The sequence below is a fragment of the Prevotella rectalis genome (assembly GCF_900607215.1).
Lineage (GTDB): Bacteria > Bacteroidota > Bacteroidia > Bacteroidales > Bacteroidaceae > Prevotella > Prevotella brunnea.
The window spans coordinates 133,635-177,895 of sequence record NZ_LR027820.1; the positions used below are offsets into that span (position 1 = coordinate 133,635).

Below are 44,261 nucleotides of genomic sequence, written 5' to 3' on the forward strand. Positions count from 1 at the left end.
ATAAAAGAAGATGGACAACACCTAAGTTCCGTCATATTTTCGGCAAGGTCTTAGGGGGCTCGATGCCCCCTGGGACCTTTGGTGAAGATGGCATAAGACCGTCGTTCGCCATATTTTCGGCGTTCCAAAGATACTTTATATTTTTCTTTTTTGCAAGCATTTATCTCTTTTTCCAAAGATTTCTCCCGGGCTGTTCGCCTCTATAGACATCCATCGGACATTTCATTCCTATGCTCATATGCGGTCGTCTGTAGTTGTAGAAGGCTATTGCCTTGGAGATTTCCATGTTGGCCTGGTCATAATCTCGGTACATCTCCTGCTGGTAAATCCACTCAACCTTAAAGGTTCCATTCGTCCTTTCCGCCACAGGATTGTCCGTAGGATTGTACCGTTCTGTCATACTAACCCTGATATGGTGGCACATAAGAGTTTCAACATATAGGTGGCAGGCGTATTGCGAACCTCTGTCAGAGTGGTGTATCGTTCCGCAGAGGTTGCCTCCTCCGGCTGCCTTAACTGCCATTAGCAATGCCTCCTTCGTATTTATAGCCTCCATGGTTTCGGATAAGCACCAGCCTATGACAGCATGTGAGTAAACATCTGTAATGAGATGGAGGTACAGGACGTTGCCGTAAATCCAAACGTAGGTTATGTCGGCTGCCCAAATGTGGTTAGCATACATTGCCGTAACACCTTGTACAAGATTAGGATACTTCCTATAAGGATGATTGGAGTCCGTTGTACGTCTTCGCTTGTTCTTGGGAAGCATAAGTCCTTCTGAAGCAAGTAGTTTTAAGAAGGAGTCGCGACCATGAGTAACATCTTCACCTAGCTCCGACTTGAGGAGGACGTGCAGTTTCACACCGCCTATCCCGGGACAGCAGGCACGATAGTAGAGTACATTGTCAACTATCAGTTTACGCCTTTGCCGCTCAGAAATCACAAGCTTGCTGCTTGCGTAATACCACTGGCGTTTCTTGCCAAACAGCCCACAGAGGAATTCCACGGATACACCGGGAAACTCCTCACGCAGCGCCGTTACTGTTTGGCACCATCTTTTTTTAAGATGCTGATACCCTCCTCGGATTCGGCTATCTCTATGAGTTTCTCATAGGCACGGCTGCGCATCTTCTCCAAAGACAATGCGTGTTGGAGGTTCACTATCTTCTGGCGCAATATCTCATTGTCTGTCAAATTCGTTTCTTTATGAGCCATACGATACCTCTGGATTACTTCCGAGGGCAAAGATAACGATTTTGAATCAACGGGCCAACGTTTCAGCCATTGGAACATTGAACCACTAGACACATTCCACTTACGCAATATGGACGCTTGAGAAGCACCGCTAGAATAATAATCGATTAACACTTGCAGCTTGAACGAATACGAAAATTCGCGCGGGGTTTTACGTTTTGTCATAATTTCTTACTTTTTTTATAGTCAGAATTGTGACAAGCTAAATCCGTATAAGACACTTTTACAAACTGACAGCTAATGTATGTATAATCATGGTGCATCTTTTGAACGCCACAAAAGGAAAGAAGAAAGCATAATCGCTTGGGTATTTAACAAGAAATGATTACTTTTGCAACGGCTTTCAAACTGAAAGCTAAGGGGGTGCTCGCCTTCTTTGGCGTGGCTGAGAACATACCCATGAACCTGATACGGATAATGCCGTCGTAGGGAAACGCCCCTTTACACATTGATTTATAATATTTTAAAATGAAAAAAGTAGTTTTATTGGCTGTTGCGTGCTTCTGTATGGTAGGGATGAAAGCCCAAACGGAAGATACATTGGCAAGTCAAGAATTGCAAGAAGTGATTGTGGCAGGTGTTCGCGCTCCGAAAAATGCACCCTATGCCGTTGCGAATATCGGGAAATCGGAATTGGAGAGTTTTTCAAAGAGCGGCAGAGAATTGCCCTTCCTTTTTTCAAGAACTCCCGGAGTATTGGCATGGGGCGAAAACGGTTTGGGAACAGGCACTGCAGCCATGCGCATACGAGGAGCGGCAGGTAGCAGAATAAATGTAACGCTCGATGGCGTGGCTCTGAATTCCCCTGAAGACCAAACGGTTTTCTGGGCGAACATGAACTCCTATGCCGCACTGTTGGGAAGCGTACAGATACAGCGCGGTATTGGTACATCGACTAACGGCGATGGGGCTTTCGGTGGTTCCATCTCGCTGGCTACGATTGCGCCAAGCTTAATGCCATCTGCAAAAATCAGTGGGGCGTACGGCTCCTACAATACTTATAATACGGGCGTTAGTTTCTCAACGGGATTGCTCGGAAATCATCTCATCTTTGATGGGGCTTATCATGAAACATCTACAGATGGGTTCATTCACGGAACGAAAGGACGCTCAGGTTCCTACTATGGTGGACTGACCTTTCTTGGGAACGGCTTTCAAATTCGCTACAAAAACATTGGCAACTTCGAGAAGACGGGACAGGCTTGGAACGGTGTAGTCATGGGTAGTGGTGATTTAAGCCTCTTTGATGGGACCTATGGGACTAAGACCGGAATAAGAAATTACAAAAACTTGTATGATAAAGGACTCGGCAAATTCAATTCGCTCTATGAATATATTGTAACCAATGCCGATGGCTCGTTTGCGAAAGATGCCAATGGAAATTATATTACCGAAAGATACAAAATGCGCGATGGCTCTTATTGGAATAAAACCACCGACAACTTCTACCAAAACCACAATATCCTGTCGGCTGTGTGGCAACCTTCTGCGCATTGGAGTCATAATATCGCATTGCATTACACCTATGGCTTCGGATATTACAGTGAGCTGAAACCAAACTCTAAATTCTCTAAGTTTGGTCTTACGTTCTATGATGGGAATGGTAATTTCGTGAAAAAGTCAGATTTCATAAGAAAGAAAGGATTGTCTCAGCATACTTATGGAGCTGTGTATAACGTGAATTATAAGGATGAGAATTGGGATGTCATCGGCGGTCTCAATCTGCAACAATTCCGAGGCGACCATTTCGGATTTGTTACTTACATTAAAAACGAGGAAGCCGATGCAAAGTTCCGTCCTAATGGGAAAGATTATAAATACTATGACTCCGATGCCACGAAGTTCGATTACAGCGGTTTCATGAAGGCAAACTATCATTTCAACAACTATTGGAATGCTTTTGCCGACTTGCAGTACCGTTATGTAGAATACAAAACAAGTGGAATAAACGACAGGTTCTATAGTGATAAAAATGGTTATTACAACCAAAAACTCGCTGTGGTTGAGCGTTATAACTTTGTTAATCCAAAAGCCGGAATCAGTTTCTTCAAGGATGGACACAAAGCCTATGCCTCCATCGCTTATGCCAATCGCGAACCGGAACGCAACAACTTCACCGATAACGGAAAATACGGAGGTCCAAGTCCGGAAAGGCTAACCGATTATGAGCTTGGCTATCAATACATGGGGAGCAATTGGCATGCCGGCGTGAACTTCTATTACATGGATTATACCAATCAGTTTGTCCAAACCGGCGAGCTGAGTGATATCGGTGAGGCATTGACCACGAATATCAAGTCGAGCTACAGGATGGGCGCAGAGTTTGTGGCAGGATGGAGTCCGCTTTCTTGGCTTACTGTCGAAGGGAACGCGGCATTGAGCAAGAATGTAGTCAAGGATTTCGATGAGATGGCAAGCGAAAATTGGGAAGACAGTTTCCGTAAAATCCATTACAGCCATTCAACGCTTGCATTTTCGCCATCAGCCATCCTCAATGGCTTTCTCAACTTGCATTATAAAGGTGCGCAAGTTGTTTGGCATACAAACTTCGTGAGCAGTCAATATTTGGACAACACCGAGAATACAAGTCGGTCGCTCCCCTGCTTCAGTCAAAGTAACATCAACCTAAGCTATAACTTGAACCTGACAGGAAAGCGTTTGGGTGTAAAGGAAATCGTCTTTGGGGTGGACTTATATAACGTCTTCAATCGCCATTATGCCATTAGTGGTTGGGCATACGACACCATTCTCGATGCTGACGGTCATCCAAATGAAAATCGCTATACGCAGTTGGGATTCATTCCTGCCGCCGGTTTCAACATGATGGGTAACATAACATTGAGATTCTAACATGATGATATCCCCTTTCTTGGCGGAAAGGGGATATATTCTATTGTAGTAAACAAAGGAAATTACGAATGTTCGACGCTATTTTCGCTTTTTTTCAGAACACAGATACGTATAGAATACTGGATGTAGTGGGAACCATCATTGGTTTCATTTACATCTATCAGGAATATAAGGCAAGTATATGGCTTTGGCTGACGGGAATCGTAATGCCGATTATTTATACATTCGTCTATTATGAAGCGGGATTGTATGCCGATTTCGGTATGCAGATATATTATACGTTGGCTGCTGTTTACGGATTTCTTTATTGGAAGTTCGGGAAGAAAGCAAATAATGACAGTGAAGAGTTGCCCATAACACATTTCCCCAAAAAGCTAATTTTTCCCACCTGTTTAATATTCCTTTTTGCGTGGGGAACTTTATATTTTATACTGATAAGGTTTACCAACTCAACTGTTCCCATTCTTGATAGCTTTGGCAACTCTCTTAGTTTTATAGGGTTGTGGGCTTTGGCGAAGAAATACTTGGAACAATGGTGGATTTGGATAGTTGTCGATGTGGAATTGGCTGCGTTATATGTATATAAGGATATTCCATTCACTGCCGGACTCTACGCTGCTTATTCCTTAATTGCCATTGCCGGCTACTTAAAATGGAAGCGAATGATGAGCGAGCAAACAACAATAAGCAAATGAATGAATTAAGAACTCGATACGATGTCGTTGTGGTGGCTGCGGGGGAGATGCCGAAATCCTCATTAGCAAACTGTATCTTGAGGAATGCTGCCCATGTCGTGGCCTGTGATGGGGCATTGGAAAGTTTGTTGTTGCAAGGTATAGAACCCGAAGCGGTTATCGGTGATGGCGATTCTATTACCCCACGGTTGAAGGAAAAATATAAATCCATCTATCATCAGGTTGATGAACAAGAATACAACGACCTTACAAAAGCAACCCGATATGCTCTATCTAATTTTGATTTAGGAGAAAAACCGGCTTTTTGCTATCTTGGAGCTATGGGGAAACGGGAAGATCATACTTTAGGAAATTTGTCTCTCCTGCTTCATTACTACACGCATTTACACATTGCCCCCGTGATGGTAAGCGATTATGGGTGGTTCGTTCCGGCAAAGGGTAGTGATAGTTTTGCTTCCTTTCCACACCAGCAAGTAAGTATCTTTCAGGTGGATTGCAAGCAGCTTAGCAGTGTGGGGCTGAAATGGGAAATATATCCTTTTAGGGAATTGTGGCAAGGAACATTGAATGAGGCTGTAGGTGATTGTTTTGCCATCGAAGCCGATGGAACATATCTTGTTTACAGAACCCATCAACCGAAGTAAGTGCATCAGTTGATAGGGTAAGGAAATATCGTTCAACAATGAAAGGGCTTGAGAATGCAATGATTTCAAACCCTTTATTTTTTATCCTTTCAGCTTAAATGAATTTTCTATCGATGACAGCTCGGCGGTAAATCTTTTGTCCACCTGTAATCGTTTCTCGATTCGAGAACAACTGTGTATCACCGTGCTGTGATCACGTCCTCCTACCAATTTACCTATTCGGCTTGCGGGCATCTTTGTAAACTTCTGTGCCAAATACATGCTTACTTGGCGCGCCAAAACAATGTCCTGTTTCCTTGAGCGCGAATTGACAGCGGTGGTCGTTACATTGAAGTGTTCACAAACTTTGTCAAGAATGTCGTCAATGGTGAGTGGCTCATCATCTATTTTCACCGCACGCTTAATTATTCTTTCAGCAAGTCGCATATCCACCTTGCTATTATAAACCACACTATAGGCTAACAGAGAGTTGATAACACCTTGCAAGTCACGCACACTTCCATTTGCCGTTTCAGCAATAAACTTAACGACATCTTCCGGAATTTCCAACCCATCTCGTTTTATCTTGTTGTGCAGGATGTCGATGCAAAGCTGTGTATTGGGCTTTTCCAACTCGGCAATCAGTCCGCAGGCGAAACGTGTGAGCAAACGTTCGTTCATCCCTTTCAATTCTACCGGTGGGCGGTCGGATGCCAAAATTATCCGCTTCCCATTCTTGAATAAATGGTTGAAGATGTGGAAGAAAGTGTCTTGCGTCTTTGTCGCCGTCATCCATTCTTGTATGTCATCTACAATCAAGATATCAATTGTCTGGTAGAAGTTGATGAAATCATTTGTTGTATTGTGCAAAACCGAATTGGTATATTGCACTTGGAACAATCGGGCAGAGATGTACAGTACTCGTTTCTGTGGATAGAGTTGTTTCGTTCGCAATCCAATCGCATTAATAAGATGCGTCTTTCCACATCCGGATGGTCCGTAAATAAACATCGGATTAAACTGTGTGGTGTTAGGATGTTCGGCAATGGATAACCCGATGGAACGCGACAGTCTGTTGCTGTCTCCTTCTATATAGTTGTTGAACGATTTGTGTGGGTCAAGTTGTGGGTCAATGTCCTGTGGAGCAATGTCCAATGCTGTCGGACTTTGGTTGCCGCGTTGAGTAGATTGTTGAGTAGGTATTTTCTCAATGGGGTCGGCCTGTATGTCCTGTGTCAGGTTGTGGGTTTTGTCTGTTACCACACGATAGGTCAGTTTCACCCCCTGACCATATATGCGTGTGAGTATCTTACTCATTAAATCTACGTAGTTCTCTTCGAGATATTCATAAACAAACAAACTGGGAACTTGAACCAATAACGTTTTCGAAGCCGTATCAAACGTCTCGAATACGATTGGTCGAAACCATGTGGCAAATTGCTGCTCGGTTACATTCTCTTTAACAAGCGAGAGACATTTTTCCCAGAGAGCATCGGGGTGAACTTTCATGTTTACTAAATATCTTTATGTCTTTCGACGATGGTTATTTTTATCGACTGCCTTTTCAAAAGGTAGTTGCAAAGTTAGCAAAAAAAATGCAAACCATTAAATAAATCCTATCGCATCTTTTTGTCTTGGTTTCTTCTAATGTGCTATGTACTTGGTTTTTAGATGTGAATATCGCTTTTCTGTCAATTTCTAAAATTGCTAAATTCCAACATTCTATTTTTCAGCCTGTTAAGAGAATTATCAGAGAAATGGTAGAAAGTGGTGAAACATTGTGTTACAAACTTAAAAAGATTGATTTTCAATTGTGTTACAACTTTCTCTTAAAGTGTGGAACTTCAATGGTGGTATTTAGACTCTTTTTAAATAATTCGTGATAATTTGTCTTTTTAGGTATCTATGATAGACAGCTTTGCAGAGATTCATTTGTGTTTTCTTTCCAAATCTTATAGTTTGCAATCCAATAACTTGCCTGCCGCAATGCAAAACCTTAGCTTTTTCGTGTTCAGGCGATGGTAAACAGCCGCTCGGTAGTAAATATTCCACCCGACCATCATTGTGAAATTATATTACAAAAGCCACGCCCGATAAACGCTTTGTAATCTGTTGATAATCAGGATGATATTATTTGCGATTTAAAAGCTTAGCTTTTGCACTCCAATTCATGACCTTTTGCAATGCAAAAGCTTAGCTTTTACGGAGCAAAAGCTTAGCTTTGGATAGATGAATGAAGAATAATTAGGACATTATTGAACTTTTCTCATATCAGGGGTAAGGATTTTCGCATTTTCAATGCCCTTAAAAAATAAAGAATATGCTTGTCTTTTGTCTTTCCCCGACAGGCAGGTGGTGATACGGGTTCATAGCGCATGTTTTTTAGTCAGTAAATTGCTGAATGGCAAACATCTACAATTGAATATTTCCAATGCAGTCATTAGAAAAAAGAACCAAAGAGGTTTCTAATGAAGATTTGGGCTTAGGAGTGAAAGGAAACGCTAACAGCTCATCTCACCCTGATACACACCTCGCCACGGAACGCCTTATTCTCTTCCCGACTTATAAAGCCGTAAACAGGTGTTTTACCTTGTGTCATCAATCTTTCATATAATTTGGGTTGGGCATCCACGTAACCACGAATGGTATGCTCGGAGTCATAAACACAAATTCGTCCATCGTGGGTCTCATCAGTCTTTGCAAAACCAACAAACAAGCCCACTTGTTCTTCTTCCACCGGTAGTGCAGTGCTCAGGTCGTAATGCAGAAAGCCCAACCGAGTAATGAGTTCGTTTTCAATGAAGGCATCCTCCACGTCTTTTAAGGATAGACTCTCAAAGTTTTTCGGAGCAATATTGCGCTCCGGTTTATTCTTTTTTACTGCGGAACGTTTTGATAAGTAAATCACAATCACAATGGTGATAACTATCAATATGAGATTTAAGATGTTCATATTCAAAGCATTTTCAAGACAGAGGGGATGGCAAATGTTTCCATCGTTCTCTGCAAAGATACTAAATCACTCTTAAAAAATAATGTTTTTTATTATCAATCCTAAGATTTATGATGAAATTTTGGTTTAAAGCTGTATCTTTGCATATAACTTATTCATTTTAAGATATGAGAAAATTATTCAACATACTAACAATTTTGCTTATGGCACCTCTCGGGATATGGGCCCAAAGCTATAGCACTCTTTGGAAACAAGTGAATGAAGCCGGCAGGAAAGACTTGCCAAAAACTCAAATAGAGCTTTTGGAAAAGATTGTCTCAAGGGCTGAAAAAGAAAAGTCGTATGGAAATTTGTTGGCAGCGGAACTGATGACAACAAGGCTGTGGACAGAAATTTCTTCAGACTCGCTTGATGTACAGAAGTCAAAACTGGAACGCCGAGCTGCCAACGCTGAAGAAAAAGACAAGGTGCTCGCGGCGGTTTACTATTGTGCCTTAGGCAAAATGCAGCGAGATGACGATTCCAACCCTAACGGTCAAACCTTATATTTCGATAAAGCCATGGCGCATCCGGAATTGTTGGCAAGACATCAGGCTGCGGAATATGTTCCATTGATAGCAAAGGGAAAAGACGACGCTATCTTTCATAATGACTTGTTACACGTCATCGGCTTGGAAAGTGGACGCTACGAAGTGTTAAACAAGTATTACACCTCGGTTGGAAATCGCGAAGCGGCTTGTTACACAGCGTTGAAAGCAGCTGAGAACAACGTTGATGCAGTGAAGTTGGATTCCATTATCCGGCTTTATGGCGACCTTCCAATTTGTGGAGAAGTGGCTGTAAGGAAGTTCATGTTGCTGAAGAATGATAAGAATATTTCAGCTAAAGAGAAATTAGACTTCATTGACAAAGCTTTGGGACGTTGGGGAGCATGGGAAGGAATGAACCGACTTCGGAATGAACGCACCGAGCTCATCTGTCCGATGTTCAGCGCAACATTGGATTCGGAAATGGGAATACCCAATAAGAAAAAAACAATCGAAGGATTGAAAGTAAGAAACATCAATGATTTAACACTGACAATCACTCGCACTACATTGGATGGGAATGCAGAATTAAACTCCTATAACCCGAAAGACATTCAACGAATAAAATCGGCTTGCATAGCTTCCACCGCACAGAAAATAACCCATCGATATGACAATCGCCAACCCTATGAAATAGTTGAGGACTCTCTTGAATTGCCTAAACTATCAACAGGTGTTTATCTGCTGGAGTTTTCTTCCTCAGCGACAGGCATGAAGATGCAATATAATTTGTACTACGTTACTAATGTCTTTCTGATGAGCGAAGAGCAACCGAACAAAAGGATACGGTATGTTGTGGTGAACGCCACAACGGGACAACCCATCGCGAATGCGAGCTTGAAACTAACTTTCGATTCCCGATATGGTGGAAGATCAACCACAAAGATGCTGACAACCGATAAGAAGGGGGAAGCATTCTATACCTATAATAAGGTGACGCCCGATGAGGTGTTCGCTTTTACTCAAAACGACCAAGCGTGTCCGAACTCAAACCTTTGGACTTCTTTTCAATATCGTAAAGACGAGAATACACAGAATATATGCGATGTCTTTACTGACAGAAGCGTATATCGTCCGGGACAAACGGTTCACACATCGGTCATCGTATATACAAAGGACGAGAAACAATTGGAAACCAAAGCCAAAGCAGATTGTAAGCTTACTCTGCAATTGCGCGATGCAAATTACAAGGAAATTGCTACAAAAGACGTAACTACCGATGAATATGGTACGGCTACAGCCGACTTTGAACTGCCCAAGAGCGGACTGACGGGTCGCTTTTCTATCATTGCTCGTTATGGAAACAACGGCTCCACGACCTTTAATGTAGAAGAATACAAACGCCCGACATTCGAAGTTGAGTTTGATAAATATGAGAAGAAATATGCTATCGGCGACACAATTAAAGTGAAAGGAAGGGCTAAGACTTATTCAGGAGTTCCCGTTCAGGGAGCAAAGGTGGAATATGCAGTCAATCGTCGTTCTGCATTGTGGTGGTGGCGCACCGGAGACGCCAATGAGCAACTTGCCAAAGGTGAGATTACTACCGACGAGAAAGGAGAATTTGAAATCAATGTGCCTTTCATTTTCCCGAAGAATGAAAGCATATCCAAATATCCTTACCACAGCTATTCACCTAATTTCTATAACTTTGTTGCGGAAGCAAAGGTAACCGATGTGGCAGGAGAGACAAGAGAAGGGTCATTGTCTTTGCCGTTAGGTTCAAAAGCAACTGCTTTCACCTGCGATTTATTGGATAAAAATTTGAGCGATAGTCTTAAATCTATCAAATTCACGTATCTGAACGCTGCCGGGAAGCCCATTGAGGGTAGAGTGAAATATGCCATTTTGCCCTATGGAAAACAAGCTCAACCGGTGGAGAAAGATTACATGGAAGCAGTTGCCAATGAAGTCTCAAAACTGAAGTCATTGAAATCGGGACGATATAAATTGTACGCGGTATGCGGAACAGATACGCTGGAGAAAGAATTTGTTGTTTTCTCATTAGACGACAAACGTCCCGTGTCACCGACACACTACTGGTTTTATCAAAGTGCAAAACAGTTCCCGCGTGATGGAAAACCGGTATATATTCAGGTAGGATCAAGCGATAAGGATCAGCACATTGTTTATTCCATTTATTCGGGTAATAAGATAATAGAAACCGGAGCGATAGATCAGAGCAATGCCATCACTACTCGTAAACTTGTTTATAAGGAAGAGTATGGCAACGGACTGACACTCACTTTCGCGTGGGTGAAGAATGGTGAGTTTTACAATTGTACAGCGAATATCGAACGACCGCAACCGGACAAACAACTGCGAGTGGCATGGAAGACATTCCGCGATCGTTTGGTACCCGGACAAGAGGAAGAATGGACGCTAACCATTCTAAATTCCAGCGGCAAACCGGCAACCGCCCAGCTGATGGCAACGCTTTATGATAAGAGTCTTGATCAAATCATACCTCATGTATGGAGTTTTAACTCTTCATTTTACAGCAATCTGCCGTATGCGGAGTGGACCGGCATTGTAACGTCTCCACAATCAATCGGATTTCTCAAGCCCATAAAATGGCTGAACATCAATAATCTTAAGTTTGCAACCTTTGATGAGCGTTTCTTGAGCAGATATTACTACATGGATTATAATCGTCGTTTCACTCGAAATAAAGAATTTGGAACCGTATTGATGGCAGTGGGGGACGTGGGAGCACGGAAAATGGAAGCAAAAGAACAAAGTTCTCCAACTGGTGCTCGGTTCTCCGCACCGGTGATAAAAATGGACAGAGCAATAAAAGAGGAGAGTGTGTCTGAGAATAGAGCCGAATCGGGAATCGGGAATGTGCAATTAAGGGAAAATCTCAATGAAACTGCCTTCTTTTATCCTCGCATGGAGACTGACAAAGATGGCAATGTGAATCTGAAATTCAGACTGCCTGAAAGTCTGACGACATGGCGTTTCATCGGACTTGCTCATGACAAGGATATCAATACGGGGATGATTACCGGCGATGTGGTGGCACAAAAGACGGTGATGCTTCAGCCCAATATGCCTCGTTTTGTGAGAATGGGGGATGAAGCGACCCTGTCTGCACGACTTTTTAGCACTTCTGAGAAGCAAGTTACAGGCACTGCGACCATAGAAATCGTAGATCCCGAAACGGAGAAAGTGCTGTATAGCGAAAGCAAAGCATACAGTCTTTCCCCCAAGGGAACATCTTCGGCAACTTTCTCCATTTCCGATCTTTTATCGGAAACCGGTGAACGAAAATTATCAACCGACCAATCGCTTCTAATAGTTCGCGTGTTTGCCAAAGGAACGGACTATTCGGATGGTGAACAACAATACCTTTCAGTTTTGCCAAGTCGAGAATATGTCATCAACACTTATCCGTTTACCCAAAACGAAAAGGGAACGAAGACCATTGATCTCACGAAGTTGTTCCCAAAGAACACCACCAATCAGCGTCTGACGATTGAATATACTAACAATCCCAACTGGTTGATGTTGCAGGCTCTGCCATACGTTGCCGATGCAAATGAAAAAAATGCCATTAGCTTGGTTTCGGCATATTACGCGAATACCTTGGCGAACATGATATTGAAGGCTTCGCCGAAGATTAAGCAAACGATTGACAAGTGGCGTTCGGAAACCGGCAAGGAAACCTCAATGATGTCGTCTTTGGAAAAGAACCAAGAACTGAAAGAACTGGTTTTGAACGAAACGCCATGGGTATTGGATGCCCAAGACGAGAGCGAGAGAAAGCAAATGTTAGTGCGCTATTTTGATGAAAATCAATTGCGAAACAATCTGAACACATCACTGTCCGGTTTGCGAAAGCTGCAAAATCCCGATGGTTCGTTCTCATGGTGGCAGGGAATGAGTGGTAGCATGTACATGACAGTAGAGGTGGTGAAAACCCTTTCACGCCTGAATGTCTTGTTGGGTGCCACTGATTCGCAAACAAAAGATTTGCTCAATAAGGCATTTCGTTATCTTGATGAGAAAGTTGCCCAACGAGTAGCGGAAATGAAGAAGGTTGAAAGGAAGGGACAAAAGAACCTTTTCCCATCCGATGTCCTTTGCGACTACCTCTACAGCAATGCTTTGGCAAAACGTCAGACGACAGCGGATATTGCTTACCTCATTAATCTACTGTCCAAAAAGCCTGTTGAACTCACCATCTATGGTAAGGCGAATACGGCTGTTATTCTCCAGCAATACAGACAAACAGCCAAAGCTGCAGAATACTTGAAGAGTATAGGGGAATACACGGTGTACACGGAAGAGAAAGGTAGATACTTCGATACAAGTAAGGCTTACTATAGTTGGTGCGACTACAAGATACCAACGCAAGTGGCAGCAATCGAGGCCTTTAAAACCATCACTCCGAAAGACGATAAGACCATCAAGGAAATGCAACGCTGGCTTCTGCAATCCAAACGAACCCAGTCATGGGACACGCCTGTAAACTCGGTGAATGCCGTTTGGGCATTTATGAACGGTGGAAACATGACACTCGACAACGGAGAGGAAAGTGTATTGAAGTTGGACGGCAAAGTCATAGCCACTCCGAAATCAACAGCCGGAATGGGATACGTAAAAGTAAGTGAGGCGATCAATGTAAATGATAGTTCAAACGGTGAACTCCGCAATACTGTTCACGCTTTCTCGGTCGAAAAAACGAGCACCGGAACAAGTTGGGGAGCTGTTTATGCGCAGTTCTTCCAATCGACGACAGCTATCTCGGATGCCACTTCCGGGCTGAAGATAAAGCGCGAAATCATCCCGGTAGGGGTGGATAATAAGCCCAAAGAGGCGAAAAGCCTGAAAGTCGGCGATAAGGTACTCGTTCGCCTAACCATCACCGCTGATAGGGATTATGACTTCGTGCAAGTCATTGATAAACGTGCCGCGTGTCTTGAACCTGTCAAACAGAACAGTGGATATCAGTGGGGTGGCTACTATGTCGCGCCAAAAGATTACACGACAAACTACTATTTTGATAGCATGTCTAAGGGGACACACATCGTTGAGACTGAATATTTCATCGATCGAAGCGGTAGTTATCAAACCGGTACTTGCTCGGCGCAATGTGCCTACTCACCGGAATATTCCGGAAGGGCGAAGGGTATCACCATGGAAGTGAAAGAATAGGCGAACGACAATGCTCCAAATTGAAATCGACAATGGCAGCGGATTCTGTTTCGGTGTAACCACGGCAATTAATAAAGCCGAAGAAGAATTGGAAAAAGGTACAAAATTGTACTGCTTAGGCGACATTGTTCACAATAGTATGGAGGTGGAACGACTCACCCGAAAGGGACTCGTTACCATCAATCACGAGCAGCTCAGAGAGCTTCACGATGCCACTGTGCTGCTTCGTGCTCATGGCGAGCCACCGGAGACATACGAATTAGCAAAGCGCAACAATATAGAAATTATCGATGCCACCTGTCCCGTTGTATTGGCGTTACAGCGCAGGATAAAGAATCAATATGAAAAAGGGTGTGCAAGTCCACCGCGTAAAGAGGATTTGGCGGATAATGGCTGTCAGGGCGATAAAAGAAAATTAGTAAGGGACTCGGAAAATTCAAACTGTTCGATAACTTCCATGAAACTTTCGGAAACCGATGAGGCGGAAGAAAATGCCAAAGGAGATATGCATGCTGCCCAAATTGTCATTTTTGGTAAGCCCGGACATGCTGAAGTGCTTGGTCTTGTTGGGCAAACTCACAGCAAGGCTGTGGTGATAGAGAAACTTGAGGACGTGAAACAACTGGATTTTACGCGAAACATCTACCTCTATTCACAAACGACAAAAAGCCTGAACGAGTTTCATAAAATCATTAATTACATTCAAGAGCATATTGCTCCCGGCGCAATTTTCAAGAGTTTCGACACGATTTGCAGGCAAGTGGCTAACCGTATGCCCAACATCTCATCCTTCGCGGCACGCCACGACCTGATACTTTTTGTTGCCGGGCGCAAGAGCTCAAACGGAAAGGTGCTTTTCCATGAATGTCTTAGCGTAAATCCCAATTCCCATCAGATAGAAAGTGCCAACGAAATCGAAATGTCATGGTTCGAAAACGTGAAGACCGTTGGCATCTGTGGCGCGACGAGTACCCCGAAATGGCTGATGGAAGAGTGTCGCGATGAGATTTTGCGAAGAACATAAACAGGGACAAAAGAGAGCCTTCGGGTTGCAAGTTGGAACAACCATTTGTAAAGATTATTCCCAAAGGGTTTTAAAACCTAAGCTATTGCCATTCAAAAGGTAAGCTTTCAGACTCCAAAAGGTAAGCTATTGGAGGACGATAGCTTACCTTTTGCGATTTAAAAGCTCATGAAGTTGATTTTCAGTAAGTTACAAAATGGATTCCATTCTCTGTGGGTGTAAAAGTTTTTCATCATGATACCATGGTCATGTACATACCTCGGAACCCCCTCTTTTGGAAGTCTTATATTTACCGTAATACCATATCTCAATGCTGTTGATGATATTTTGCCAAAGGATATAACATCCCGGTCCGACGGAAGACAAGGGGTTCAGATAGGTATAGGCAATCCAAATGGCGAATGCCGTATTCTTTTGTCCGAGTGATTGACCCGCATTGACCGTACTCTGAAAGAAGTGTCCAATGTAGCGACCGACAGCGAATTGAAGAATACAAATCATTAACCCGAAGAAAGCGATGAGAAGCAGGAACGGAACTCCGGCATTGGCATGCACGATGTTCTTCATGGTGGTTCCCGTTACAATGGTCAGCGAACAACCCCAAAGATAGAAGCTCAGGTCTTTTACGTTTGTCAGCCAAAGATGAAAGTGGTGTAAAGGCTTGAAGTGCTTCGTTATATACGCCAATATCATCGGCACCACCAATATGGCACATACTTTATAGAGAATTAGAAGAAACGAACTCCAAAATCCCATTCCGTTGCCCGGTTCTATCAGGGGGAAACAAATGGGAATGAGGATGGCGCATAGGAAGTTAGACAAGAAAATATAAGTTGTCATTTCCTCCAAGCTGCCACCAAGTTTCATCGTTACAACAGCAGCCGCTGCTGCACAAGGTCCTATGATGCAGGTTAATATCGACTCAAGCAATATCAGATTGTTTCCCTTCACATTGAAGAGGAGTATTGCTCCGACTATCAATGCGACGAAAAACACTTGAAAAACTCCCACCCAAAAGTGCCATCGGACAGGAATGAGATTGCGAAAGTCCACTTTACAAAAGGTTACATAAAGAATTAAAAACATGAACAAAGGGAGGATGGCGTCCATGAAAGGCGACAACAAAACAGCTGCCGGTTCCAAAACGGGTATAAAAGCAAAGAGCAAATATACCGTAATCCCGAACAACATTGCCATTGGGAGCGTCCATTTCTTCAGTAATGTTTTTAAGTTCATAAGCATCAGACTGATGCAAAGGTATAAAAAAGATTGGAAAGCAACAACGAGAAATCGTTACTTTCCAACCCATTAACTTTTGTTTGTCTTGCCATCCAATCGCTACCAATCATTAACGGCACATGTTCATAAATTATTTTTCTCTATATCCTTAAAGTATCTGTACGTACTTACTTTCAGTTCATCGCAAGCAGCTTCATCAGTAACTATGATTCCATGTTTATGCATCTGCAAGGCAGAGATAGTCCACCAATGCGTAACCGGTCCTTCTATAGCAGCCTGCAAGGCGCGTGCCTTGTGATGACCGTTAACGAGTATCATCACCTCGCGCGCATCCATCACCGTACCCACGCCAACAGTTAGCGCATACTTGGGCACTTTGTTCACATCGTTATCAAAAAAGCGCGAGTTGGCTAAAATTGTATCGGTGATTAAGGTTTTCTCTCGCGTCCGGCTGGTGAGACTGGATCCCGGTTCATTGAAAGCGATGTGTCCATCGGGACCTATTCCTCCGATAAACAAATCGATTCCTCCTACTTCTTCAATCATCTGTTCGTAATGGTTGCATTCAGCTTCCAAATCCTTTGCGTTCCCATTAAGGATATGAATATTCTCACGCGGAATATCAATATGGTCAAACAGGTTGCGCGCCATGAAAGAGTGATAGCTCTCCGGATGATTTTCAGGCAGTCCTACATACTCGTCCATATTAAACGTTATCACGTGCTTGAAACTCACCCTTTTCTCTTTGTAGGCTTTCACCAAATTCGCATACATACCTTCGGGCGAAGAACCCGTTGGCAAACCGAGCACAAAGGGGTGCTCCGATGTGGGATTGAAAGCATTAATGCGCTCGATTACATGATTTGCCGCCCATTCCGACAGTTTCTCATAATCATTTTCAATAATTAATCTCATTGCCTTTTTATTTATCAACAAACTGAATTATTGTACAAAAGTAAACAATATCTAAAAAACAAGGGTATTATTGGTGCATAATTTATAAAAAATAACAATTAAGTTCTGAAAAACATCATCACTATCTCGTTACAACTCTTAACTTTTTAGTATCTTTGCATCCAAACATCATTATAGTACAATCCTGATGAGAGAATTTGTTATATCCGATGCAAAAGCCGAAACAGCAGTCCTTGTGGGCTTGATAACACAAGGACAGGATGAGGCAAAGACAAGGGAATATCTTGACGAACTTGAATTCTTGGCGGACACTGCGGGAGCTGTTACCGTCAAACGCTTTACCCAACGTTCCGGTGGAGCGAACATGACCACCTACGTAGGAAAAGGCAAATTGGAAGAAATCAAAAGCTATATACAAGTTAAGGAAGACGAGGAAGACCCCATTGGGATGGTTATCTTCGATGATGAACTATCCGCCAAACAATTAAGAAACATTGAGAAAGAGTTAGGCGTAAAAATATTGGACCGCACCTCCCTCATCTTGGATATCTTTGCCATGCGGGCACAAACAGCCAATGCCAAGACACAAGTGGAATTGGCTCAATACAGATATATGCTTCCCCGACTGCAGAGACTGTGGTCGCATCTTGAACGTCAGGGCGGTGGCTCGGGTGCCGGTGGCGGTAAAGGAACTGTGGGACTTCGCGGACCGGGTGAGACACAGCTGGAAATGGATAGGCGCATCATCCTTCAACGAATATCGCTGCTAAAAAAAAGACTTGTGGAAATCGACAAACAGAAGACAACACAACGCAAAAACCGCGGACGATTAATTCGCGTTGCCTTAGTGGGTTATACCAATGTGGGAAAATCGACCATCATGAATCTATTGGCTAAAAGCGAAGTCTTTGCGGAAAATAAGCTCTTTGCCACACTTGACACAACGGTTCGTAAAGTTGTCATTGAGAATCTTCCATTCCTTTTGGCAGACACGGTAGGGTTTATTCGCAAACTCCCTACGGATTTAGTAGATTCTTTCAAATCCACTTTGGATGAAGTCAGGGAAGCCGACTTGCTGCTGCACGTTGTAGATATCTCTCATCCCGACTTTGAAGAACAGGTTCAGGTGGTTAACGAGACATTGAAAGACCTTGAGTGTGCCGATAAACCATCCATGATTATCTTTAACAAAATAGATAAATATCAATGGGAAGAAAAAGAACCCGATGACTTAACTCCGGCGACCCAAAAGAATATTTCCCTCGAAGAACTCAAGCGAACATGGATGGCAAAGCTTAATGACGATTGTCTCTTCATATCAGCTAAGAACAAGGAAAACATTGACGAGTTCAGAAACATCTTATACAAAAAGGTGAGAGAACTTCACGTTCAGAAATATCCCTATAATGACTTTCTCTACGAAGCGGATATCAACTAACGATTATAAAACCTACTACAATAAGACAAAAAGCGTATATGACATATAGAAACTTAACAAACGAAGAAATATTAGTTTTTGAAAACAATAACTGTTGGGCTGAGGATTGGTCTCGCGTGCAGGTAGCCGAAGAGGGATTCTATCCCAAATTCTTCCACAGAGTGATGTTCTATGGTGATATCCGATTGGGAAGTTTCGAAAAAGAAGTTGAAGTAACGAAAGGCTTTGTGAAACATTCCGGTATCAATGATGCTACACTGAGAAATGTTTCTGTTGGCAATGATTGCCTGATAGAAAAAGTCGGGAATTACATCAACAACTATACGATTGGCAGCGATTGCATCATTACCAATATTTCCGTCATGGAAACAACGGAGGGAGCTACTTATGGAGAAGGTAATCTCATAGCGGTGCTAAACGAAACCGGAGACAGCAACATCATTTTCTTCCATGATTTGAATAGCCAGTTCGCTGCTTTCATGGTGAGACACTTTAAGGACAAAGATCTCAAAAACGCCATTCGAAGACTTGTCTCGGAAGAAATAACACGCACCAATCCCGATAGGGGAACCATTGGTAACAACGTAAAGATAGTCAATACCAAAGAAATAACCAACACAGTCATTCAAGATGACTGCGAAATATCCGGAGCAAGCCGACTCAGCGATTGCACAATATTAAGCTCAGAGAATGCGAGTGTGTATATCGGGACAGGGGTAATATGCGAAAATTCCATTATCAGCGATGGCTCAAGCATCATCAACAGCGTGAAAATGCAAGATTGTTTTGTGGGAGAAGCTTGCCAAATATCAAACGGTTTCACTGCGGCGCAAAGCGTGTTCTTTGCCAATTCTTTCATGGCGAATGGTGAAGCGTGTGCAGCTTTCTGCGGTCCTTTCAGTGCTTCACATCATAAAAGCTCACTGCTTATTGGAGGAATGTTCTCTTTCTACAATGCCGGCTCCGGTACGAACTTCTCTAACCACGCCTACAAGATGGGACCTATGCACTGGGGTGTTCTTGAAAGAGGAAGTAAAACCGCAAGTGGTGGCTATATTCTCATGCCTGCCACCATCGGGACATTCTCTGTCTGCTTCGGAAAGCTCATGCATCACCCCAACACGCAGGCACTTCCATTCTCTTATCTCATAGCGGGAGGAGACACAATGTTCCTCGTTCCGGGACGAAATATCACTACAGTGGGACTTTATCGCGACATTAAGAAGTGGCCGAAGAGAGACATCCGCCCTATTGGGTCGCAAAAGAGTATCGTAAACTTTGATTGGCTTTCTCCATTCTCGGTCGGAGAAATTATTCGAGGTAAGAAAATCTTGGAAAATCTTAGACAAGCAAGTGGGGAAAACGTTTCCTCTTACATCTATCACGAGTATGTCATCAATGCCTCAAGTCTGAATAAAGGTATCAAATACTATGATATCGCTTTGCGAATTTATATGGGAGCGGTGCTAAAACGAGCACACAAATGGGGCTTTTTTGGAAAACCTAAAACCCAAATCGGACTAGGCAAATGGAATGACTTATCCGGTCTTCTGCTTCCCGACACTGAAGAACAAAAGCTTCTTGAAGATATCAAGAGCGGAAACCTTGAAACCATTCAAGACGTGCTTGATCGTTTCACGGAAATTCATGCGAACTACCGGAAATATCAATGGGCTTGGACTTACCGATTGATACAAGACTACTACGGAATAAAAGAAATTTCAGAAAAAGACAATAAGAGAATAGAGCAAGACTATATCGAAGCTCGGCGGGCATGGATTGCTGAAATCCGAAAGGACGCAGAGAAAGAATTTGCCATGGGCGATGTGGAGGAAGAAGTGCTGACGGCATTTATCAACCAGCTCGACCACGAAGTGGATTACGAAGAATAGTAAAGCGCAAGCCACAAGGAAACAATGCCACCTTGAAAGCTGCGAAGAATAATGTTTAATACTAAATATAATATTATGTTGAAAAACCTTAGTTTCAAAAAATTAGGTATCGGCATGCTCCTCCTGTTGGCTGCAGTGGGGATAAAAGCGCAGACTTATACCTATGAGAGTGTGCCTAATGATCCGATGAACACTCGCATTTACACACTGAAGAATGGTCTTAAGATTTATCTTAGTGTAAACAAGGAAAAGCCACGTATACAAACTTACATCGCTGTTCGTACAGGAAGTCGCAACGATCCGGCAGAAACAACCGGATTAGCACACTATCTTGAGCACATTATGTTTAAGGGAACGGAAAAGTTCGGTACATCGAATATGGAGGCAGAACGTCCCTATTTGAAACAGATTGAGAACCTCTACGAAGAGTATCGCCACATTACCGATCCTGCCAAGCGCAAAGTATGGTACGCTAAGATTGATTCTGTATCGCAATTGGCAGCGAAATACAACATCCCCAACGAGTATGACAAACTCATGGCGTCTATCGGTAGCAAGGGAACGAATGCTTATACCTCGAACGATGTAACTTGCTATGTGGAGAACATCCCCAGCAATGAGGTAGAATCTTGGGCAAGAGTTCAGGCTGATCGTTTCCAGAATATGATAGTTCGCGGTTTCCACACTGAATTGGAATCCGTTTACGAGGAATACAATATGGGTTTGACCAGTGATGGTAGAAAAATATTTGCAGGCTTGATGGCAAAGCTGTTCCCCACCCATCCTTATGGTACCCAGACCACCATCGGTAGAGGAGAACACTTGAAAAACCCCTCAATAACCAACATCATGAAGTATTACAAACGCTACTATGTTCCAAACAATATAGCCATCTGTATGTCGGGAGACTTAGATCCTGACAAGACTGTGGCTACCATTGAGAAATACTTTGGTAGTTGGAAAAAGAGCGAGAACCTAAGCGTACCGCAATATGGTCCTCAGCCTAAGTTCACCGCCCCTGTAGATACAACCATCGTGGGACAGGAAGCTGAAAGAATTTACATTGGTTGGAGAGCAAAAGCCGGTAACAGCTTGCAAAGCGATACCTTGAACATTATTAGCGAATTGCTCAATAATGGACGTGCCGGTCTTTACGACTTGAACTTAAATCAAAAGATGAAAGTTCAGGGAGCGGGCACGGGTTTTGAAGACCTCCATGACTACTCATTGTTCATTGCCATTGGTATGCCCAAGAAAGGGCAAACCTTACAGGAGGTTCGCGATTTGCTATTGGAAGAGATAGGAAAACTGAAACGTGGAGAATTCTCCGATGATTTACTGCCTTCGGTCATCAATAACTATAAGCGCAGTTACTACAAAAATCTGGATAATAACCAGTTCCGTGCCAAAGCCTTTGTCAATTCGTTCATCAATGATGTAGATTGGAAGCAGGAGGTGGGCAAGATTAATCGCATTTCCAAAATCACGAAAGGAGAAATAGTCAGCTTCGCCAATCGTTTCTTCGACAACGGCTATGCTGCCATCTATAAAACACAAGGTACCGATACCACTATTCAAAAGGTAGAAAAGCCTAAAATTACGCCTATCCCCACTAATAACGACAAACGTTCTGCGTTCTTGGAGGAGATTGCCAACCACAAAGTAGAGCCTATCCAACCTTCATTTGTCGATTTCAAAAAGGATATGACAATAGGAAAGATGAAAAATGGTTGGAAAGTGCTATACAAACAGAACAAACAAGACGACCTCTTCACGCTCTACTTTGAGGTGCCGTTTGGAACGGAGAGCGATTTGCTTCCCGACTATGCAGCATCATATCTTGATTATCTTGGTACGGACAAGATGACGAACGATCAGATAAAGCAAGAGTTCTACAAGTTGGCTTGCGATTACAGGTTTGGTCAGACCAATGACGAGACATTTTTGGTCATGACTGGACTGAATGAAAACTTGCCTAAGGCATTGGCATTGCTCAAAGATCTTGTTGAAAACGCAAAAGTTGATAAGGAGGCATGGAGCAAGGCGGTAGATTTGATGCTCAAGTATCGTAAGGATAATAAAGCGAACCAAGGTCAAAACTTCAACGCTTTGTTCGACTACGGAATGTATGGACCCTATAACTCTACACGAAACATCCTTAGCGAGGAGCAATTGAAGAACATGGATCCGCAGAAGCTCCTTAATTCCTTAAAAGAGCTAAAGAACTACAAGCAGACCGTGCTCTATTATGGTCCATCCACCCTTGATGAGCTGAACAAACTGATAACCAAGACTATTAAGGCTCCCAAGAAGTTTAAGCCCATTCCTGAAAGCAAGCGTTACACAACTCAAACAACTCCTAAGGACGAAATACTTCTTGCACCTTACGATGCTAAGAATATCTATCTCGTGCAGTTCCATAATGAGAACAAGGAATGGACTGCCGACAACGCAGCAACCATCGCTCTCTTCAACGAATACTTCGGTGGAGGTATGAATGCCATTGTTTTCCAAGAGCTGCGCGAAGCACGTGGTTTGGCATATTCCGCAAGTGCAAGATATCGTCAGCCCAGTCGTTTGGGAGACAAGGAGAGTTTCTATACTTATATCATTACACAGAACGACAAGATGATGGACTGTGTTAAACAGTTCAACGAACTACTCAACAACGTTCCGGTTCGGCAGGCTAACTTCGACTTGGCCAAGCAAAGTCTCATGAAGAGCCTCGCGTCAGCTCGTACTACCAAGTTCTCTATTCTCAGTGCCTATATGGCTGCACAAAAGTTAGGGCTTGACTACAGTTTAAGCGAAAAGATTTACAAGGAAATTCCACAAATCAAGCTTCAAGACATTATCGACTTCGAGAAGGCAAACATGGCTGACAAACCTTGCAAGTATCTCATCCTTGGTAATGAAAAGGAACTTGACATCAAGGCATTGGAAAAGATAGCTCCCATCAGGCGTGTGACGACCGAGGAAATCTTTGGCTACTAAAAACAAGTTGTGTGTCGATTTCCGAAAATGGCATAATCCTTGTCTTCGGAATCGACATCACGACTAAAAGAAATAAATACAAAAACATTATATCAACAACTAATAAAATCCTGATACCATGTGCCGTGCGGAAGGAAAACTTCCGAACGGAACAAGTATCAGGTATTTTTGTTTATGACAGACTTTAAGTATGCCCCAATGTTCCAGTTGGGTAAGGACGACACGGAATACAGACTGCTTTCCAAGGAAGGAGTTTCCGTGGCAAATTTTGAAGGTAAAGAGATAGTGAAAGTTTCTCCACAGGCTCTGACTTTATTGGCACAACAGGCTTTTCACGACTGCGAATTTTTGCTTCGTCGCGCCCATAACGAGCAAGTAGCGAATATTTTGAAGGATGAGGACGCATCAGAAAATGATAAATATGTAGCCCTCCAATTTCTCCGCAATGCCGAGACAGCGGCAAAGGGAGTGCTCCCCTTCTGTCAAGACACCGGAACGGCCATCATACACGGCGAAAAAGGTCAGCAAGTGTGGACAGGATTCGAAGACGAAGAGGCACTATCGCGTGGAGTGTTCAACACATTCACGCAAGAGAGTTTGCGTTATTCACAGAACGCTCCATTGAATATGTATGATGAGGTGAACACGAAATGCAACCTTCCGGCACAAATCGACATCGAGGCAACCGAAGGGGCTGAATATAAATTCGTCATGGTGGCAAAAGGCGGTGGCTCTGCGAACAAAACTTACTTTTATCCAATGACAAAGGCAACCATACAGAACGAAGGAACGTTGATTCCTTTCTTGGTGGAAAAGATGAAAAGCCTCGGCACTGCGGCATGTCCGCCTTACCATATTTGTTTTGTTATCGGTGGAACTTCTGCGGAAAAGAACCTCCTCACCGTAAAACTTGGCAGCATCAAGTATTACGACAACCTTCCCATCACGGGCGATGAGACCGGACGAGCTTTCCGCGATCTCGACTTGGAAGAGAAATTGTTGAATGAAGCTCATAAAATCGGACTTGGAGCTCAGTTTGGAGGGAAGTATTTGGCACACGACATTCGTGTCATTCGCCTGCCGCGACACGGCGCGAGCTGTCCCATTGGTATGGGGGTTTCGTGTTCGGCTGACCGTAACATAAAAGGGAAAATAAACAAAGACGGGATTTGGCTTGAAAAGATGGACACAAATCCCGGAGAACTCATTCCGGAGGAATATCGCAAGCCGGGAGAAGGAGGAAAAGGCATTGAAATCGATTTAAACAAAGGCATCGACACCGTTCGTGCAGAACTGAGTAAATATCCGGTATCTACTCGCGTAAACCTCAAAGGAACCATCATTGTGGCTCGCGATATAGCTCATGCGAAGCTCAAAGCACGTTTAGACGCGGGCGAAGACTTACCAAGCTATTTCAAAGACTATCCCGTGCTCTACGCCGGTCCGGCAAAGACTCCCAATGGCTTGCCTTGTGGTTCCATGGGACCGACCACGGCCAACCGCATGGATCCATATGTGGAAGAATTTCAGGCTCATGGAGGTTCTCTGGTGATGATTGCGAAAGGCAATCGCACACAGGTCGTTACCGATGCTTGTAAGAAGCATGGCGGATTCTATCTCGGAACGATCGGTGGTGTGGCAGCAGTCTTGTCGAAAAGCAGTATCAAAAGCATAGAATGTGTTGAATATCCGGAACTCGGTATGGAAGCTGTATGGAAAATAGACGTGGAAGATTTTCCGGCATTTATTCTTGTTGACGACAAGGGCAACGACTTTTTCAAACAGCTGAAGCCTTGGACGGGATGTCCGAAACGATAATCATCGTTTATAGCCCTACGCAAAGGTGTCAATCTGATAGGTTGGCATCTTTGCGGAAATGGGATAAAGGATAAGGATTTCTATTTACCGGCTCGCTATTCTCAACTTTCTTATCGCGAACAGGGAAGCAGTCAGTTGATGGCACGCATCAGTTTTCTTGAAAAACGCATATACCTGCGAGCTTTCCATTCCCAATTATGAGAAGCGAAAAAGGCTTACCGAACTGCAGTGTTCATCTATAGATTTAGAAAAGCTTAGCTATTGCAATGCAAAAGCTAAGCTTTCGGGCTTTAAAAGCTAAGCTTTTGCATTGCAATAGCTAAGCTTTTAAAATCGCACTCGTATTCATCTGATTTACAATAGGTTGCAGGCGGCAAAAAATCATCTGCTTTGGGCGTGATTTTTCCTTTGAACAACTTGCAAAAAAGCTTGTGTGGCAGCTTGGTCAAAGGTCGAATTTATAACCTACGGTAAGCGTTATCATTCTGTTTTTTCCATTTAAGAAATTCATGACTTTGGTAAGTCCAAATACGTAACGTGCGTCTAACACCACATTCTGATATTCATAGCTCAGGCCGAGTGGTACGGATAGAACAAATTCCTTGAAAGCCTCTTTGGAAAGATCTCCTGAAAGAACTTCATTCTCAGTAAAAGTTCTTTTACCTTCCTTGTCCACCGTGTAAGTTTGAAATTCAAACTTAGTATTGCCGTTGAGCATAAATGAAGGCTGTAAGCCTATATTCACTGCCAATCCGTTTACTACAAAGAAGTGAGCGGTGAGCGGGAGGTCAAGATAATTCAGTCTGTAATTGGCATCATGGAAGATTGTGCCCTTCCCCTTGTCATCTACTCCTAAATCTTTGTCATCGTAAGCCCATCCGGCTTGTGTGTAATTTAGTCCTGCCGATATTGCCAAGCAGTCGGAACTTTGGTATCTTACTTCCACACCGCCTACAAATCCAGAACGAAAAGTAGAGTTGGAAGAACTTTCTCCGTTCATCGTTTGAATATAATTATTTGTTGAATTGGAAATGCTTACTCCCACATGAGGAATAAGCGACCATGTACAAGGGTCAGATTGTGCCATGGACGTGATGGCTAAGGCAGAGCCAAAAAGAAATAAAAAAAGACGTTTCATAAGTTATTATGTTTTCTTATGAAACGTCATCATCGTATGTTTATTGCTATTTTCGGTTGTTTTTTTCTGAGGCAAATGCCTTAATCCTCTTTATTATTGCGTTTCCGCTCCAGATGGTCGAGAATAATCTTGCGCATGCGTATATTCTTAGGTGTAACTTCTATATACTCATCTGCCTTAATGTATTCTATGCACTCCTCAAGGCTCATTTCTGTTTTCGGAATTACGCGAGCTTTATCGTCAGATCCGGAGGCGCGGACATTGGTAAGCTGTTTTGCCTTGGTAACATTGATAACCAAATCCTTTTCGTGAACATGCTCACCAACTACCTGACCTCCATATACCTCTTCACCGGGATCAATGAAAAACTTTCCGCGGTCTTGCAATTTGTCAATGGAGTAAGCATATGCAGTTCCCGTTTCCATGGCTATCATCGAGCCATTGGTGCGGCGGGTAAGGTCTCCCTTGTATGGTTGGTAGTCCTTGAAGCGGTGTGCCATGATGGCTTCTCCCTGACTGGCTGTCAGAACATTAGTACGCAAACCCATGATGCCTCGCGATGGTATCTCAAAAGTTATGTTCACGCGATCGCCTTCAGTGTCCATGCCGAGCAATTCACCTTTGCGGCGCGTTACCATATCTATCATCTTGCTGGAAAAATCGTTCGGAACATTGATGGTCAGTTCCTCAATCGGTTCGCAACGTTGGCCATCTATTTCCTTGTAGATAACCTGAGGCTGTCCCACCTGTAATTCATATCCCTCGCGCCGCATGGTCTCTACCAATACGGAGAGATGAAGCACTCCACGCCCGCTTACAATCCATTTGTCAGTAGAGCCTTCCATTTCGCTGACACGCAACGCCAAGTTCTTCTCCAGCTCCTTTGCGAGTCGCTCACCAATGTGGCGCGATGTGCAGTATTTACCTTCTTTTCCGAAGAACGGAGAGTCGTTAATGGTAAAGAGCATACTCATGGTTGGCTCGTCCACGGCGATGGGAGGCAAAGGTTCGGGATTTTCAAAATCAGCAATGGTATCTCCGATTTCGAAATGCTCCAATCCAATGACAGCACAGATATCTCCTGAACTCACAGCGTCAGTCTTTTTATGGGTCATCCCCTCAAAGGTGTGCAACTCTTTAATCTTGGTACGCTCCTTAGAACCATCGCGGTGGCAGATGGTAATGTTCTGACCATCTTGCAAAGTGCCGCGATGTACTCGTCCAACGGCTATTCTACCGGTATAGCTGGAATAATCCAATGAGGTGATGAGCAACTGCGGTGTGCCCTCCAACTGCTTGGGAGCGGGAATATTCGTTAAGATGATGTCGAGCAATACATCGATATTGTCAGTAGGAGAATCCCATTTCGTATTCATCCAGCCGTTCTTCGCGGATCCATAAACTACAGGGAAGTTAAGTTGCTCTTCAGTGGCATTCAGGTCGCACATCAAGTCGAACACCATTTCGTAAACCTCTTCAGGACGACAATTGGGCTTATCCACTTTGTTCACTACGACAATGGGCTTCAGTCCAATCTGCAAAGCCTTCTGAAGCACGAAGCGTGTCTGAGGCATCGGACCTTCAAAGGCATCGACCAAAAGAAGGCAACCATCTGCCATGTTGAGCACTCGCTCCACTTCACCACCGAAATCGGAGTGCCCCGGAGTATCCAAAATATTAATTTTAGTACCTTTCCAATTGATACTTACGTTCTTACTTAAAATTGTTATCCCTCTCTCTCGCTCCAAGTCATTGGAGTCTAACACTTCGCCACTGTTGTTCTGACCATCTCGGAAAAGCTTTCCGGCGAGCATCATTTTGTCAACCAATGTTGTTTTCCCATGATCGACGTGCGCAATTACTGCGATGTTTCGAATATCTTGCATTTATTTACCTTAGAATCTTGTCTAATTTCGAGTGCAAAATTACAAATAATAATCCGAATAGCATTGTTGATTAAAAAAAATGTTGTAACTTTGCACCGCAGTTTCGGAGAATCCGATGCATTTGAAGTCGTGCTACCGTTGTGATTAAGGCGGCTTTGCGACTGAAAGATGTAATTGCAAAATCATTAATCAAAAAAGAAAATGTATTTAAACAAAGAGAAGAAAGAAGAAATCTTTACACAGCATGGTAGAGAAAAGAAAGCTACTGACACCGGTTCGGCAGAAAGCCAGATAGCTCTGTTCACTTATCGCATCAAGCACTTGACGGAACACGTGAAGAAAAACCATAAAGACCACGTAACAACTCGTTCTCTGACACGTCTTGTAGGAAAACGTCGCGGTCTTTTGGATTATTTGTACGCAAGGGATATTGAGCGTTATCGTGCTATTATTAAGGAATTAGGTCTTCGCAAGTAAGATTTCAATAAGCAATAAAAAAGGGCTGGCGTCTAAAACGACCAGTCCTTTTTCATTATTCTCATGTTTTGTTTCTTTCGTTCCTTTATTCATTTTGCTTCATTTCAATATCTCTCGTAAGGGAATCATCACGAACTCTCTTTCCTCCATTAACGGATGAGGAATCTTTAGATCAGGTTCGTCTATCTGTAGGTTATCATATAGAAGTATATCAATGTCAATAATGCGATCGGTATATTTGCCATTGGTGGTTTTATGCACTCGTCCCATGTCTTTTTCGATATCCTGTGTTATCTTCATAACTTGGCGAGGGGAGAGTGTTGTTTGAGCACAAACGCAGGCATTAAGGAACTTATTGGGACTATCGAACCCCCAAGGTTCTGTTTCCATAAAGGAAGATTGGCACAATACCTTTCCGATGCGTCGGTCAATGTTGGAAATCGCTTCTTCCAATATGGAGCAACGATTTCCCAAATTGGATCCCAAACCTAAATAAACTATGTGCATTTTGAATCGTATGATTGAATGAACGTGATGAAAGAGATTTCCTTAATCGTTCAAAATCAAGAGTGAATCGCCGAAGCAACCAAACTTATAACCTGCTTTTACCGCCTTGTCGTAGGCTTCCATGATGAGGTCATATCCACCGAAAGCAGCTGTTTCCATTAATAAAGTGGAGTAAGGATGATAGAAGTTTACCAACATTGAGTCTGCAAATCCGAAATCATAGGGAGGGAAAATAAATTTATTGGTCCATCCATCATATTCTTTCAGTAGTCCATCCGTTCCCACCGCAGTTTCAGTAGCTTTCACTACACTGGCTCCTACAGCGCAAATATGATGTCCGGCTGTCTTTGCCTCGTTTACAATCTTACAGGCTTCAGCCGTAATGTGCATCTCTTCGGAATCCATTTTATGTTTCGTAAGGTCTTCAACCTCTATGTCATGAAAGTTACCCAGTCCACAATGAAGAGTTATGAATGCCGGTTTGATGTCTTTAATCTCCATCATTTTCATCATGTGTTCCGAGAAATGAAGGTTTGTCCCCGGTGCTGTTACGGCTCCTTCATGTTTTGCGAACACCGTTTGAAAATATTCCATATCCTCTGCACTGGCATGTGCGAAGTCTTCTCCTTCTTTCTTGGGGCGATTGTCGATGATATAACGTGGCAATGGGGCTTCTCCTAAAGCGTATAATTCACGCTTAAACTCATCATGTGGGCAGTCGTAGAGAAAACGAAGTGTGCGACCGCGTGATGTTGTGTTGTCGATTACCTCGGCAACCATCGTGCCAGACTCATCAAAGAATAATTTGTTGCCAATGCGTATCTTACGTGCCGGCTCTACCAGTACATCCCACAGTCGCATTTCCTGATTTAACTCACGCAGCAAGAACACTTCTATCTTTGCATCGGTTTTTTCTTTTGTTCCGTAAAGACGAGCCGGAAATATTTTTGTGTCGTTCAGTACGAAAGCATCTCCTTTGTGAAAGTAATCCAACACATCCTTGAAACGAATAAAATCCTCTTCGGCAGGTTTGCCTTTCACTTCGTTTTTGAACATATCAATGATTCCGGATTTACGGTGAACCACCATTAATCTGGCTTCGTCTCTACGTGTAATCTTAAACACTTGGCTTGTTCCGTCCGAACGTTTCAGTATTCGTTTTGAAACGTTTGGGTACAAAGCCACTTGCTCATCTGGTAAATCGAATTTAAACTGTGAAAGTTTCATCTGTCAATCTCTTTTTTCTATATTCTGTTTGTTTAACCACTCTTCAAAATGGTTGTAATCCAAGCAATTTTCTACTTTTATGTCGCCAACTCTTGTGCGTCGAAGTTGCGTAAGATAAGCACCGCTATTCAATGCTCGTCCCAAATCGCGTGCCAATGCTCTTATGTAAGTTCCTTTTCCGCATACGATGCGCATCTCAAGTAACATTTTCTCGGCATTAAAGTTCAATACCTCTATCTCATCAATCCTAACCTTTTTGGATTGCAGCACTACCTCCTTGCCTTTTCTCCGATAGTTGAAGGCTCGTTCACCGTTTACTTTTACTGCGCTGTAGGTGGGTGGAACTTGTTCTATATCTCCAATAAACAGTTGTAACTTCTCTTGTATCAGTTTGGAAGTGATGTGCATGGTGGGATAAGTCGCATTCACTTCGTGCTCATTGTCGTAGCTTGCGGTTGTCGCTCCAAGTTGCAGTGTCGCGACATATTCCTTGATGTGGGTTTGGAGCTCCTCTATTTGCTTTGTCATCTTACCTGTAACCAGCACGAGCACACCTGTTGCCAATGGGTCTAAAGTTCCGGCATGTCCCATCTTTACTTTTCCGCCTTCAGTCTGCGAGCACAGAAAGCGTATTCTGGCAAGTGCCTTAAAGCTGGTAATGCCATAAGGCTTGTCAATGGGTATGAGCACTCCTTCTTTGAAATTCATAATCGCGTTTTTGGAATCAAGAATCAATCCACCATATTTAACGACATGCCGGCAAGAATCATGATGAGAATGATTGAACCCACAATAATTCTATACCATCCAAATGCCTTGAAACCATATTTGGTGATAAAATTCACGAACCACTTCATTGCCAGCAATGCCACAATAAACGAAACTACGCTCCCCACTCCTAACAAAAAGAGGTTTTCGCTTGTTGCCCAATGGCTGTCTCCTCTCAAAACTTCCCATAGATCCAAGATTGTGGCTCCTGCCATTGTGGGTACGGCAAGAAAAAAAGAAAACTCTGCTGCTTTTTTTCGTGTCAGTCCGTTTGCCATACCTCCGACAATTGTTGCCATAGACCTGCTTACGCCCGGTATAACGGATATACATTGAAAGAAACCAATGCTGAGTGCACGTTTCGCATTCACCTCATTCTCATTGTTTCCTTTGTTAAAAATCTTGTCGCAGAAGAGCATGAAGACGCCTCCGACAATCAGCATGATGGCAACCACCCACACAGAATCGAGCAACCAACCCAGCAAACCGCTTTTCTTGGCTGCCAAACCTATGACTACAGCCGGTAACACTCCGATAACAAGCATCTTATAGAGTTTCCATGTCTCACTGTCGAAAGTAAAGAACTTTCGCCAATACAAGCAAACCACCGAGAGGATGGCTCCAAACTGTATGATGAACGTAAAGGCGTGAACAAACTCGTTGCCTTGTTCAACTCCCAACAAGTTCTGAGTTATAATCATGTGTCCGGTAGATGATACCGGAAGAAACTCCGTTAGTCCTTCAACGATGGCAATAATAATAGTCTGAATGAAGTCCATTGTTATTGATTATTTCCTGTTCATCAATGTTTTTTACTCTTTTTCAGTGTTTTTCTCTTTTTCCCGGGGTAGATACAGGATAGATCCGATGATGGAAATGAACCCGATGAAAGTTACTACCGGCGCAACTTTTATACGCATCGGACTAAAAATTTCCGGATTGTAGGTGGTTTCAGTTGAACCGCTGCCACTCATGAGTATAAAACCGAGGATTACAATTGCCACGCTAATGGTCAATAAGATAAAATTAATCTTTCCAAACGCTAAGTTTTTGTTATTCATAATCTGTAGAATGTCTTTATCTTTATAAAGATTATACCTTTAATTTCAAGTGATGTGTATCTCGAAAGGACTTGTTATATCTTATACAAGTCGCCCGCTTTCATCTTTAGAAATTTGTTCACGGAGAGCCATGAGCAAAAGAAAGTGATGAGGATGCCAAATGTAAGCATTACAAGCGCGGTAATCAGCAGAACTTCTTGGTTAAGAACAACCGTGATTTCCGGGTCGTAGGAATAGAGAAAGTACATGCCTATGCCCAAAACAACAATGGCAAGAACGGCTGAAATAAGTCCTTCGAGAATTGCCCTTCGGAGGAAAGGCATCCGAATGAAGTTCCAAGAAGCCCCCACCAACTTCATGGTGTGAATGGAGAATCTACGTGCATAGACACTCAGCCGTATGGTATTATTAATCAATGAGAAAGAGACTACCGTCAGCAGGGCTGCTATCACCAGCAACACCAATCCGATTTTGCTCAAGGTGCGGTTCACGCTTTCCACCAAATCTTGCCGATAAGCGATGTCGCTCACGCCCTTATAAGTCTTTAGTTCTTTGGCAATCCATTGTATGGAATCGTTATTGGCATAATTTGCTTTCAATCTCAATTCTATTTCAGCCGTGAACGGATTCTCTCCCGCAAATTCCGCAGGATTGGCACCCAGCTCTTTCGTGCCTTCTTTCAGTGCCTCTTCTTTGCTGATGAAGTTTAAGTTGCTAATATATCTCAAGTTGTTGACCCTTGTGCAGAGAGTGGCGCACTCTTCATTGCTCATGTCCGGTTGGAGAATCATGGTAATGGTTAAATTCTCCTTGACATAGGAACTTAAATTCCGGCTGGTAAATACCGTCAGTACCACCATGCCAATAAGAATAAGCACCATCGCGGTACTTATGCAAAGGGTAACAACCTGCAAACTCCGTTGTTTGCGGGATTTATTTCGTCTTTTTGTCATTTTTAAATATAGCTATAGCTCTTCAATGTTGTTGCAAAGATAGTGTAAAAAGAAAGAAACACAAAGTATTTTAGGGATTATTTGCAATAGGTAAATCTTTCTTACCTCATTCGGGGCTTTACGGTTGCTTTTTTTAGCTTCAACGACTTCGCCGGAAAGGTTAGGTGTCTCTTTCGAAAAATTGAATAAAAGACGGGGAATAAAAAAGGAAAATAAAGTGATTTGCAACCACCCAAATGACAATAAGTTGAATACCTGTTTTTAAAAGCTAAGCTTTTGCTTCCTAAAAGCTAAGCTTTTGGGATGTAAAAGGTAAGCTAATGCAACGCAAAAGCTCACCTTTTGAAACAGGTTTCTTTATGCCTTGATAATCAATACTTTACAAGTATGCCAATTTCTCATTGACGTGTGAGATTTTTTTTCGGTTTTTCGGTTTATTTCGGCTTATCCCAATGTTGTGAAAAATGATATTTTAGAGTGGTGTGTATGACAAAAGGGCAGTGTTTGATGTCATTTTGGCATGGTTTTTCGTCGGGCACATCGTTTGATGAATAATGAGCGGAGATTAAGAGTAAAACAATCTACCACGTAAGTGAAATTTTTAGGAAAAGAACAATGAAAGGAGATATATTCTATGACATTCGACAAATTTACAATTAAGGCACAGCAGGCTGTTCAAGGTGCGGTTCACATCGCCCAACGCAACGGCCAACAAACCATCGACCCTTTGCACCTGTTGGCAAGTTTGATGGAAGAAGGCAAAGACGTGGTGGCATACGTCTTTCAGAAACTCGGGATGAATGTCCCGGCGGTGGACGCCGCGGTAAAGAGTGAAATCAACCGTTTGCCGAAAGTTTCGGGAGGTGAACCTTATTTCTCTGTGGAGACTAACAAGGTGGTTCAGCAATCGTTCGACATTTCTCATCAATTTGGTGATGAATTTGTTGGTATCGAGTCGCTACTTTTAGCGGTATTGAAAGTAGATTCTACGGCAAGTCGCATCATGAAAGATGCCGGTTGCACGGAAAAGGATTTGAAAGCCGCCATTAATGATTTGCGACAAGGAAGAAAAGTGCAAACGCAGAGTGGCGATGAAAACTATCAGGCTCTGAAAAAGTACGCACGCAACCTCGTGGAAGATGCGCGCGGAGGAAAGCTCGATCCGGTAATCGGGCGCGATGAGGAAATCAGGCGCGTTTTGCAAATTCTCTCCCGCCGTACCAAGAACAACCCTATATTAATTGGTGAGCCGGGTACGGGAAAGACTGCCATAGCCGAAGGTCTGGCTGGGCGTATCGTTCGTGGCGACGTGCCTGAAAATCTGAAGAACAAACAGCTCTATTCGCTTGATATGGGTGCCTTGCTTGCCGGTGCGAAATATAAAGGTGAATTTGAGGAACGCTTGAAAAGTGTGATAAAGGAAGTTACCAATGCTGAAGGGAATATCATTCTCTTCATTGATGAAATTCATACATTGGTGGGCGCAGGCGGAGGTGAAGGAGCCATGGATGCGGCAAACATCCTGAAACCGGCTTTGGCGCGTGGCGAACTAAGAGCCATTGGTGCTACCACGCTCAACGAATATCAAAAATACTTCGAGAAAGACAAGGCGTTGGAGCGTCGTTTCCAAACAGTAATGGTGGATGAACCTGACGAACTGGATGCCATTTCCATTCTTCGCGGTCTGAAAGAACGCTACGAAAACCATCATAAGGTACGCATACAGGACGATGCATGCATCGCGGCGGTGAAATTGTCGGAGCGTTACATATCCGATCGTTTCCTTCCCGATAAGGCAATCGACCTGATGGATGAGGCTGCGGCGAAGTTACGAATGGAACGCGATTCCGTTCCTGAGGAATTGGATGAGATAAGCCGTCGGCTGAAGCAGTTGGAGATAGAGCGTGAAGCCATTAAGCGCGAGAATGATACGGAGAAAATTGCCCGACTCGACAAAGAAATCGCCGAATTGAAAGAACAGGAACACGGTTTTCGAGCAAAATGGGAGAGCGAAAAATCACTCGTTAATCAGATTCAGCAAGATAAACAAGAAATAGAGAATTTGAAATACGAGGCAGAACGTGCAGAACGTGAGGGCAATTATGAGCGTGTCGCAGAAATTCGCTATTCGAAATTAAAAGAACTCAACGACGATATCGAAAGCATTAAGTTGCAATTGCAAACCACTCAGGCAGGCAAGGCCATGGTGCGAGAGGAAGTTACGGCAGATGACATTGCCGAAGTGGTGAGCCGATGGACCGGGATTCCCGTGACAAAGATGTTGCGGAGCGACCGGGAAAAACTGCTCCGGTTGGAAGATGAATTACACAAACGTGTAATCGGACAAGATGAGGCGATTACGGCGGTGGCTGATGCTGTGCGTAGATCTCGTGCCGGATTGCAAGATCCGAAGAAACCTTTGGCTTCTTTCATCTTTTTGGGTACCACCGGCACAGGTAAGACTGAACTGGCTAAAGCATTGGCTGATTATCTCTTCAACGACGAGACGATGATGACACGTATTGATATGAGTGAATATCAAGAGAAGTTTAGCGTTTCCAGACTCATCGGTGCGCCTCCGGGGTATGTGGGTTACGATGAAGGCGGACAACTCACGGAGGCTGTGCGACGCAAACCTTATTCCGTGGTGTTGTTCGATGAGATTGAAAAAGCACATCCCGACGTTTTCAACATTCTGTTGCAAGTGTTGGACGATGGGCATCTGACCGATAACAAGGGCAGAATGGTTAATTTTAAGAATACTATTATCATCATGACTTCCAATCTTGGCTCGCAATACATCCGGCAGGAGTTTGAGAAACTTGAAGAAGATAACCGTCAGGAAATCATTGACTCGACAAAGACTTCCGTTATGGAGATGTTAAAAAAGACCATCCGACCGGAATTCCTGAACCGAATAGATGAAACCATTATGTTCCTGCCACTTACAAAGGCTGAAATTGCCGGCGTGGTACGGCTGCAATTGGAACGAGCGAAAGCCATGCTCTTACCGCAAGGCTTCGTGTTGGAATGGACTGATGCCGCGGTTGATTATCTCGCGATGGTAGGGTATGACCCGGAATTTGGAGCGCGACCCGTGAAACGTGCCATACAACGCTATGTCCTCAACGACCTGAGCAAATCGCTCTTGTCGGAAACGGTGAACAGGGATAAACCCATTGTCATCGACTCTTTTGGCGAGGGACTCGTGTTCAAAAACAATTAACAGGTCGTAAAACTGTTATAAGGGAGAAGGATACACTCACAACGAGTGTGTCCTTTTCCGTTTTCATAACGGAATGATGAGACAGTTGAAAGAAAGAGTTTATCGCCCATGACAAAAAGCCGTCTAATAATTTTGAATACTCTGTGAATTGGTGTACCTTTGTAGGCAAATAACTTAATTTCAAGAACAATGAGATGCCCGAATTGCAATACCGAAGTAGACGAAAAAGAACTGCGCTGCCCTCATTGCGGAGCAGAATTGCATCAATTTGATGACGATGAGCCTACCATTGGCAGGGGAATGGTGATATTTATCATCATCGGAACCATCTTTCTTGTTACATTTGGAGCCTTGTATTATCAAAATCACAAAAACGATCCGGAATATACTCAGACGGCAATAGAGCCGGATTCCAACCTCGCTGAAAAAAATGTGGTTAAGTTTGATACGGCATTCCGAAACCCGATTAAGAAAGATTCCATGGCAGAAGAGGAGGCAAAGGAAGCCGAAAAGGTGTTGAACAGTATTCGCGGAAAAGCCGGAAAACGCAAACGGGAAACACCCGAGACCGGTGTCTCGTCTTCTGAAGCCGAACCTTTAATCGTGCCTTCTCATCCTAACGCCGGAAGTAATGGCGGTAAGCCGGAAGTAACGCCCGGTTCAACGACACCTACAGTTCCCAAACCGCATATTGAAAACATTGAAACTGAATGATGAAAGTCATTAGAACAAAATGTTTTCCCACGAAGAAGTATGATGCAATCAATATTCTTGGGATACTCTTTGTTCATCCGGGGGTAATTCTCACGGAGACTATTTTGAATCATGAAAGCATCCATACTCGCCAAATGTTGGAAATGCTGATATTGCCTTTCTATGTGTGGTACATCGTGGAATGGCTCATTCGCCTTCCGTTACCCGGAAGAGCATATCAAAATCTATCGTTTGAGCGTGAAGCTTACAACCACATGAGCGATCTCGATTACCTGCAAACCAGAAAACCTTATGCATGGATAAAATATCTTTAGTCGGATAAATTTCGTTCCAAAGCAGTAATGTCTGTTACGATACACTTCTTTCCATCAATCCTGAATTTTACGTCTTTCCCACCAAAGGGCATTCCGTATATTCGCTCAGCGTCGTGTTGATATTTTGGACGCGGGTCTTGTGCTAAAGCTTTTTTCAGTATTTCCAATTCGTTGACAGTAATATGTGCTTTCAACTCCTCCGGAAAAACAACTTCAAGAGTTTTCCATCCTTTCCTATCCGTAAAACCTCCCTTTGCTTCCGGGTGACTATCCACATAAGGGAGGTAGGGTTTGATGTCATAGATGGGAGTTCCATCCATAAGGTCGGCACCTCGCACTACTATTTCACAGGTTTTCACTTCCACGATCTTTACGGACGACAAGCCTAAGCCGTTGGGACGAAATGGAGACCGGCTGGCAAAGACCCCGATACGTTTGTTTCCGCCCAATCGCGGAGGGCGAACGGTAAGGTTGAGGCTTCCTTTCTTATTTTTCGAGCTGTTTGCGGAAAAGCCCCAAATCAGCCATAAGTAATCAAACTCTTCCAATCCGTGTAAGGCTTCTTCGCGTCTGTACTTTGTTTCAAAGACAATGCTTCCTTGAAGATCGTTTATCAGTCCGCTTTGTCGGGGAATTCCGAATTTTGATGTAAAGGGTGAGCGAAAATGCGCTATTGGTTCTATTTCTTTCATGCGACAAACTTACGGAAAAAGTTGGATATTCAAATTCATTGGCAAAGAAAATCGAGGTTTTATGCCATTGATTTGCTATTTTTTATTTATCTTTGCGTCAATTATTCTTTTTTGAGAGACAATCTAACCTGAAAAATTATAATAACACATATTATGGAACTGAAAGAAAAACAAAACATTGAACTCCCCGAAAACGCTTTTAGGGAACTGAAAGAAGGCGAGGAGTATGAACCGGTCATGAACCCAAGGAAAGTCTATCCGGAAGTGAGTGCATGGTCGGTAACATGGGGTGTCCTTATGGCTGTTCTGTTTTCGGCAGCGGCTGCTTACTTAGGTTTGAAGGTGGGGCAGGTTTTTGAGGCGGCAATTCCCATTGCCATTATCGCCATCGGCTTGTCTTCCGGTACAAAACGCAAAAACGCGTTGGGTGAGAATGTCATTATCCAGAGCATTGGAGCTTGTTCGGGCGCGGTGGTAGCAGGTGGTATCTTCGTCATGCCTGCTATTTATATGCTTGATTTGCAAGCCGATTTCTTCCAAATATTTATCGCTGCAGCCTTAGGAGGTGTCTTAGGCATCTTGTTCTTGATACCTTTCCGCAAGTACTTCGTGAAAGACCAACATGGGAAATATCCTTTCCCTGAAGCTACGGCTACCACGCAAGTACTCGTAAGTGGCGAGAAAGGAGGAAGTCAGGCTAAACCTTTGTTGCTTGCCGGTCTGGTGGGAGGTCTCTACGATTTTGTTGTTGCCACGTTCGGCTGGTGGAATGAAACAGTTACAACACGCATGATTGGTTTAGGGGAAACCATTGCCGACAAGGCTAAACTTGTGTTCAAGGTCAATACCGGTGCTGCCGTTCTTGGATTGGGCTATATCATCGGTCTGAAATACGCTTCCATCATCTGTCTTGGCTCTTTAACCGTTTGGTGGGTAATAGTCCCCGGCATGGCATTGCTCTTTCCCGATACGGTGCTCAATCAGTGGGATCCCGGTGTTACCGCAACGGTGGGTAGCATGAGTCCGGAAGAAATCTACCAGACTTATGCTCGTTCCATCGGTATTGGTGGCATTGCCATGTCGGGTATCATCGGAATTATCAAGTCATGGAGCATTATAAAGGATGCAGTAGGATTGGCGGCTCGCGAGATGAAAGGAAAAGGAGCCGCTCAGGAAGAGGCTATTCGTACACAACGTGATATTTCTTTCAAGATTATCGCCATAGGAAGTATCAGTACGCTGATTATCACATTCATTTTCTTCTATTTTGGAGTGATGGAGTTCAACTTGTTGCATGCCGTTGTGGGAATTGTTCTTGTGGCGGTTATTGCGTTTTTGTTCACCACGGTGGCAGCCAATGCCATTGCCATCGTGGGGTCAAATCCTGTTTCAGGAATGACGTTGATGACTTTGATTCTTGCCTCTGTCGTTATGGTGGCTGTAGGGTTGAAAGGCAACTCCGGCATGTTGGCAGCTTTGCTTATGGGTGGCGTGGTTTGTACGGCACTTTCCATGGCAGGTTCTTTCATTACCGACCTTAAAATTGGTTATTGGTTGGGAACAACACCTAAGAAACAGGAAACATGGAAATTCCTTGGAACCATTATTTCAGCAGCAACGGTTGCCGGCGTAATGATAGTTCTCGATAAGACCTATGGATTTAATTCCGGAAAATTGGCAGCTCCGCAAGCCAACGCTATGGCTGCAGTGATAAAACCTTTGATGAGTGGTCAAGGCGCACCATGGATATTATATGGAATCGGTGCCCTTCTTGCATTGACATTAGATCGTTGCAAGGTGCCCGCATTGGCATTCGCTCTGGGTATGTTCATTCCTATCCAACTGAACATTCCTTTGTTCATTGGTGGAGCTGTCCACTGGTTTGTTACGACACGTTCCAAAGATGAGCAACTCAATAAAATGCGAAGTGAGAAAGGTACGCTTATTGCTTCCGGATTCATTGCCGGTGGGGCGTTGATGGGTGTAGTTTCTGCACTGTTGAAGTTCTTTGGAATAGATTTCGATTATACGGATTGGTGGCAAAATCATCTTTCCGAATTGCTGTCTCTTGTGGCTTACATTGCCTTGATAATGTATTTCATTGTCGCTACAAAGACAAAGAAAAGTGTAGCGGAATAATTCATCGAAATTGCTTAATCATCTTATATGTCAAATGGCGAGCTCTGCTAATGCGGAACTCGCCGTTCTTTTAGGGATATTCGATAGTGAAATTCCACAATCGGTCGCCTATATGTTTCAATCTTCTCGAAAACAATCTTTTGACACAGCTCTTCCGGATTGAGCCGAGTTTAACAAGCTAAAAATATAAAAACAATATAAAAATAACAATTAAAATGGTTTTTAGTAAAGAAATGTTATTTATTCCATAAAAAAGTATTATCTTTGCAAACAAAGTCTTTTCTTACTAAAGACAAATATTTTAAATAATAGGAATTTATGAAAAAGTTTTTTATCGCACTCTCGATGCTCGCAATGGGCATCACAGGTATTCAAGCTCAAGTAGCTCTTGAAAAACAGAAAGCATTTGACAACATTTACCTCGGTATTGAGGGTGGTGTAATGGGACCACTTAACTTCAAGCATTTCGCACCACTCAATCCGTCAGCAGGACTCAAGCTGGGCAAGAACTTCAGCCCGGTATGGGGTGCCAACATCGAGGGAGTCGCATGGTTCGGCGATAACCGTTGGGATACCGGCTCAATAGGCTTTGCTGATAGCCACACATTCGTGAAAGCCATCAATCTCGGTCTGAACGGTACACTCAATCTCACTAACCTCTTTTCTGAATACAAGGCCGACCGCACATTCGAACTCGGCGTTGAAGCCGGTATCGGCTATTACATCTGCTTCGGCGACGACAACCTCATCCGCACCAACAACGAAGGTGATGACACAGAGCTGACAGCCAAGACAGGTCTTACTTTCGCTTGGAATCTCGGCAGCGACAAGGCATGGCAGGTTTATGCAGAGCCGGCAGTCATTTGGAATCTGACCCACGGACCCGGCGATGCCATTCAGTTTGGTAAACAGGCAGCACAACTCGGTCTGTTCTTCGGTGTGAACTACAAGTTCATGACCTCCAACGGTACCCACAACTTCAAGGCTTGGAATGTTGGCGAACTGAACGACGAAATCAACTCTCTTCGTGAGCAGCTGAACGCTAAGCCAAAAGAAGTCGTAAGAGAAGTCGTAAAAGAAGTTGTCAAGGAAGTTCCCACAACTACCACACAGACAGTCAAGGTTGAAAACTTGGTATTTGTTACATTCGCACAGGCTAAATACACATTAACAAATGATGCCAAGAATGCTCTCGACAAGATTAAGAAAGGCAGCCGCGTACAGGTTGTCGGTACTGCATCCCCGGAGGGTAATCCACAGTACAACCAGACATTGTCTGAGAACCGTGCCAAGGCTGTTGCTGACTACCTCACAAATCGTGGTGTCATTGTTGACGAAGCTACCGGCAAGGGTGTACAGGGCGTAACATCCAACCGTTTGGCAGTTGTTTACGTAAAGTAAATCTTTCCTGACCAGCCCGCACTAAGGGGGCAGAAGAGAACAAAACAAGTGGGGATGAGCCAATCCGGTTCATCTCCACTTTTTCTTTTCCCGGTAGCGACTGACCCTCTCCGGTTATTAGAGTCCGAAAGAAAAGTCATATCGGCATCATCGAATTGTAAATCTCGGTAAAATGCCCAATCAATGACTAACAGCCCAGTGGCAGATACACAGTGCGCACAGCGGCACACCACCACAGTGAGACGCATTTTTCTCACCATCACCTGTCGTTTTTTTTAGCAAAAAATGCAATAGAGTCCTAAATGTTTTTTCAAAAACTCACGAAACATCGCATAAATCATAAGACTTGACGTGTTTTCTCTCTAATCCCATATGACATATATCTCCAATTCGTATTCAGGTGGTGGTAAACAGACGCTTGATAGCGCACATTCGACCCGACCGGCAACATGAAATTATATTACAAAAAACCATATTGGGGACACACTTTGTAATCTATTGATAATCAGGATGATATTAATTGCGATTTAAAAGCTTACCTTTTGCACTCCAATTCATGACCTTTTGTAGTGCAAAAGGTAAGCTTTTACGGAACAAAAGGTAAGCTTTGGATAAACGAATGAAGAATATTTAGGACATTATTGCAAAAAAATGCCTATCTTTGCAACACCTGCTCCCATGTGCCCTTTGGGAGTATCGCAAAAGAAAGGACGAACAGAAAATCCGTCCGTCCCCGACCGGAAGACGAAGTGTCGCCGTCAGCACCCAACCAGTTGACCGGCGGACACCGGAAAAACTTTCGACTTAACAACGTCGCATCAGGAAACGGCACACATCAACGATACGACACAGAAAAAAACAACCAAGATATGAAACTGGCAGAAGCATTGTCGATCCGCAAGGATTTGACCAAGAAAATTGAAATCATCAAGTCGCGTCTGATAAGCAACGTACGGCTGCAGGAAGGTGACGAGCCATCGGAGCAGCCCGCCGAGCTTTTCAAGGAACTCGACAGTTGTTTAGTGCAGCTCGAATCGCTCATCGCCCGCATCAACAAGACCAACATGCACACCAAAGCCGACGGACGCACACTCACCGAGATGATGGCGGAAAAGGAAGTTCTGACCAAGCGCATCTCCATAATTGCAGCCGTGTCAGACAAGGCCAACGAGACGCAAGACCGCTACTCACGCTCCGAAATCAAGATGGTGACCACCATCGACGTCAAGGCACTCAACAAACAGATGGATAAGCTGTCGGAACGCCTCCGTAAACTCGACATCAGTATACAGGGGCTCAACTTCCTCACTGACCTTGAGGACTAATCCCACCGCTGTTTGGAAACCAATTTGGTGTAGCCACTTGCAGAGGGCGAATTGAAAAACAACAATAAGTAGCCGAGGGAGCACGGCAAATCCATTGCGGACTCACGGATGATGCTCAGCACGCTATCACGTCTCACACTTCATTGTGCACATTTCACTACCATCAATTGACTCTACAACTGGCGAGGGTCGGGCTGAGGGAAATTGGTTTCCTACACTCAAACTCGTGGCATCCGCCACCCAACGCTGCAGTCTCCTCGTTCCCGATTGCATCGGGAGAAGTATATATATTAGTGTCATCCGACATTTGGAGTGATGAAGTATGGGTGAAACTTAAAAGTCCACGAATACGGTTTTCTAGAAAAGCTTCTCATTAACAATGGGTTTAAGCTTAATGAAATGCATATAGAAGTTATAGGCGTTATTTCATCACAAGTTATCACTTTTTGATTATAAATCTCCGTATATAAAGGGTTTATGAATAGGGCTAATTGTATAACTTGATGATTTTAAAAGTTAAAGAACCATCACTCGAAATCTCGAAAGACCCATAATTCCGGACACTATCAGATATCTTCACGTTCCTCTTTCCATCATATTTGCCGGCTAATCGCGTAACTACTCTGTAATAATATATTGTTTTCGTCAGGCTATATTTGAAGAATACAAACAGAAACTTGTGCGGGCTGTGCGAGAGTCTTTAATCTGTGAGAAACGCAATGTGCCAAAATGCGTGTAATCATTTCTTTTTATTGCAGACACTGCATGGAAGACAAACAATCACAACTTAATGCCATTGATACCATCCTGCCATTGTAGGAATGTAACATAGTCTTGACCCATTGCTGAGTAGTTATCGGAAACTGCTAATTCCAAATAGAAGTGCAAAATCTCTGTGGGTGCAATAACTATGAAAAACACCGCGGAGGTTTGCCTTGCGGCTGGGGGCGCGAAGCCCCCAAAGAGCATTGACGGATAACTTAAGCAATAC

The 44,261-nt window shown here is 43.5% G+C and carries 32 protein-coding genes; 16 read left to right on the forward strand and 16 right to left on the reverse strand.

Annotated elements, in window-relative coordinates; translation table 11 throughout:
- Positions 1–160 precede the first annotated feature (160 nt).
- The gene (locus E0E16_RS01520; RefSeq protein WP_240048166.1) at positions 161–1,006 is read right to left on the reverse strand and encodes an IS3 family transposase; all 846 of its coding nucleotides are present in this window, start codon (positions 1,004–1,006) and stop codon (positions 161–163) included.
- 32 nt (positions 1,007–1,038) lie between these two features.
- The gene (locus E0E16_RS14095; RefSeq protein WP_130828438.1) at positions 1,039–1,419 is read right to left on the reverse strand and encodes a hypothetical protein; all 381 of its coding nucleotides are present in this window, start codon (positions 1,417–1,419) and stop codon (positions 1,039–1,041) included.
- 303 nt (positions 1,420–1,722) lie between these two features.
- Here E0E16_RS14095 and E0E16_RS01530 point away from each other — a divergent pair, with 303 nt between their 5' ends.
- The 3 genes from E0E16_RS01530 (at position 1,723) to E0E16_RS01540 (ending at position 5,443) form a co-directional block, all read left to right on the forward strand.
- Positions 1,723–4,104: a TonB-dependent receptor gene (locus E0E16_RS01530; RefSeq protein WP_130828526.1), complete on the forward strand. Its 2,382-nt coding sequence runs from the start codon at positions 1,723–1,725 to the stop codon at positions 4,102–4,104.
- Between the two features lie 68 nt (positions 4,105–4,172).
- Positions 4,173–4,799, forward strand: coding sequence for a nicotinamide riboside transporter PnuC (gene pnuC, locus E0E16_RS01535; RefSeq protein ID WP_130828527.1), 627 nt, complete (start codon positions 4,173–4,175; stop codon positions 4,797–4,799).
- Entirely contained in the window at positions 4,796–5,443 is a 648-nt protein-coding gene (locus E0E16_RS01540; RefSeq protein WP_130828528.1) for a thiamine diphosphokinase, read from the forward strand. Before pnuC ends, E0E16_RS01540 begins: the two co-directional genes overlap by 4 nt.
- A gap of 81 nt (positions 5,444–5,524) precedes the next feature.
- Here the strand turns inward: E0E16_RS01540 and dnaA are convergent, their stop codons facing one another.
- Together dnaA and E0E16_RS01550 are read right to left on the reverse strand one after the other, a co-directional pair.
- Positions 5,525–6,931: a chromosomal replication initiator protein DnaA gene (gene dnaA, locus E0E16_RS01545; protein WP_130828529.1), complete on the reverse strand. Its 1,407-nt coding sequence runs from the start codon at positions 6,929–6,931 to the stop codon at positions 5,525–5,527.
- A 1,000-nt stretch (positions 6,932–7,931) separates the two neighbouring features.
- On the reverse strand, positions 7,932–8,375 hold the full coding sequence (locus E0E16_RS01550) for a hypothetical protein (RefSeq protein WP_130828530.1): 444 nt from the start codon (positions 8,373–8,375) through the stop codon (positions 7,932–7,934).
- A 167-nt stretch (positions 8,376–8,542) separates the two neighbouring features.
- On the opposite strand from E0E16_RS01550, the gene E0E16_RS01555 reads away from it, so the two are divergent.
- Positions 8,543–14,122, forward strand: a complete 5,580-nt coding sequence (locus E0E16_RS01555; RefSeq protein WP_130828531.1) for an alpha-2-macroglobulin family protein — start codon at positions 8,543–8,545, stop codon at positions 14,120–14,122.
- A 10-nt stretch (positions 14,123–14,132) separates the two neighbouring features.
- Positions 14,133–15,146, forward strand: coding sequence for a 4-hydroxy-3-methylbut-2-enyl diphosphate reductase (locus tag E0E16_RS01560; RefSeq protein WP_130828532.1), 1,014 nt, complete (start codon positions 14,133–14,135; stop codon positions 15,144–15,146).
- A 246-nt stretch (positions 15,147–15,392) separates the two neighbouring features.
- Here E0E16_RS01560 and E0E16_RS01565 read toward each other — a convergent pair whose 3' ends face one another.
- The gene (locus tag E0E16_RS01565) at positions 15,393–16,382 is read right to left on the reverse strand and encodes a bile acid:sodium symporter family protein (protein WP_130828533.1); all 990 of its coding nucleotides are present in this window, start codon (positions 16,380–16,382) and stop codon (positions 15,393–15,395) included.
- A gap of 126 nt (positions 16,383–16,508) precedes the next feature.
- Entirely contained in the window at positions 16,509–17,300 is a 792-nt protein-coding gene (gene nagB / locus E0E16_RS01570; RefSeq protein WP_130828534.1) for a glucosamine-6-phosphate deaminase, read from the reverse strand.
- Between the two features lie 187 nt (positions 17,301–17,487).
- Here nagB and hflX point away from each other — a divergent pair, with 187 nt between their 5' ends.
- The 4 genes from hflX (at position 17,488) to E0E16_RS01590 (ending at position 25,442) form a co-directional block, all read left to right on the forward strand.
- Positions 17,488–18,738, forward strand: a complete 1,251-nt coding sequence (hflX, locus tag E0E16_RS01575) for a GTPase HflX (RefSeq protein ID WP_130828535.1) — start codon at positions 17,488–17,490, stop codon at positions 18,736–18,738.
- A gap of 38 nt (positions 18,739–18,776) precedes the next feature.
- A complete protein-coding gene (locus E0E16_RS01580) occupies positions 18,777–20,630 on the forward strand; it encodes a DUF4954 family protein (RefSeq protein WP_130828536.1) in 1,854 nt (617 codons plus the stop codon).
- 75 nt (positions 20,631–20,705) lie between these two features.
- A complete protein-coding gene (locus E0E16_RS01585; RefSeq protein ID WP_130829702.1) occupies positions 20,706–23,624 on the forward strand; it encodes a M16 family metallopeptidase in 2,919 nt (972 codons plus the stop codon).
- Positions 23,625–23,798: 174 nt separating this feature from the next.
- A complete protein-coding gene (locus tag E0E16_RS01590) occupies positions 23,799–25,442 on the forward strand; it encodes a fumarate hydratase (RefSeq protein ID WP_130828537.1) in 1,644 nt (547 codons plus the stop codon).
- Positions 25,443–25,887: 445 nt separating this feature from the next.
- On the opposite strand, the gene E0E16_RS01595 is transcribed toward E0E16_RS01590, so the two are convergent.
- The gene (locus E0E16_RS01595) at positions 25,888–26,580 is read right to left on the reverse strand and encodes a porin family protein (RefSeq protein ID WP_130828538.1); all 693 of its coding nucleotides are present in this window, start codon (positions 26,578–26,580) and stop codon (positions 25,888–25,890) included.
- An 80-nt stretch (positions 26,581–26,660) separates the two neighbouring features.
- The gene (typA, locus tag E0E16_RS01600; RefSeq protein WP_130828539.1) at positions 26,661–28,466 is read right to left on the reverse strand and encodes a translational GTPase TypA; all 1,806 of its coding nucleotides are present in this window, start codon (positions 28,464–28,466) and stop codon (positions 26,661–26,663) included.
- A 201-nt stretch (positions 28,467–28,667) separates the two neighbouring features.
- Between typA and rpsO the strand changes: the two genes are divergently transcribed.
- Positions 28,668–28,943, forward strand: coding sequence for a 30S ribosomal protein S15 (rpsO, locus tag E0E16_RS01605; RefSeq protein WP_130828540.1), 276 nt, complete (start codon positions 28,668–28,670; stop codon positions 28,941–28,943).
- A gap of 99 nt (positions 28,944–29,042) precedes the next feature.
- Here the strand turns inward: rpsO and folK are convergent, their stop codons facing one another.
- The 6 genes from folK to E0E16_RS01635 all read right to left on the reverse strand — a co-directional run bounded on the left by folK (position 29,043) and on the right by E0E16_RS01635 (position 33,459).
- Complete coding sequence (gene folK, locus E0E16_RS01610) at positions 29,043–29,450, reverse strand: 2-amino-4-hydroxy-6-hydroxymethyldihydropteridine diphosphokinase (RefSeq protein ID WP_130828541.1); 408 nt, start codon at positions 29,448–29,450, stop codon at positions 29,043–29,045.
- A gap of 42 nt (positions 29,451–29,492) precedes the next feature.
- The gene (locus E0E16_RS01615; protein ID WP_130828542.1) at positions 29,493–30,677 is read right to left on the reverse strand and encodes an S-adenosylmethionine:tRNA ribosyltransferase-isomerase; all 1,185 of its coding nucleotides are present in this window, start codon (positions 30,675–30,677) and stop codon (positions 29,493–29,495) included.
- Between the two features lie 3 nt (positions 30,678–30,680).
- A complete protein-coding gene (gene truB / locus E0E16_RS01620; protein ID WP_130828543.1) occupies positions 30,681–31,385 on the reverse strand; it encodes a tRNA pseudouridine(55) synthase TruB in 705 nt (234 codons plus the stop codon).
- Positions 31,386–31,408: 23 nt separating this feature from the next.
- The gene (locus E0E16_RS01625) at positions 31,409–32,224 is read right to left on the reverse strand and encodes an undecaprenyl-diphosphate phosphatase (RefSeq protein ID WP_130828544.1); all 816 of its coding nucleotides are present in this window, start codon (positions 32,222–32,224) and stop codon (positions 31,409–31,411) included.
- 33 nt (positions 32,225–32,257) lie between these two features.
- Positions 32,258–32,506, reverse strand: coding sequence for a DUF3098 domain-containing protein (locus E0E16_RS01630; protein WP_130828545.1), 249 nt, complete (start codon positions 32,504–32,506; stop codon positions 32,258–32,260).
- A 74-nt stretch (positions 32,507–32,580) separates the two neighbouring features.
- Entirely contained in the window at positions 32,581–33,459 is an 879-nt protein-coding gene (locus E0E16_RS01635; protein WP_130828546.1) for a cell division protein FtsX, read from the reverse strand.
- A gap of 634 nt (positions 33,460–34,093) precedes the next feature.
- Between E0E16_RS01635 and clpB the strand changes: the two genes are divergently transcribed.
- From clpB to E0E16_RS01650, 3 genes are all read left to right on the forward strand, one after another.
- Positions 34,094–36,685: an ATP-dependent chaperone ClpB gene (clpB, locus tag E0E16_RS01640; protein ID WP_130828547.1), complete on the forward strand. Its 2,592-nt coding sequence runs from the start codon at positions 34,094–34,096 to the stop codon at positions 36,683–36,685.
- A gap of 189 nt (positions 36,686–36,874) precedes the next feature.
- A complete protein-coding gene (locus tag E0E16_RS01645; RefSeq protein WP_130828548.1) occupies positions 36,875–37,399 on the forward strand; it encodes a zinc-ribbon domain-containing protein in 525 nt (174 codons plus the stop codon).
- Positions 37,399–37,713 (forward strand): hypothetical protein, encoded by a 315-nt coding sequence (locus tag E0E16_RS01650; protein WP_130829703.1) that lies wholly within the window; start codon positions 37,399–37,401, stop codon positions 37,711–37,713. The genes E0E16_RS01645 and E0E16_RS01650 overlap by 1 nt, the downstream gene beginning before the upstream one ends.
- Here the strand turns inward: E0E16_RS01650 and tsaA are convergent.
- Positions 37,710–38,405: a tRNA (N6-threonylcarbamoyladenosine(37)-N6)-methyltransferase TrmO gene (gene tsaA, locus E0E16_RS01655; RefSeq protein ID WP_130828549.1), complete on the reverse strand. Its 696-nt coding sequence runs from the start codon at positions 38,403–38,405 to the stop codon at positions 37,710–37,712. The genes E0E16_RS01650 and tsaA overlap by 4 nt on opposite strands.
- A 153-nt stretch (positions 38,406–38,558) precedes the next feature.
- On the opposite strand from tsaA, the gene E0E16_RS01660 reads away from it, so the two are divergent.
- The 3 genes from E0E16_RS01660 to E0E16_RS01675 all read left to right on the forward strand — a co-directional run bounded on the left by E0E16_RS01660 (position 38,559) and on the right by E0E16_RS01675 (position 43,270).
- Positions 38,559–40,544: an OPT family oligopeptide transporter gene (locus tag E0E16_RS01660; protein ID WP_130828550.1), complete on the forward strand. Its 1,986-nt coding sequence runs from the start codon at positions 38,559–38,561 to the stop codon at positions 40,542–40,544.
- A 318-nt stretch (positions 40,545–40,862) separates the two neighbouring features.
- Positions 40,863–41,945, forward strand: coding sequence for an OmpA family protein (locus E0E16_RS01665; protein WP_130828551.1), 1,083 nt, complete (start codon positions 40,863–40,865; stop codon positions 41,943–41,945).
- A 749-nt stretch (positions 41,946–42,694) separates the two neighbouring features.
- A complete protein-coding gene (locus E0E16_RS01675; RefSeq protein WP_309253834.1) occupies positions 42,695–43,270 on the forward strand; it encodes a DIP1984 family protein in 576 nt (191 codons plus the stop codon).
- A gap of 780 nt (positions 43,271–44,050) precedes the next feature.
- Here the strand turns inward: E0E16_RS01675 and E0E16_RS13855 are convergent.
- Positions 44,051–44,261: hypothetical protein (locus tag E0E16_RS13855; RefSeq protein WP_223177180.1), on the reverse strand; the 211-nt coding region annotated here is incomplete at its 5' end.

Bases quoted from the DNA above. Each gene is read 5' to 3' on its own strand.
- truB (WP_130828543.1), bottom strand. From the start codon at position 31,385: ATGAATTTCAAAGAAGGAGTGCTCATACCCATTGACAAGCCTTATGGC.
- E0E16_RS01665 (WP_130828551.1), top strand. From the start codon at position 40,863: ATGAAAAAGTTTTTTATCGCACTCTCGATGCTCGCAATGGGCATCACA.
- tsaA (WP_130828549.1), bottom strand. From the start codon at position 38,405: ATGAAAGAAATAGAACCAATAGCGCATTTTCGCTCACCCTTTACATCA.
- E0E16_RS01590 (WP_130828537.1), top strand. From the start codon at position 23,799: ATGACAGACTTTAAGTATGCCCCAATGTTCCAGTTGGGTAAGGACGAC.
- E0E16_RS01540 (WP_130828528.1), top strand. From the start codon at position 4,796: ATGAATGAATTAAGAACTCGATACGATGTCGTTGTGGTGGCTGCGGGG.
- E0E16_RS01555 (WP_130828531.1), top strand. From the start codon at position 8,543: ATGAGAAAATTATTCAACATACTAACAATTTTGCTTATGGCACCTCTC.
- typA (WP_130828539.1), bottom strand. From the start codon at position 28,466: ATGCAAGATATTCGAAACATCGCAGTAATTGCGCACGTCGATCATGGG.
- nagB (WP_130828534.1), bottom strand. From the start codon at position 17,300: ATGAGATTAATTATTGAAAATGATTATGAGAAACTGTCGGAATGGGCG.
- E0E16_RS01615 (WP_130828542.1), bottom strand. From the start codon at position 30,677: ATGAAACTTTCACAGTTTAAATTCGATTTACCAGATGAGCAAGTGGCT.
- E0E16_RS01530 (WP_130828526.1), top strand. From the start codon at position 1,723: ATGAAAAAAGTAGTTTTATTGGCTGTTGCGTGCTTCTGTATGGTAGGG.
- E0E16_RS01645 (WP_130828548.1), top strand. From the start codon at position 36,875: ATGAGATGCCCGAATTGCAATACCGAAGTAGACGAAAAAGAACTGCGC.
- dnaA (WP_130828529.1), bottom strand. From the start codon at position 6,931: ATGAAAGTTCACCCCGATGCTCTCTGGGAAAAATGTCTCTCGCTTGTT.
- E0E16_RS01580 (WP_130828536.1), top strand. From the start codon at position 18,777: ATGACATATAGAAACTTAACAAACGAAGAAATATTAGTTTTTGAAAAC.
- clpB (WP_130828547.1), top strand. From the start codon at position 34,094: ATGACATTCGACAAATTTACAATTAAGGCACAGCAGGCTGTTCAAGGT.
- rpsO (WP_130828540.1), top strand. From the start codon at position 28,668: ATGTATTTAAACAAAGAGAAGAAAGAAGAAATCTTTACACAGCATGGT.
- E0E16_RS01550 (WP_130828530.1), bottom strand. From the start codon at position 8,375: ATGAACATCTTAAATCTCATATTGATAGTTATCACCATTGTGATTGTG.
- E0E16_RS01660 (WP_130828550.1), top strand. From the start codon at position 38,559: ATGGAACTGAAAGAAAAACAAAACATTGAACTCCCCGAAAACGCTTTT.
- E0E16_RS01560 (WP_130828532.1), top strand. From the start codon at position 14,133: ATGCTCCAAATTGAAATCGACAATGGCAGCGGATTCTGTTTCGGTGTA.
- E0E16_RS01595 (WP_130828538.1), bottom strand. From the start codon at position 26,580: ATGAAACGTCTTTTTTTATTTCTTTTTGGCTCTGCCTTAGCCATCACG.
- E0E16_RS01585 (WP_130829702.1), top strand. From the start codon at position 20,706: ATGTTGAAAAACCTTAGTTTCAAAAAATTAGGTATCGGCATGCTCCTC.
- E0E16_RS01635 (WP_130828546.1), bottom strand. From the start codon at position 33,459: ATGACAAAAAGACGAAATAAATCCCGCAAACAACGGAGTTTGCAGGTT.
- E0E16_RS01625 (WP_130828544.1), bottom strand. From the start codon at position 32,224: ATGGACTTCATTCAGACTATTATTATTGCCATCGTTGAAGGACTAACG.
- E0E16_RS01650 (WP_130829703.1), top strand. From the start codon at position 37,399: ATGAAAGTCATTAGAACAAAATGTTTTCCCACGAAGAAGTATGATGCA.
- hflX (WP_130828535.1), top strand. From the start codon at position 17,488: ATGAGAGAATTTGTTATATCCGATGCAAAAGCCGAAACAGCAGTCCTT.
- pnuC (WP_130828527.1), top strand. From the start codon at position 4,173: ATGTTCGACGCTATTTTCGCTTTTTTTCAGAACACAGATACGTATAGA.
- E0E16_RS01630 (WP_130828545.1), bottom strand. From the start codon at position 32,506: ATGAATAACAAAAACTTAGCGTTTGGAAAGATTAATTTTATCTTATTG.
- E0E16_RS01565 (WP_130828533.1), bottom strand. From the start codon at position 16,382: ATGAACTTAAAAACATTACTGAAGAAATGGACGCTCCCAATGGCAATG.
- folK (WP_130828541.1), bottom strand. From the start codon at position 29,450: ATGCACATAGTTTATTTAGGTTTGGGATCCAATTTGGGAAATCGTTGC.
- E0E16_RS14095 (WP_130828438.1), bottom strand. From the start codon at position 1,419: ATGACAAAACGTAAAACCCCGCGCGAATTTTCGTATTCGTTCAAGCTG.